This is a genomic window from Acidocella sp. MX-AZ02 (assembly GCF_000306035.1).
Lineage (GTDB): Bacteria > Pseudomonadota > Alphaproteobacteria > Acetobacterales > Acetobacteraceae > Acidocella > Acidocella facilis.
Window position 1 is genome coordinate 123,026 of the sequence record NZ_JH976209.1, and the last position, 44,003, is coordinate 167,028.

The following is a 44,003-nucleotide window of genomic DNA, read 5'->3' on the forward strand; positions in this document are numbered from 1 at the left end:
CGCCGCCGCGAAGCTGAACCGCGCCAGGAAGACCACCAGCAACGGCACGCAGAGCAACGCCGCCAGGCTGGGCACCAGCACCCGCAGATAGAAGGTCTCCAGACTATCGATATCGGCGCGCATCCGGCTCAGCAGATCGCCGTTGCGCTGGCCCTGCAGCCGCGCCGGGGCCAACGGTTCCAGCCTTTCATAGAACCAGACGCGCAAGGCACTCAGCTGCCGGAAGGTGGCGTCATGCGTGACCAGCCGCTCGCCATAGCGCCCGACGCTGCGCAGCACCGCCAGCCCGCGTATGGCGGCGGCGGGGGTGAAATATTCGATCATCGGCCCGCCATGCCCGGCCAGCGCCATGGCGGCGATGAACCAGCCGGAGAGGGCGAGCAGTGCCACATTGGCGAGGATCACCCCGGCAGAGAGTAGAACCCCCGCCAGCGCCCAGCCCCAGCCCGCCCCCAGCAGCGATAAAAGCCGGCGCAAATCCCTCATGCCGCCCCCTCATAGGCCGCCAGCGCGGCGCGATAGGCGCTGCCTTGCGCCAGCAGCGCGGCGGGCGGCCCGTATTCCACCACCCGCCCGTGCTCGATCACCGCAATCCGGTCGGCCGCGCGCACACTCTCCAGCCGATGCGCGATGATCAGCACGGCCTTCTCTTGTCGCAGCGCTGCGATGGCGGCGCGGATGTTGTCCGCACTCTCCTCATCCAGGCTGGCATCCGGCTCGTCCAGCACCAGCAGGTCGGCGTTTTTCAGGATCGCCCGGGCCAGAGCGATGCGGCGCAGCTGCCCGCCGGAGAGCCCCTGGCCGGCCTCATCCAGCCGCGTCTCGTAGCGCTGCGAAAACATCTCGATGAACCCGTCCGCATGCGCGGCGCGGGCGGCGGCGCGCACCTCCTCGTCGCTGGCCTCAGGGCGGGCGAGGCGGATATTTTCGGCGATGCTGACCGGGAACAAGGTCGGGCGCTGCGGCATCCAGGCCACGCGCGGGCGCCAGGATGCCGGGTCGATTTCGCGCAGATCCTGCCCATCGACCATGATCCGCCCCTGGCTCGGCGCCTCCAGCCCCAGCAGCAGCCGGGCCAAAGTTGTCTTGCCGCCGCCGCTCGGCCCCACCAGCGCCAGCATCTCGCCGCGCGCCAGGCTCAGATTGATCCCCTCCAGCGTGGGATGCGCGGGCTCATAGGCAAAGCCCACCCCCTCCAGTCGGACTTCGCCGAGGAGCGGCGTGGGCAGCGCCATGGTCCCGGTCTGCGCCACCGGGATAGGGGTTTCCAGAAACGCGACAATCTGCTCGGCTGCCGCCACCGCGTCCATTTTGGCGTGATATTGCGTGCCCATATTGCGCAGCGGCCTGTAGAATTCCGGGGCCAGCAGCAGCACGAAAAAGCCGGGCAGGAAGGCCATCTCGCCGTAATAGAGCCGAAACCCGATATAGACCGCGACCATGGCGATGCTGATCGTCGCCAGGAATTCCAGCACCAGGGCTGAAAGAAACGCGACGCGCAGCACCTCCATCACCGCATGCCGGTACTCCTCCGCCATTCGCCCGACGATGCGCGCCTGCACCCGGCTGACATTGAAGAGCTTCAGCGTCGTCAGCCCCTCGATCACATCGAACAGATGCGCCGAGAGCTGCGCCAGCTTGCGCCATTGTTTCTGGTTCAGCGAAGCCGTGCCCTTGCCGATGACGATCATGAAGATCGGGATCAACGGCGCGCTGAGCAGCATGATCAGGAAGGAGACCCAGTCCGTCGGCAGCACCACGGCGAGGATGGCTATGGGCAGGAAGGCGGCCAGGGCGGTTTGCGGCAGATAGGCGGCGTAATAGGGGTCGAGCTTGTCCAGCCCGGTGGAAAATAAGACCGCCAGCTCGCCGCTGCGCTGGCCCGCGATGAAGCGCGGCCCCAAAGCCGCCAGCTTTTCGTGCAAACTGGCGCGCAGGCTGGTTTTGGCCTGAGCCGCCGCCTCGAAGGCCAGAGCGTCCGTACCGAACCCGGCCAGGGCGCGGAGCAGAAACACCCCGAGCAGCCCGCCCAGCAGCGGCCAGAGCCCGGCCAGATGTTCCACATGGAACATCACCGCATCGACAATGCGGGCCAGCAGCCAGCATTGCCCCACCAGCAGCAGCCCGCCCAGCGCCCCCAGCCCCACCGCGCCCGCCAGGGGCCGGCGGAGATTTTTCGCCCGCGCCCGCAGCCAGCCATTCAGGGCCTTGGCCTGGTCGCGGGGCAGCGGGGCGCTGTGCGTCGCCATGCTCAGTGATAGGCCGCCAGGGCCGAGATGCGGGCGCGGAACACCCAGATCTGATAGGCGTTATAGGCCAGCATCACCGGAATGAAGCCGCCCATCGCCAAAGTGAAGGTGAACAGCGAGACCGCCGGGCTGGCGCCGTCATAGATCGTCCAGGTATTGGGGATCAGCCAGGGATAGATCGTCGCCATCATCGCCAGCGCCATCACCGCGATGCCGATATTCAGCCAGAGAATGGCGGCGATGTCGCGGTCCTGCCTCGCCGCAAGGCGCATCCGCCAGGCGGCGAAGACCACCACCAGCAGCACGACGATCCACATCCACATATGCGGCCCCAGCCATTTGCCGCGCGCCCAGGGGAAGAGGATGGCGCTTAAGCCCACGGTGATGGCGACCACCGCCAACGCCAGCCAGAAGGCGCTGCTGGTCCAGCGCGCGGCCTGCTGGCGGATCGGCTCGTCCTTCTCAAACCGGGCGCGCACGAACAGCACGCCGGAGAGGGTGGTGGCGATGACGGCTGCCACACCGGTCCAGATGCTGAACGGGGTGAAGCAGCGCAGCGCCCCGCCGATATAGGCGCCGGGCGCGTTCGGGTCATGGGTGATCGGGAAGCCGTTCAGCACCGCGCCGACCGCCAGCCCGCCGAAGAAGGCGACGATGAGGCTGGAAACGCCGAAGGCATAATCCGAGAAACGCTGCCAGCGCGCGGCGGCCAGATGCCGGAATTCCAGCGCCACCGCGCGGGTGATCATGCCCCAGAGGGCGATCATCAGCGGGATCATCAGATAGGAAAAAGCCGAGCCATAGACCAGCGGGAAGGTGCCGAACAAAACCCCGCCGGCGACCACCAGCCAGGTTTCGTTGGCATCCCAGGTGCCGGCCATGGCGGACATGATGGCGCCGCGCTCATGCTCGGCGCGGACGAAGAGGGAGAAAATCCCCGCCCCCAGATCCGCGCCATCCAGCACGACATAGAGCAGCACGGCGACATCGAGGGCGATCCACCAGGCGAAGGTGACGAGGTCCTGAACTTGGGTGAACTCATTCATGATCGGATCTCCGCCTCAGACCGGGCGCACATAAGACGGCGCGGCATGCTTATCGTGCGGGGCGGGCTCCAGCGCGCCCAGATGCTGGTGGCCATCCTCGGCGACCGGGCTGGTGAGATCCGGCCCGGTGCGGATGATCTTCGCCAGGAAGTACCAGACGCTGCCCCACACCGCGAGCTCGAAGCCGAGATAGCCAACCATCCAGACGATCTCCTGGCCGATGCCCATCAGGCTCACCCCGTCCGCGGTGCGCATCATCCCGTACACCACCCAGGGCTGGCGGCAGATTTCGCGCACCCACCAGCCGCACCAGATGGAGATGTAAGGCAGGAAACCGGCGGCGATGACGGCGCGCAGGAACCAGCGCTGCCGCGCGATTTGGGCCGCGCCCAGCCTGCCCCGCAGCGCCAGATAGAGGCCCCAGAAGGCCAGCAGCACCAGCGCCGCACCTGCGCCGGCCATGACGCGGAAGGCGTAGAAGGGGATCAGCACCGGCGGGCGCTGGTCGGCCGGGAATTCATCCAGCCCCTGCACCTTGCCGTTCCAGCTATGATCCTCCAGCAGGCTCAGCACGTGCGGGATGGTGATCGCCCAGGCATTGCCGTCGCCGCGCGCATTCGGCCAGGCGATGACCTGCCAGCCGGTATTCACCGAGCCGTCCGGATTATAGGTGTGGTAATGGCCTTCCATCGCGGCGAGGGCCGCCGGCTGGTCGTCCGCCACCACCCGGCCCAGACCATCGCCGAGATAGACCTGCAAGGGCGCGACGACGACCAGCGCCAGGATGGAGGCTTTCAGCGTCTTCTGGAACAGCGCCACATGGCGGAATTTCAGGCAGTACCAGGCGGAAATCGCCGCGACGAAGCCCAGCGCCAGCTCCACCGCCGCCAGCCACATATGCGGAAAGCCCAGCCATACATCCGGGTTGAGCAGCGCCTTGCCCCAATCCGTCACCTGGAACAGCCCGTTTTTCAGCTCGACGCCGGCCGGGGTCTGCATCCAGCTATTCGCATCCAGGATCCACATCGCCGAGAGGGTGGAGGAGAGGGCGACATTGAAGGTGGCGAAGAGATGCATCCTGCGGGAGATCTTGCCCCAGCCGAAGATCATCAGCCCGATGAAGCCGGCCTCATACATGAAGGCGGTGATCGTTTCATAGCCCAGCACCTGGCCGAAGAACGGCCCGGCGGCGGCGGAGAAGCGGCCATAGAGAATGCCGAAGGCCATCTCCATGGTGATGCCGGTGGCGACACCGGCGGCGAAATTCACGATGAACAGCTTCTCGAAGAAGCGCACCAGCCGGTACCAGCTTTCATTCTGGCTGCGCACCCAATGCCATTCCGCCAGGAACAGCAGCGCCGCCAGCCCGATGGTCAAAGGCGGATACAGGATATGCATGGTGGTGATCCACGCGAAATCCAGCCGCGACAGAAGGACGGATAGAGGGCTATCCTGCATCGCACACACTCCAGTGTTATTTCTTACCCGGGCGGTTCTGGCCCTGGGATCGTTAACGCAAACTCAAATCAGTCCGGCTGCGCGTCGGTTTCGGCGGGCTGGCGGCGCAGGCCGCGGCCCAGCCCCGGCAGCTTGTTTTTCAGCTCCAGCAGCCCGACCACCTTGCTGCCCAGGCGCAAAAGCTGCACCAGCTCCTTGGTGTTGAGCCGCTGCACCTCGTCCGCCCATTGCACCAGCAGCTCGATCAGATCGTGCATCTGCTGCAAACGCTGCTGGGCGTATTCATCGGCCTCGCTGCCCGGCTGGGTGACGATGAGGCCGCGCAGCACGCTCAGCGTCGGGTCGATCTCGCGCTTGCGCCTTTGCTCGGCCAAGGTGCGGACGATCTGCCAGATATCGTCCGGGGTGGAGAAATAATCCCGCCGGTCCCCGGGCAGATGCTGCAGCCGCACCAGCTCCCAGCTTTGCAGCTCCTTCAGGCTCATCGAGACATTGGAGCGCGAGACGCCCAGCGCCGCGACGATCTCATCCGCCGAGAGCGGCGCCTGCGAGGCGTAGAGCAGGGCATAGACCTGACCGACGGTGCGGTTGATCCCCCAGCGGCTGCCCATCTCGCCGAAATGCAGCACAAAATTTTCAACTAAAGGTGAAAGCGGCACTCTTCCGAACTTTCAGTAATTTTTGAAATTACTGGAACTTCAGGTGCCCCTCTGTCAAGCCGTTCCAGCCTGGCGCGTCCCGGCGGGGGCGCATCCCAGTCATGCCTTTCCGCTTGACCGGCCCGCGCATCGCGCCGGATAGAAAGCCATGCAGGTTCCCCAACGCGTCATCCGCCAGCGCCGCCAATATAATCAATGGGTCGGCAACCAGACGCTGGAGGATTTCGCGCTGCGCTTCACCGCGACCCGGGCGCGGCGCGGCGCCTTTCAGGTGGCGAACACGGCGCTCGGCGCGGTCTCCTTCCTGGCCTGTGAGGCGATTGGCGGCTCCATCACCCTCACCTTCGGCTTCACCAACGCGATGGCGGCGATTGTCGCGGCGGGGCTGATCATGTTCCTGGTCGGGCTGCCGATCTGCGCGGCGGCGACGAAGCACGGCATCGATGTCGATCTGCTCACCCGCGGGGCGGGGTTTGGCTATATCGGCTCGACCATCACCTCGCTGATCTACGCCACCTTCACCTTCATATTATTCGCCATCGAGGCCAGCATCATGTCGGCGGCGATGGTGATGGTGCTGCATCTGCCGCTCTGGCTGGCGAACTGCATCAGCGCCCTGGCGGTGGTGCCGATTGCGGCGCTTGGCATCCGCGTCATCAGCCGCATGCAGCTGTTCAGCCAGCCGCTCTGGCTGGTGCTGCAATTCGGGCCGCTGCTCTATCTCGCCGCGCGGGGCCTGCCGGATATCGCGGCCTGGACGCAGTTTCCCGGCATCACCGGCAGTAACGGGCTGGCACTGCTGCCCTTCGGCATGGCCACCTCCATTCTGCTCTCGCTGCTGCCGCAGATCGGCGAGCAGGTGGATTATCTGCGCTTTCTGCCGGCCAAGCGCGGGGCAGGGGGCTGGGCGGCGCTGCTGCTCACCGGGCCGGGCTGGGTGCTCACCGGCTGCGCCAAGATCGCGGCGGGGTCGTTCCTGGCCTATCTCGCCATCGAGCGCGGGGTGGATTGGGAGCATGCGGCGCAGCCCGCCACCATGTTCCGCTTCGCCTTTCTGGAAGTGTTCCATAACCCGGCGCTGGCGGCGGGGCTGACGCTGGTTTTCGTCGTCACCTGCCAGATGAAGATCAACACCACCAACGCCTATGCCGGCTCCATCGCCTGGTCCAATTTCTTCTCCCGGCTCACCCATTCGCATCCGGGCCGGGTGGTGTGGGTGGTGTTCAACGTGGCGCTGGCGCTGCTGCTGATGCAGCTGGGCATCTACCGGGTGATTCAGAATATCCTCGGGCTGTACGCGAATTTCGCGGTGGGCTGGATGGGGGCTCTGGCGGCGGATCTGGTGATCAATAAGCGGCTGGGGCTGTCACCGCCGGGGATCGAGTTCAAGCGGGCTTATCTGTACGACATCAACCCGGTCGGCGTCGGGGCGATGGGGCTTTCGGTGCTGGTTTCCACACTGATGAGCTTTGGCGTGTTCGGGCCGGTGGCGCGGGCGGTCGCACCCTTTGGCGGGTTGATCGTCGCCTTTGTCGCGGCGCCGGCGATCGCCTGGGCGACCAAGGGGCGGTTCTATCTGGCGCGGCCGCCGGAGGACGTGGCCGCGCAAAGCTGCATCGTCTGCGAGGGGGGGTTTGACGGGCCGGACATGGCCGGCTGCCCGGCCTATGGCGGGCCGATCTGCTCGCTCTGCTGTACGCTGGAGGCGCGTTGCCATGATCTCTGCAAGCCGCAGGGAAGGCTGGCGCAGAGCCTAGAGCGCAGCCTGCCGGCAAAGCTGCGCGACTGGCTGGCGAAGCGGCTGGATGCAAGGATCTTGCCCTTCCTCGGGCTGCTGCTGCTGTTCACCGCCATCATCGCGGCGCTGCTGGGGGTGATCGGCTATGAGTTCGGGGTGCTGGAGCCCAATGCCAGTGCCGCCGTGCGCCAGACGCTGCTGGTGGCGTTCTACGCGCTGTTCATTCTCGCCGCCCTGGCCGCCTGGCTGCTGGTGCTGGCGCGGGCCGGCAGCCGGGCGGCGGAGGCGGAGACCGGGCACCAGACCGCGATGCTGCTGGATGAGATCGCCGCGCATGAGCGCACCGATGCGGCGCTGCAGACCGCCAAGGCGGCGGCGGAATCCGCCAATACCGCGAAGAGCCGTTATATCGTCGGCGTGATTCACGAAATCCGCGCGCCGCTGAACGCGATTTTCGGCTATGCGCAGCTGCTGGAGGCCGGCGGTACGCTGCGGCCGGATGAGGCGATCCGCACCATTCGCCGCTCCGCCGCACATCTCTCCAATCTGGTGGATGGGTTGCTGGATATTTCGCAGATCGAGAGCGGGGCGCTGCATCTGCACCGGGATCTGGTGGATTTCCCGGATTTTCTGGATCAGCTGGTGGATATGTTCCGGCTGCAGGCGCAGGCGAAAGGCATCGTGTTCAAGGATGAGCGTGCGCGCATGCTGCCCCGGCATGTGCATACGGATGAAAAGCGGCTGCGGCAGATTTTGATCAATCTGCTCTCCAACGCGATCAAATACACGCCCAAGGGCGAGGTGCGGCTCAATGTGCAGCGGCGCGGGCTGGTGACGGAATTCACCATCGCCGATACCGGCAATGGCATCCGGCCGGAGGATCTGGCGAAGATTTTCGAACCGTTCGAGCGCGGCCATCTGCCCGCCTCCAATGCGCTGCCGGGGACGGGTCTCGGGCTGACCATCTCCAAGCTGCTGACGGAGATATTGGGCGGGGAGATTGCGGTGGAGAGCACGCCGGGCCAGGGCAGCGCCTTCAAGGTGCGGCTGCTGCTCTCCGAGGCGCAAGGGGCGGAGGCGGTGGCGCCGCCGCGGCGGATGACCGCCTATGCCGGGCCGCGCCGGAAGATCCTGATCGCCGATGACGATGCGGACCATGTGCGGCTGGTGAGTGACGTGCTGCTGCCGCTGGGCTTCGTCGTGCTCTCGGTGGCGGATGGGCCCGCCTGTTTGGCGCTGGCGCAGGATGCCGCACCCGATCTGATCATTCTCGATATTTCCATGCCCTTCATGTCAGGGCTGGAGGTGGCGGGGGCGTTGCGGGCGCGGGGGGAGAGGGCGCGGATCTTGATGGTCTCGGGCAATCTGCATGATGCGACCCGCCCTGGTGAGGCGGATTATGATGCGTTTCTGGCCAAGCCGATCGATATCCGGGCGCTGCTGGAGAAGATCGGCACGCTGCTGGGGCTGGACTGGGTGTATGAGGCGCCCGCCCCCGCGCCGCAGGCCGCGTTGGCGCGCCCGGATGAGGATGTGGTGGAGGAGCTGCGCCAGCTCGCCCGCATCGGCTATGCGCGGGGGCTGGAGGCAAGGTTGAAGACGCTGGCGGCGCAGGATGCGGCGCTGGCGCCGTTCTGCGCCGAGCTGCTCGGCTGGCTGCGCGGCTTCGAGCTGAAACGCATCCTGGCCTATCTGGATGAGACGCCATGAGCGCCCGCCGTGATCTGGTGCTGGTGGTGGATGACACGCCGGAGACGCTGGGGCTGCTGACCGAGGCGCTGGAAACGGCCGGGCTGACCGCGTTGGTGGCGACCAGCGGCGAGGCGGCGCTGGAGACGCTGCTGCATGTGACGCCGGACCTCATTCTGCTGGATGCGATGATGCCGGGGCTGGACGGGTTCGAGACCTGCAAGGCGCTGAAGGCGCTGCCGGCGTTGAGCCCGATCCCGGTGATCTTCATGACCGGGCTTTCGGATACCGCGCATGTGGTGCGCGGGCTGGAGGCGGGCGGGGTGGATTATGTCACCAAGCCGATTGTCATCGATGAGATGCTGGCGCGGATCAGGGTGCATCTGGGCAATGCCAGGGCGGCCTTGCGGACCAGGGCGGCTTTGGATGCGGCGGGCGGGTTTCTGCTGGCGGCGGATGAGGCGGGGGCGCTGCTCTGGTGCACGCCGCAGGCCGAGCAGCGTTTGGCTGACGCGCTGCCGGATTTCACCGCCGCCGGCTTTCGTCTGCCGGCCGGGCTGGAGATGCAGGCGGGCACGCGCACGCTGCATTTTGCCCTGGTGGGGCGCACCGGTCCGGCGGAGTTGCTCTATCGCCTGACCGAGAGCGGGGGCGGGCAGGAGGAGGCGTTTCTGCAAAGCCAGTTCGGCTTGAGCGCGCGCGAGGCGGAGGTGCTGCTGTGGGTGGCCCGGGGTAAGCCGAACAAGGATGTTTCGGATATTCTCGGCATTTCGCCGCGCACGGTGAACAAGCATCTGGAGCAGGTTTTCACCAAGCTGGGGGTGGAGAACCGCGCCTCGGCGGCGGCCCTGGCGGTGGGAGCGCTTGCGCGGCGGGGGTAAAAACCCTTTGAAAAATCTATAAAAATTTTGGCGATTATATACTTGATGCCACAATCCCCAAGATATAGGGTTTTCTAGCATTCAGAGGGGTGCCGTCATGTCGAAACTTTCCACATCGCAACAGAAAAAGGATGCGCACAGTGGTGGGTGAGATTTTTGCTGGCATAAGCGCCTTCAGGGCGATGTATGATTCCGCGAAGGCCCTAAAGGACATGAATGATGGGGCCGTTCGGAACGGAGCTGTCGTAGAATTGCTCGAAAAAATACTTACCGCACAACAGGCGCAAGGGGCGTTATTGGAGCAAGTAGCGAATCTTGAAAAAGAAATAGCAGCTTTTGAAACATGGAACGCTGACAAGCAGCGCTATAAGATGAGCACGACAAAAGGTGGTTCTATCGTCTATAGATTGAAGCCAGACGTGGAGCCTCCCGAACCTCCGCATGATATATGTGCCACCTGCTATGAGCACCGTAAGCGCTCGATACTTCAAGCGGCCCCATACTCCACTCCGCATATGCAGCTTGGAAAGCCACGTATGCTTGTGTGCCACGAATGCAAATCTGAAATTATTGCCTGACATCAACATGTTGTCCACTGTGGCTTCAAGTATATAATCGCCAAAGTTTTTGAAGCTATGCGGATTTTTTTCAAAAAGTCCGCGCGAACATTTGGGTCAGTGCCCCAGCGCCCCCACCCCGCCCCGCCCACTACGTCAAATGGCCCATGGCGTGCGGCGGCGCAGCAAACCCATACTCTCCCATCACGAACGCGGGCTTGCCGCCAACAAGTGGGAGACTTTGATGACGATGAAGAAACTGGGGAAAAAACTGAGCCTCGCCGCCGCCCTTCTCGCCAGCACGGCTTTGGGCCTTGCCGCCCCCGCCCATGCCGACGGCACCGTGAAGGTGGGTGTGTTGCAATCCCTCTCCGGCACCATGGCGATTTCCGAAGTGCCGCTGGAAAATGCCGAGCTGCTGGCGATCGACCAGATCAACGCCAAGGGCGGCGTGCTGGGCAAGAAGATCGTGCCGGTGGTGGAAGATGGCGCCTCCGACCCGGCGATCTTCGCGCAGAAAGCGACCAAGCTGCTGCAGCAGGACAAGGTGGTGACGGTGTTCGGCGGCTGGACCTCCGCCTCGCGCAAGGCGATGCTGCCGGTGTTCCAGCGCCTGCACGGGCTGCTCTGGTATCCGGTGCAGTTCGAGGGCAATGAATGCTCCCCCAACATCATGTATTCCGGCGCGCAGCCGAACCAGCAGGCGCTCCCGGCTTTGGAATGGGCCGAGAAGCAGGGCTACAAGAAGATCTTCCTGGTCGGCTCCGATTATGTGTATCCGCGCACCGCGAATTTGATCCTGAAGAAGCATATCGCGCATGACGGGCTGACCCTCTCGGGCGAGGAATATGTGCCGCTCGGCGGGACGGATTTCTCCTCGATCATCGCGGAAATCCAGAAGGCCAAGCCGGACATCATCATCAACACGCTGAACGGCGATTCCAACGTCTCCTTCTTCAAGCAGATGGCCGCCGCCGGCATGACCCCGGACAAGCTGCCGGTGATGAGCTTCTCCATCGCCGAGCCGGAAGCCAAGGCGATGGGCCCGAGCCTGCTCGCCGGCTCCTATACCAGCTGGAACTATTTCCAGAGCCTGCCGGGCCAGACCAATGCCGATTTCGTCGCCGCCTATAAGGCGAAATATGGCGCCGACTCCGTCGTCGATGACCCGATGGTGCATGGCTATGAGGATGTGATGATCTGGGCCGACGCCGCCAAGAAGGCCGGCAGCTTCGACCCGAAGAAGGTGCGTAACGAGGCGGTGAAGCTCGGCTTCGTCGACAGCCCGCTGGGCCAGGTGAAGTTCGATGCCAACCAGTCCATGGTGCAGACCGGCTATATCGGCGAGCTGCAGCCGGATGGGCAGTTCAAGGTGATCTGGTCCTCGCCGGCGCCGATCAAGCCGGTGCCGTATGACCCGCTGACCTTCCCCGGCAAGAGCTGCGGCCTGCACAGCAACTTCTAAAGCCTGTGACGCGGCCCTGAACAAGGGCCGCGCTTCGTTCTCTCAGTCAGGAGGCCTCCATGCATGAAAGCGCGTTTCTGATCGGCCAGGTGTTCAACGGCATTTCGGTGGCCTCGCTGTTCGTCATGGCGGCCTTGGGCCTGGCTCTTTCCTTTGGCCTGATGCGGGTCATCAATATGGCGCATGGCGAGATGCTGATGCTGGGCGGGTATCTCGCCTATCTCACATTGTTGGTCGTGCCCGGCCCGCTCGGCATTCTCGTCGCCATGCCGGTGGCGTTTCTGGGGGCGGCGTTTCTCGGCGGCATCCTGGAACTCACCGTCATTCACCGCCTCTCGACCCGGCCGCTGGATACGCTGCTGGCGACCTGGGGCGTTTCGCTGATTCTGCAGCAGGCGGCGCGCAATCTGTTCGGCGCCATCGGCGTGCAGGTGGTCGCACCCACCTGGCTCGACCATACGATTTCCTTTTCCACCGGCATCCTCTCCGGGCTGACCCTGCCGGACACGCGGTTGTTCATCCTGCTGGTGGCGGCGCTCATCCTCGGCGGCGTGGCGCTGCTGATCAACAAGACCCGGCTTGGGCTTTATGTGCGCGCCGTCAACCAGGACCGCCCGACCGCCGCCGCCCTGGGCGTGAATGCGCGGCTGGTGGACCTGACCGTGTTCGCGCTGGGCACCGGTGTCGCCGGGCTCGCGGGCGTGATCCTGGCGCTGCTGGGGCCGGTGACGCCGACTGTTGGCCAGAGCTATATCGTGCCGGCCTTCCTGGTCGTCATTCTCGGCGGGCTGGGCTCGCTGGTTGGCACCACCATCGCCTCGCTGATGGTCGGGCTGTTTACCGCGCTGATCGAGATCTATGTCGATGTCAGCGTCGCCCAGGTGCTGCTGCTGGTCTTCGTCATCCTGTTCATCCAAATCCGTCCGCAAGGTGTCATCGCCGTGCGCTCTCGTGCGCTGGAGGGCTGATATGAAACCCGCACGTCCCATCACGCTTTTGGTCCTGGTTCTGGGCGCCGCCGCGCCCTGGCTCATCTCCGCCTACGAGCTTTCCTTGCTGGGCCGGTTTCTGGCATTCTCGCTGGTGGCGCTTGGCATCATGATGACCTGGGGCGAAGGGGGAATTCTCTCGCTCGGCCAGGGTGTGTTTTTCGGCCTGGGCGGCTACGCGCTGGCGATGCATCTGAAACTCGAAGGGCTGGACATCGCCAATGGCGATATGCCGGATTTCATGACCTGGAGCGGGGTTTCCGCGCTGCCGAGTTTGTGGCGCTTTTTCGTGAACCCGTGGCTCTCTCTGGTTTACGTGGTGCTGGTACCTGGGGTGTTTGCCGCCTTCTTCGGCTGGCTGGTGTTTCGCCGGCGCATTGGCGGGGTGTATTTCGCGCTGATTACCCAGGCGCTGGCTTTGGCCTTCGCGACGCTGCTGGTCAGCCAGCAGGCGCTTACCGGCGGCTTCAACGGGCTGACCAATTTCTCCACCTTCGCCGGCTATGATATCACCAGCCAGGGCGCGGCGCGGGTGATTTATCTGATCACCTTCATGCTGGTGGCGGCTGCCTATTTCGCCTTGCGCTGGCTGTTGGCGACGCGCTTTGGCACCATGCTGCGCGCCACCCGCGATGGCGAAAACCGCATCCGCTTCCTGGGACATAACCCGCTGCCCTACAAGGTTGTCGCCTTCACCATCGCCGGCAGCCTTTCCGGCATTGGCGGGGCGCTGTTCACGCTGCATGCGGGGGTGATCTCCCCGGCTTTGGTGGGCGTGGTGCCCTCCATCGAGATGGTGGTCTGGGTCGCTGTTGGCGGGCGCGGCGTATTGTGGGGGGCGATTGCCGGCACGCTGCTGGTGAATTTCGCCAAGGATGAGATCAGCTCGGCGCTGCCCTCGCTCTGGCTCTATGCGCTGGGCGCGTTGTTCGTGCTGGTGGTGAGCTTCCTGCCCGGCGGCATTGCCGGGATGTTCAGCAATCCGCGCCTACCCCCCCGCCTATTGCGCCGCCGCCAGGAGGTTGTGGAATGAGCCCGCTGCTCGCACTGGAAAACGTCACCGTCGATTTCGATGGGTTCAAGGCGCTTACTGATGTTTCGCTGACGCTGGAGGCGAACGCGCTGCGCATCCTGATCGGCCCGAATGGCGCCGGAAAATCGACTTTGTGCGACACCATCATCGGCCGGGTGCGGCCGACGGCGGGGCGCATCCTGTTCAAGGGCGAGGCGATTACCGCGCTGCCGGAGCAGGAGATCGTCAAGCGCGGCATCTGCCGGAAATTCCAGACGCCGGGGATTCTGCCGAGCCTTTCGGTGATGGAAAATCTGCTGGTCAGTGGCCGCAAGAACCGCGCCTGGTGGCGCGCCTTCACCACTGCCACCCCGGCGCAGGAGATGGCGCGGGCCGAGGAGATTCTGGAGACGATCGGGTTGCAGGACCGGCGCGACGTGCCCGCCGCCAGCCTCGCCCATGGTGAGAAGCAATGGCTGGAGATCGGCATGGTGGTGGCGACGGACGCGGATCTGCTGCTGCTGGATGAGCCCACCGCCGGTATGGGCCCGCAGGATACGCAACGCACCGCCGAGCTGATCCTCTCGCTGATCGGCCGGCATGCGGTGCTGGTGATCGACCATGATATGAGTTTCGTGGAGGCGCTGAACGGTTTTACCACCGTGCTACATCAGGGGCAGATTTTGAAGGAAGGCAGTGTCGCGGAAATCCGCGCGGATGCGGCGGTGGAAGCGGTGTATCTGGGGAGGGCCAAAGATGAAGTTGCTTGAACTGCAGGCCGCCTGCGCGGCTTATGGCCAGAGCCAGGTGCTGTGGAGCATCGATATGGAGGTGGAGCAAGGGGCGGCGGTGGCGCTCATCGGCCGCAATGGCGTGGGCAAGACCACGCTGCTGAATGCCATCGCCGGGGTGCAGAAGCTTACAGGCGGGCATTTGAAGTTTGGCGGGAAGGATCTGACCGCGACACCGGCGCATGGGCGCGCGCGGGCGGGGATCGGCTTCGTGCCGCAGGGGCGGCATGTGTTTCCGCATTTGACCGTGATGGAGAATCTCACCGTCGGGCTGGCGGCGTTGGCGGGGCGCAAGGCGGTGAAAGAGTCAGGTATCGCCAGCCATATTTTCGATCTGTTCCCGAAGCTGACGCAGATTCGCAACCGCAAGGCCGGGCTGCTTTCGGGCGGGGAGCAGCAGCAGCTGGCGATTGGGCGCGCCCTCGCCGGGCAGCCGCGTTTGTTGCTGCTGGATGAGCCGACGGAGGGGATTCAGCCGAATGTGGTGCAGCAGATCGAGGCGGCTTTGCGGCGGATTCGCACCGAGCTGGGGGTGACGATTTTGATTGTCGAGCAATATCTGGATTTCGCGTGGTCGTTTGCCGAGGCGTATCATGTGATGCAGCGCGGGCGGATTATTCGTTCGGGCAGCACGGCGATGGAGTCCGCGAGCGAGATTTCGCATCTGGTGAATATATAAAAGTTTTTTGGCGGAGACGGCCAAGGTTCCGCTGCTGCGCAGCAGCGGTGGAAAGCCGCCGGAGGGGCCGCTTTTTTCAAAAAGCGGCGAACACGTTGACGCCTGTGCAGCTTCGTTGCCACCACCCCGAACGTTTGTGGGGACTTTTTGAAAAAAGTCCCCACACCCCCAAAAACTTTTATTAATTTAGCCAGAGATTTCCAGCGCCACCCCGGTTTCCTTCAGCATCGTGGTGATCGCTTCCGGCGGCGGGGCGTCCGTGTACAGCGCCGAAATCTGCGATAAATGCCCGATCCGCACCATCGCCGGGCGGCCGAATTTGGAATGGTCGGCAAGCAGAAATACCCGCCTGGAATTGCGGATGATCGCCTGGGTGCACATCACCTCATCCAGATCGTAATCGAACATGCCGCCCTCCTTGTCGATGCCCGAGACCCCGATAATCCCGATATCGGCGCGGAACTGCTCGAACATTTGCACCGCCAGCTGGCCGGTGATGGCGCCATCCCGGTTGCGCACCTTGCCGCCCGCCATCACAATCGAACAATCCTGATTTTCACTGAGGATTTTCGCAACGTTGATGTTGTTGGTGATCACCCGCAGATTGCGATGCGCCAACAGCGCCCGCGCCGCCTGCTCCGTCGTGGTGCCGATATTGATGAACAAGGACGCGCCCTGAGGCACATCCCGCGCCACCGCGCTGGCGATGCTCTGCTTGCGCGCGAGATTGATCACCTGCCGGCGCTCATACTCCATATTCTCGATGGAGGAGGGCAACCCTGCCCCGCCGCGATAGCGCGACAGCCGGCCCTCCGCGTCCAGCGTGTTCACATCGCGGCGGATGGTCTGCACCGTCACCCCGAAATGCTGAGCCAGCGCCTCGATGGTTTGGAATCCCCGCTTCGCTACCAGCTCGACGATCTCGCTTTGCCGGTCTTCATTGCCTTGTTTCTCGGACAGTGCACCACTCCTTGCTGGCCCCATATTAGGCCGGTTTCCCGGCCTCCGCCAGCGCCACCGGGCGGGCGGCATGTTGGCGGCGAACCGTGATTTATGCTGCATGTGCGAAATCGAACTCAATTTTCGATTTAAATTTTCGATTGCGAACATCGAAAATTCGGTTTAAACGCATGTCCGGTGGCTCAGGCCAAGGAAACCCAAGAAAGGTACTGTTTTGGACCAGGCTGGTATCGTGGATCTGTTGATCGTGGGCGGGGGCGTGAATGGCGCCGCCATCGCGCGGGACGCGGCCGGGCGCGGGCTCTCCGTGCGGCTGCTGGAGCAGCATGATCTGGCCCAGCACACCTCCTCGGCCAGCACCAAGCTGATCCATGGTGGCTTGCGCTACCTCGAATATTACGAATTCCGCCTGGTGCGCGAGGCGCTGATGGAGCGCGAGCGGCTGCTCAACATCGCCCCGCATATCATCTGGCCGCTGGAATTCGTGCTCCCGCATGAGGCGCATCTGCGCCCGGCTTGGATGATTCGCGCCGGGCTGTTTCTGTATGACCATCTGGCCAAGCGCCGCACGCTGCCCTCCTCCAAGGCGGTTTCGTTTGCGAAGCACCAGGCCGGGCAGGTGCTGAAGGCTGAGTATCGCCGCGGTTTCACCTACGCGGATTGCTGGGTACAGGATTCCCGGCTGGTGGTGCTCAACGCCATGGATGCGGCCGAGCGCGGAGCGGTGATCACCACACGCTGCAAGCTGCTCTCGGCACGGGTTGAGAACGGGGTGTGGCAGGCACAGACCGAGGCCGGGCCGATTGCCGCCCGCGCCATGATCAACGCCGCCGGCCCCTGGGTGGCGGAGGTGCTGAACAGCAAGCTCGGCCGCAACACCGCCGCCAGCGTGCGGCTGATCAAAGGCAGCCATATCGTCACCAAACGGCTTTATGAGGGCGACGAGGCCTTCATTCTGCAGAACCCCGACGGGCGCATCGTCTTCGTCGTCCCCTACGAAAACGAGTTCTCGCTGATCGGCACCACCGATGTGCCGTTCGAGGCGGATGCCAACAAGGTCGAGATTTCGGCTGAGGAAACCAGCTATCTTTGCGAATGCGTCAGCCGCTATTTCCGCAAGCCGATCACGCCGGCGGATGTGGTCTGGTCCTATGCCGGGGTGCGCCCGCTCTTTGACGATAAATCCGAGAATGCCAGCGCGGTGACACGCGATTATGTGCTGGATCTGCAGCACGATGCCAGCACCCCGCCTTTGCTCTCGGTGTTTGGCGGCAAGATCACCACCTCGCGCAAGCTGGCTGAGCACGCGCTGGAGAAATTGCTGCCGGCGATGGGCCGCAAGGTGGGCCCCTCCTGGACTGGCAAGGCGCCGCTGCCAGGCGGCGATTTCGAGGATTTCGACGCCTATCTGGCGCAGTTCCGCCAGCGCTTCCCGGCGCTGCCGGCGGCCCTGGCGCACCGGCTGGTGCGCAATTACGGCAGCCGCGCCGAGCGCTTCGCGGGGGCGGATATGGGTGAGGATTTTGGCGGCGGCATCAGCGCGGCGGAGATCGCCTACCTGGCCACGCAGGAATGGGCGCGAACGGCGGAGGATATTCTCTGGCGCCGCTCGCGTTTGGGGTTGCATGTGCCAGAGGGCACGGCAGCGCGTATCGATGACTATCTGAGCCGGATGCAACGCGCCGGCTGAAGGACTGCGATTTCAAATGACAACGAGGAAACGGCAACACATGACAAAATATGTCGGCGCCATCGATCAGGGCACAACCAGTTCGCGCTTCATCGTGTTCGACAAGGCGGGCAATATCGTCTCGGTCGCGCAGAAGGAGCATAAGCAGATCTATCCCAAGCCCGGCTGGGTCGAGCATGACCCGCTGGAGATTCTGCACAACACCAATGAGGTGATCGGCGCGGCGCTGGCGCGGGCCGATCTCTCGGCCAGCGATCTCGTCTCCGTCGGCATCACCAACCAGCGTGAAACCACGCTGATCTGGGACAAGGCCACCGGCAAGCCGCTTCATAACGCGCTGGTCTGGCAGGATACGCGGGTCGATCAACTCTGCGCCGAATATGCGAAAAACGGTGGCCAGGACAGGTTCCGCGCCAAGACCGGGCTGCCGCTGGCGAGCTATTTCTCCGGGCTGAAGCTGCGCTGGCTGCTGGAGAATGTGGAGGGCGCGCGCGCCAAGGCGGAAGCCGGCGAGGCGCTGTTCGGCACCATCGATAGCTGGCTCGCCTGGAACCTCACCGGCGGCGCGAAGGGCGGGGTGCATATCACCGATGTCACCAATGCCAGCCGCACCCAGCTGATGAACCTCGCCAGCTGCGACTGGGACGAGGACATGCTGAATGAATTCAAAATTCCGCGCGCCTGCCTGCCGAAAATCCTGCCCTCCTCGACCGTGTATGGCGAGATCACCACGCCGACTTTGCGCGGCGCCAAGCTCGCCGGCATTCTGGGCGACCAGCAGGCGGCGCTCGTCGGCCAGACCTGCTTCTCGCCCGGCGAGGCCAAGAACACCTACGGCACTGGCTGCTTCATGCTGATGAACACCGGCACCGAGCCGGTGCAGTCAAAGGCCGGGCTGCTGACCACTCTGGCCTACCAGTTTGACGGCGAGAAGCCGCGCTACGCGCTGGAAGGTGCGATCGCCATCACCGGCGCGCTGGTGCAGTGGCTGCGCGACAATATGAAGCTGTTCGATGTCGCGCCGCAGATCGAGCCGCTGGCGAAATCCGTCGAGGATAACGGCGATGTTTACATCGTGCCGGCCTTCTCGGGGCTTTATGCGCCGTACTGGAAAGAGAGCGCGCGCGGCGTGATTGCCGGGCTCACGCGCTTTGCCACCCGCGCGCACCTCGCCCGCGCCGCGCTGGAATCCACCGCCTACCAGACCCGCGACGTGGTCGAGGCGATGGAGACCGATAGCGGCATCAAGCTCTCCAGCCTGAAGACCGATGGTGGCATGGTCGCCAACGAGCTGCTGATGCAGTTCCAGGCCGATATTCTCGACGTGCCGGTGATCCGCCCGAAAGTGACGGAGACGACGGCGCTGGGCGCGGCCTACGCGGCCGGGCTGGCGACGGGCTATTGGAGCAATGTCGAGGATCTGCGCGCCAACTGGCAGGTGGACAAGCAATGGACCCCGGCTTTGGCCGCCGATAAGCGCGCGCATTACTACAAATCCTGGAAGAAGGCGGTTCAGCGCTCGTTCGACTGGGTGGACTGAGCAGACCGACGCGCCCCCGGCCGCGTGCTTTTGCCGGGGATCTCTCGAAGCAATAATCAATCAGGGAACATCAAGATGGGTTCGGTCTTTTGGGGCGAGCTGCTTGGCACCGCCACACTCATTCTCCTGGGCAACGGCGTTGTCGCCTGCGTCCTTCTCAATAAATCCAAAGGCCAGAATGGCGGCTGGATCGTGATTACCGCCGGTTGGGCATTCGCGGTGATGTGCGGCGTGTTCGTCGCCGCCGCCACCGGCAGCCCGGCCGCCTACCTCAACCCCGCCGTCGCGGTAGGGCTGGCGGTGGATCATGGCGGATGGGCGAAGCTGCCCATGGCCATCGCCGGGGATTTCGTCGGCGCGTTCATCGGCGCATCGCTGGTCTGGCTGCATTTCCTGCCGCATTGGCGCGAGACCGAGGATAAGGGGCTGAAGCTCGCCTGCTTCTGCACCGGCCCGGCCATTCGCAACATCGCCGCCAATATGATCAGCGAGATCATCGGCACCTTTGTGCTGGTGTTCGTCGTCGGCGCGATTTTCTCCAAGACGGCCTCGCCTAACGGCGTTGCCGGCGGGCTGGGGCCCTATCTGGTCGGCTGCCTGGTCTGGGGCATCGGCCTGTCGCTCGGCGGGACCACCGGCTACGCCATCAACCCGGCGCGTGACCTGGGGCCGCGCATTGCCCATGCGGTCCTGCCCATCGCCGGCAAGGGGGATGCGGATTGGAGCTATGCGGCTATCCCCGTGGTCGGCCCGCTGATCGGCGCGGCGCTGGCGGGGATGGCGATGTCGGCCTTCGGCATCTGAACCTGCTGTGATCCAGCGCCAGGGCGCGGGCGTATAAAGCCCATGCAGTCCTGGCGCCCGTTTCAACGCCCGGCCCTTGTGCCGGGCGTTTTTTTGTCAGCCAGCCGGCGCGTGCGGGCGTGAGGCGGCGCGTGCTGCTGCTGGCCGGATCGGCGCTGGGGCTGGCGGGGGGCCTCGGCTTTACAGCTTATTCGCCGGTGACGGTGCTGAATGCCTTTGCCCCCGGCGCGTTCACGGTAAAACGCAACCTCGCCTACCGCCCCGGGCCGCGCGGCCGGATGGATCTCTATCTGCCCCGCCAGGCGCAGGGCGCGCCGCTGGTGGTGTTCTTTTATGGCGGCAGCTGGCAGGAGGGGGACAAGGCGATGTACCGCTTCGTCGGCGCCGCGCTGGCCGCCCGCGGCTGCATGGTGGCGATTCCGGATTACCGGCTTTACCCGCAGGTGCGCTTTCCGGAATTTCTGGAGGATTGCGCCGCCGCCACCGATTTTGCCCGCCGCCTCGCCCCGTCCGCGCCGCTGGTGCTGATGGGCCATTCCGCCGGGGCCTATAACGCCGCCATGCTGGCGCTGGACGGGCAATTTCTGGCGCCGCACGGGCTGGTGCCGAACCGTGACCTCGCCGGCTGGCTGGGCCTCGCCGGGCCGTATGATTTCCTGCCGATCACCGACCCCGCCTTGCAGCGCATGTTCGGCTCCCGGGCGCAATGGCCGCGTACCCAGCCGATCAATTTCGTCACCCCGGGCGCGCCGCCTGCATTCCTCGCCGCCGGGCTGGAAGATCGCACCGTGGATCCCGGCAATAGCGAGAGGCTGGCGGCGAAGCTGCGCGCGCATGGCGATGCGGTGAAGCTGGCTTTGTATCCGGGGCTGGACCACCGCAAACTCGTCGGCGCGCTCTCGCCATATCTGACCTTCCTGGCGCCGGTTCTGAGGGATTGCATCGCGTTCATTAACAAAGTCGCGCCCTCGACCCGTTGAATGTTCACTGTTCTGTTATGGGACAGTGTGAGCTTTCAGGACGCTAAATTCAATTTGCTTTGCTGGACGGCGCGCGTGTGGTTTGAATAACTCAGCCAGTTTCCGGCCTTGGCATGCTCCTTGCTGGAACCTGGATACGTCCAAACGCGGCTTAACCGCGCACAACAAAGCGAGGAACCATACAATGCTCGACGCAGCCATCGCGCCTCTGTCGGGAAGCGCCCTTTCCGGGTTTTCCTTCAAGCCGCGCTACGACAATTTCATCAACGGCAAGTTCACGGCGCCGCTCTCCGGCCAGTATTTCGATAATGTCTCGCCGATCACCGGCCAGGTCTTCACCCAGGCCGCGCGCTCGAATGAGGCGGATATCAATCTGGCGCTGGACGCCGCCCATGCCGCTGCCGACGCCTGGGGCCGGCGCGCCCCGGCCGAGCGCGCCCTGGCGCTGCTGAAGATCGCCGACCGGATGGAGGAAAATCTCGATCTGCTCGCTTATGTCGAGACCGTCGATAACGGCAAGCCGATCCGCGAGACCACCGCGGCGGACGTGCCGCTGGCGATCGACCATATGCGCTATTTCGCCTCCTGTGTGCGCGCCCAGGAAGGCGCGCTCTCCGAGGTGGACGAGACCACCATCGCCTATCATTTCCATGAGCCGCTGGGCGTGGTCGGGCAGATCATCCCCTGGAATTTCCCGCTGCTGATGGCGGTGTGGAAGCTGGCCCCGGCTTTGGCCGCTGGCAATTGCGTGGTGTTGAAGCCGGCCGAGCAGACCCCGATTTCAATCATGGTGCTGATGGAAATCATCGGCGATCTGCTGCCGCCGGGCGTCATCAATGTCGTCAACGGCTTCGGGCTGGAAGCTGGCAAGCCGCTGGCCTCCTCCAACCGCATCGCCAAGATTGCCTTCACCGGCGAGACGACGACGGGCCGGCTAATCATGCAATATGCCAGCCATAACCTGATTCCGGTGACGCTGGAGCTGGGCGGCAAGTCCCCCAACATCTTCTTCTCCGACGTGATGGCCGAGGATGACGATTTCCTCGACAAGGCGATCGAAGGCCTGGTGCTGTTCGCGCTGAACCAGGGCGAGGTCTGCACCTGCCCGTCGCGCGCCTTCATCCAGGAAAGCATCTTCGATAAATTCATGGAGCGCGCGCTCAAGCGCGTCGCCGCGATCAAGCAGGGCAGCCCGCTCGATCCCTCCACCATGATCGGCGCGCAGGCTTCCTCCGAGCAGATGCAGAAGATCATGTCCTATATCGATATCGGCCAGCAGGAAGGGGCGAAGATGCTGATCGGCGGCGGCAAGGCCGATCTCGGCGGCGCCCTCTCCAACGGCTTCTACATCAACCCGACCGTGTTCCACGGCCATAACAAGATGCGTATCTTCCAGGAGGAAATCTTCGGGCCGGTGCTCTCCGTCACCACCTTCAAGACCGAGGAAGAGGTGCTGCACGCCGCCAATGATACGCTCTATGGCCTGGGTGCCGGCGTGTGGTCGCGCGATGGCAACCGCGCCTATCGCATGGGCCGCGGCATCAAGGCCGGGCGTGTCTGGACGAATTGCTACCATCTCTATCCGGCGCATGCCGCCTTCGGTGGGTATAAGCAGTCCGGCATCGGCCGTGAAACCCATAAGATGATGCTGGATCATTATCAGCAGACCAAGAATCTGCTGGTCAGCTACAGCCCGAAGCCGCTGGGCTTCTTCTAAGGGGTTAGGGACATGGATCAGCTCCCGGCACGCGTTTTGGCAACCGAAGCGGCGGTGGAGCTGATCCAAAAACTGCAGGCGAAACATGGCGCTGTCATGTTCCATCAATCCGGCGGCTGCTGCGATGGCTCGACACCGATGTGCTATCCGGTCGGCGATTATCTGGTGGCGCCGGACGATGTGAAGCTGGGTGAAATCGGCGGGGCGGAATTTTTCATGAGCGCCTCGCAGTTTGAATATTGGAAATTCACCCAGCTGATCATCGACGTTGTCTCCGGCATGGGTGGCATGTTCTCGCTGGAGAATGGGACGGGTTTGCGCTTCCTTACTCGCTCGCGTGTGTTCGAGGATGCGGAGCTCGCCGCTCTCGAGGCGGCCGTCTAAAGCCAAGCGACAAGCAAAAACAAGATCCGCGCCAGCAGCTGGCGGGCGCGGCGGGGAGGGCGCTTGCCTGAACCGTAACGAAGTCAGCACCAACATCAAGCCCGGTCCGGGGCAAAAATGGTTCAAGAATAGAGGGGAAACAGGATGAGCGTTTCGAAATATTCACGTCTGGCGCAGCGTTTGCTGACCGGGGTCAGCTTCACGCTGGCGGCAGGGCTGCTGGCCGCGCCGATGGCGCGCGCCGACCAGGCCGCCTACCAGCCGGTGACCAGCGACATGCTGGCCAACGCCGCCAGCAATGATGGCTGGCTGATGTTCAATCATGACTATACCGGGCAGAATTTTTCTCAGCTCAAGCAGATCGACACCAAGAACGCCGGCAAGCTGACCGAGGCCTGGACCTCCGACAAGATCGATATTCCCGATGCGTTCGAAGGCTCGCCGGTGATCAATGGCGATTATATGTTCGTCACCACCGCCAAGGACCATGTCATCGCCTATAACGCGACGACCGGCCAGAAGCTCTGGGAATATGACTACCAGCTGCCCACCGCCGCCTTCAAGACGCTGTGCTGCGACACCAATAACCGTGGCGTCGCGCTGTCTGGCGACATGGTGATTTTCGGCACGCTGGATAATCACGTGGTGGCGCTGGATGCCGCTACCGGCGCGGTGAAGTGGAATGTCACGCTGAAGGAGCCGGGCACCGGCTACTCCATCACCGAGGCGCCGCTGATCGTGAATGGCAAGGTCATTATCGGCACTGGCGGCGGCGAGTATGGCGCGCGCGGGCGCATCGTGGCGCTGGATGTCAATACCGGCAACGAGCTGTGGAAATTCTACACCACCCCGTCCGAGGACGAGCCGGGTGGCAAGACCTGGCCCGCCGGCGCCTACAAGACCGGTGGCGGCTCGCCCTGGATGACCGGCACCTACGACCCCTCGACCGACACGCTGTTCTGGGGCGTCGGCAACCCGGGCCCGTGGCTGGCGACGATGCGCCCCGGCGATAATCTCTACACCGACTCCCTGGTGGCGCTGGACCCGAATACCGGCAAGCTGAAATGGTACTACCAGTTCACCCCGAACGACACCTGGGATTATGACGGCGTCAACACCCCGGTGCTGACCGACCTGACCTATAAGGGCAAGCAGTACCAGGCGGTGATCCAGCCGAACCGTAACGGCTATCTCTACGCGCTGGACCGCACCACCGGCAAGTTCATCTATGCCGTACCCTTCGTGCACGATACCTCCGTCACCGGCATCAAGAATGGTGTGACCCAGACCAGCCAGGCGCTGCGCCCGGCCCTGGGCAAGACCATCACCACCTGCCCCTCCTTCCTGGGCGGCAAGAACTGGTGGCCGATCGCGGTGGACCCGATGAACCACACCGCCTACATCACCACGCTGCATGCCTGCATGAGCATGACCGGCGTGCCGGTGACCTATGCCGCCGGGCTGCCCTTCCTGGGTGAGACCTTCAAGATGCTGCCGGACCCGAAGGATCCGAATCTCGGTTCCTTCCAGGCGATCAACCTGAACACCGGCAAGCAGATGTGGCAGCACGAGACCAAGCAGGTCTGGGACGCGGGCGCGCTGAGCACCGCTGGCGGCGTTGTCTTCTCCGGCACCGTCGATGGCAAGCTGCACGCCTTCGATGCCAAGACCGGCAAGGATCTCTGGACCAGCCCGGCCATGGGCACCGCCATCCTCGCCGACCCTGTCGCCTATAGCGTCAACGGCACCGAATATGTCGCGGTGTGGGCGAGCTATGGTGGCGTCTGGCCGCTCTGGGGCGGCGCCCTCGCCGAGCCGCTGAAGAACACCCCGCGCTTTGGTCAGCTGCATGTCTATAAAATTGGCTCCTGAAGGTAACCTGACCCGGCCGCGCAAGCGGTCGGGACTTTTTGCCTCCGGTGCAATGCTGCTCGCGGCGGCATTGCTTTGCCCCGGCCTCGCCCACGCGGGCAGCATCACATTCTGCGTGGACAAGGCCAACCCGATGCTGCCGACCGACATGGCGGTGGCGCGGGCCGCGGCGCAAAAGGCGGGAGAGGTTGCGGTCTTCATCGAACGTGATTCGCTGAAATCCGAAACCGGCGGCGATGACGATGCCGGCCATGGCGAAAATATGAAAGCCATCAAGGCGCTGGTGCATAATTGCGATCTGGTGATGGGCTTTCCGCTTGAAGATGGCGGCGGCAATGTCCCCGCCGGTCTGGCGGCCTCGCGCCCTTATGCGCGCACCGGCTTTGTCGCCGTCGCGCAGGGGGATGTCTCCGGCGGTTTCAAGGGCTTGCTGCATAAAGGCACGATCGGGGTGCTGAACATGTCGCCGGCGGAGACCTATTTCACCACCGCGACGATGGCGCATGAGCATGTCTATTACACCAACGACCAGCTGCTCGGCGCCGTGCTGAACGGCGAGGTGAACACCGCGCTGATCTGGCGGCCCTGGCTGAACCAGCAGCTGGCCGCGCATCCGCAAAGCCTGCATGTCGCGGAATTGAACATGCCTTACGCAAACTGGAACGTTGTTGCTCTGTATCCGCAATCGGCGCAGAATAAGCCAGAGGTCAGGGCGTTCAATAAGGCGATCGAGGCGCTTGCTGCATCGCGGCAGCTAGGGGCTTTGGTCAAACCCTATGACGTCCCGGCTCACGGCGTCTCAGGCATGGAAGAGTGAGAAGAGTATGAAAAATATGAAGATTGCGGTCCTCGGTTTGGCCTTGTCCCTGGGCGCGGTGGCGGCGCAGGCGGCAACCCCGCCGGCGATCTATACCGATGCGCAGGCCACCGCCGGCGCCGATGCCTATGCGCAGAATTGCGCCATGTGTCACGGCGCGAAGATGGAAGGCGGCGCCGGCCCGGCCCTGGTTGGCCAGGCCTTCGCCTCCGCCAGCAACAACTATACCGTCGGCGCACTCTTCACCGAGATGGCCCAGCAGATGCCCGCCGGCCAGCCGGGCAGCCTGACCCATACCCAGTATGAGGACATCTTCGCTTATATCCTGAAGACAAACGGCTACCCTGCCGGCAGCACCGCCCTTAATTACGATAAGGCGATGGGCGACAGCACGCCGCTGGTCTCTCAGGTGAAATAACACCCGGCAAGGGTGAATGAAATTTGCAAGCGGTTTGCAAATAAGGGCGCGATGTCGCGCCGGATCATAATCAAGGAGGAATGGACAATGTGGCGTAAACCGACCGTGAAGCAGATCTGCATCGGCGCTGAGATCAACTCTTACGTCTCCGCGACCCGCAAGTAAGTGAGGCAACCGATCCAGGCATAGGCCACGTCTCTCCCATGCGTGTAATTGTGCTTGGATCGGCCGCGGGCGGCGGCTTTCCGCAATGGAATTGTCATTGCACGGGGTGCCGCCGGGCGCGGGCCGGAGACCCGGCCGTGAAGCCCAGAACCCAGGCCTCCCTCGCCGTCAGCGCGGATGGGGTGCGGTGGGTGCTTTTGAATGCCAGCCCGGATCTTCCCTCCCAGCTGCGCGACCATGTCATTCTGCATCCTGACCATGATGGCCCGGCACGGAATAATCCCGTGGCGGCTGTGGTGATTTCCGGCGGGGATATTGATTGCATCGCCGGGCTGCTGACGCTGCGCGAGGGGCATGAATTCCGGCTCTATGCGCAGGATTTCGTCCAGGCGATTTTGAACGGCAACCAGGTGTTCAGCGTGATGAATCCGGCGCTGGTGCGCCAGGAGAGTCTGCGCGTGAACGAGCCGGTGGCGCTGCGCGATGCGGCGGGGCAAAGCCTCGGGCTTTCGGTGGAAGCCTTTCCGGTGCCTGGAAAATTGCCGCTCTACCAGGAGGCGGGGCGGGACCTCGCGGCCCTGGTGAGCGATGACAGCGTCATCGGCCTGTCCGTAAAGGATGAAGCCGGACACAGGATTCTTTTCATTCCCGGCTGCGCCTACGTGACGCCGGATATTCTAACGCGCGCTCAACAAGCTGATATTCTGTTTTTCGATGGCACGCTCTGGCAGGATCGCGAGATGATCGATGCTGGCCTGAGCCAAAAAACCGGCGCGCGCATGGGGCATATTTCCGTTTCGGGTGAAGCCGGCACGATGGCCGCATTTTCCGCATTGACGCGGACTCGCAAGGTCTTCATTCATATCAACAATACAAATCCGATCCTGTGCGACGATTCCGAGGAAGCCAAAAAAGTCCAAGAAAATGGCTGGGACGTTGCCTATGACGGAATGGAGGTGACGTTATGACGAATATGCTTTCCCATGCCGAGCTTGAGGCAGCACTGCGCAATGTCGGCGCCACGCGCTACCATAGTCTGCATCCGTTTCATAAGCTGCTGCATGGCGGCAAGCTGAACCAGACCCAGGTGCAGGCCTGGGCGCTGAACCGCTATTATTACCAGGCCTGCATTCCGATCAAGGACGCGATCGTGCTCTCCCGCCTGCCGGATGCCGCCTCCCGCCGCGCCTGGCGCCAGCGCATCATCGACCATGATGGCGAGCGCGAAGGCGATGGCGGCATCGCCCGCTGGCTGCGTCTGGCGGAAGGGGTCGGGCTGGAGACCGCCTACGTGGAATCGACCCAGGGCATCTTGCCCGCGACGCGTTTTGCCGTGGATGCCTATGTGCATTTCGTGCGCGACCGCTCGCTGCTGGAAGCGGTCGCGTCCTCGCTGACGGAAATGTTCTCACCCACCATCATCGCCGAGCGTGTCGCCGGCATGTTGGCGAATTATGAATGGGTGTCGAAGGACACGCTGGTCTATTTCAATGCCCGCCTCACCCAGGCGCCGCGCGATGCGGATTTCGCCCTGGATTATGTGAAGCACCACGCCACCACCCGCGCCGAGCAGGACCAGGTGATCGCCGCATTGCGGTTCAAATGCGATGTGCTCTGGTCGCAGCTGGATGCGCTCTATGCCGCCTACGTCACGCCGGGTCATGTCCCGCTCGATGCGTTTGGCGCCGAGGCGGCGCTGGCGCGGTGCGCGTAACCGGCGAAACCGTCCCCCGCCTGCGCCGCGGGGTGCGCCGCCAGTTCGACAAGGCCCGTGACACCGCCGTGCTGATGGCCCCGGAGCGTGTCGTCGTGCTCGACGAGATTGCCGATGCCATCGTCACCGCCTGTGACGGGCAACGCAATATCGCTGACATCGTCGCGCTGCTCGCCGCGCGCTATCAGGCGCCGGTCGAGGAGATCGACGGCGATGTCAGGGAATTTCTGGAAGGCTTGGCGGAGTCCGCCTTGGTCACGCTATGAGCTCTATCGCACCGCCTTTCGCCTTGATGGCGGAACTGACCCATCGCTGCCCGCTGCAATGCCCCTATTGCTCCAACCCGCTGGAGATGCTGAAGGCGAACAAGGAGCGTGACACGGCGTTCTGGCGCGGGGTGATCAGCGAGGCGGCTTCGATGGGCGTGCTGCAGATCCATTTCTCCGGCGGTGAACCCAGCCTGCGGCCGGATCTGGCTGCGCTGATCGCGCATGCGACCGATTGCGGGATGTACGCCAACCTGATCACCTCCGCCGTGCTGCTGAACAGGGACAAGCTCAGCGCCTACGCGCAGGCGGGGCTGGGTCATGTGCAGGTGAGCCTGCAAGGCGCGGAGGCGGCGAATGCCGACCGGATCGGCAATTATAAAGGCGCGCACAGAAAGAAACTCGAAGTGGCGAAGCTGGTCACGCAGATTGGCATGTCACTCACCATCAACGCGGTGGTGCATCGGCAGAATCTTGAGGAACTGCCAGCGATCATCGATCTGGCGCTGGCGTTGGATGCGGACCGGCTGGAAATCGCGCATGTGCAATATCATGGCTGGGCGCTGGAAAACCGCGCCGCCTTGATCCCCACCCGCGCCCAGTTCGAGGCGGCGGATGCGCTGGTGGCGCGTAGGCGTGAGGAAATCGGCGCGCGTATGGTGATTGATTACGTGGTGCCGGATTATTATGCGGATCTGCCGAAAACCTGCATGGGCGGCTGGGGGCAGAAAATGCTCAACATCGCCCCGGATGGACGGGTGCTGCCTTGCCACGCGGCGGAGACGATCCCCGGCCTGACCTTCCCGCGCGCCGATGATCTGCCGTTGCGCGAGATCTGGGAAGGCAGCGACGCCTTCAACAAATTCCGCGGCACCGGCTGGATGCAGGAGCCTTGTTCCAGCTGTGCGTTGAAGGAAATCGATTGGGGCGGCTGCCGCTGCCAGGCAATGGCCATCACCGGCGATGCGGCGGCGACCGACCCTGTCTGCTCGCGCTCCCCGCGTCACGCGGCCATGAACGCGATGGCGGCGGCCGAGGCCCAGCAGGAGCCTGGTGACTTCAAATGGCGGCGGGTTTCATGATTTTGGCGGGCCGCACCAGGCGCCTGCTTCTCGCCAGTGCGGCTCTGGTTCCCGGACTGGCGATGGCGCAGACGAGCGACAGCTCAACTGACACCACCCCGCCGGTGATTAACGTTCACATCGGCGTTTCACCCTTGGGCGGCGGTGTGCCGTTGCAGAAATGGCCGACCGCCGTGCAAAGCTTCTCCGCGCAGGATCTGACCAAACAAGGGGCGGCGGATTTCACCGGGGCGCTGGCGCGGCAAGCCGCCGGCGTCAATCTGCAGAACAGCCAGGCCAACCCGTATCAGCCGAGCGTGCTTTACCACGGCTACGAGCTTTCCCCCATCCAGGGCACGCCGGCCGGGCTTTCGGTCTATGTGAATGGCGCGCGCTTCAACACGCCCTTTGGCGATCTGGCGCTCTGGAGCGTGCTGCCTGACGATGCCATCGATTCCTTCGATCTGGTCGATGGCAATCCGGTCTTCGGCCTCAATGCGCTGGGCGGCGCCATCGATGTGAAGATGAAAAACGGCTTCACCGCGCCGGGTGGCGTGCTGGAGCTGCAAGGCGGCTCCTTCGGCACGGTCGAAGGCCATCTTGAATATGGCAAGCAGGTTGGCAATGCAGCCGCCTATGTCGATATCTCTGCCGCCCGCAATACCGGCTGGCGCGACGCGCAAGGTTCGGACATCAAGAGCGCCTACGCGGATCTCGGCTGGCGCGGCAGCGCTGCGGCGCTGCATATCAATCTCATCGCCGGTAATTCCGGGCTGCATGGCCCAGGCACGGTGCCGGTGGAGGTGCTGGCGGCGGATCCCAACGCGCAATTCACTGGCCCGAATTCCATCAACGATAAATATCTGCGCCTCAGCAGCACGCTGGATCTGCAGCTGAGCCGCGATACCTCGCTGCAGGCGGTGCTCTATTACGAGAACATCTGGGAGCATCTGCTCAACGGCAACGGCCCGAGCGATCTTCCCTGCGGCGATGGGCAAAATCTCTGCCAGGGCGGGGCAGGGGGGAGTTATTCCACGGCGGCCGGCGGCGGCATCATTCCGCAATATCTGCCGAATGGCAATAATGCCTACGGGCAGCTCAACCTCAACACCACCAATACCAACGGCTATGGCGCCTCCGCGCAGATCACCCATAAGGGCGCGCTGGGCCAGCTCGTCGCAGGGCTCAGTTATGATGGCGGCTACAGCACCTACGGCGCCGCGGCTTATGATGGCGCCTTGTCGCCGAGCACGCGCGATTATTATGCGCTGCCCGGCACCGGGCTTGGCTATCCTGTCGATGAGCCCGGCAACGTGCCGGTGAATGTAGGCTTGCGCAACGCCTATTACGGGCTCTACGCGACGGATACGATCGACCTCACCAAAAAACTCTCCCTCACGCTGGGCGGGCGGTTCAATATCGCGCAGATCGCCTTGCATAATGAGCGTGGTTACGACCCCAACGCCGCGCCGGGCGGGCTGAATGGCAGCCATTATTATCAGCATTTCAACCCCTCGGTCGGCATGGCCTACGCGCTCACGCGCGCGGTGACGCTCTATGGCAGCTGGTCTGTGCAGAACGCGGCGCCGACCCCGGCCGAACTTTCCTGCGCCAGCCCGCTTGATAGCTGTGCCCTGGCGAATTTCATGTCCGGCGATCCGGCGCTGAAGCAGATCGTCTCGCAGAATTTCCAGGCCGGGCTGCGTGGGACGTTCGTTGTCGGCGGATTGAATTTCCTGAGCATCCAGGCGGATGTTTATGATGATGAAACCAGAGACGACATCGAATTCCTGCAATCGCCTTATAATCCGCAAGGCAACGGCTATTTCTCCAATATCGGCAGCGTGCACCGGCGCGGCGGTGATCTCGCGGCGCAGTTCGATAGCGCCAAATGGCATCTCTACGCATCCTATTCACGCGTGCAGGCGACCTATGGCGCCAGCTTTATCGAGCGCAGCAACAGCCCGAATGCCGATGCGAGCGGCAATATCACCGTCAATAGCGGCGATTTTCTGCCGGGCGTGCCGAAAAATCTCATCAAGTTCGGCGCGGATTACAAGATCACCCCGCGCTGGAGTGTGGGCTTCAGCGGCACCGCGCAGACGGGCAGCTATCTCTACGGCGATGCCGCCAATCTCGATAAGCCGTTGCCGGGCTATGCGCTGATCGATCTGAACACGCGCTACAGCGTCACACCGCATCTCACTTTGTTTGGCAGTATCGATAACGTCACAGACCAGCGCTACTATGTTTACGGCACCTATTCCAGCGTCGGCGGCGTCTATGTCGCGCAGGCGCCAAATTACAGCAACCCGCGCAGCTATTCCATCGGCGCGCCGGTGGCGGTGACGGCGGGAATGAAACTGACCTTCTGAGCTGTTGCGTTTCGAAGCAGTGATGAAAAACGTGACAGCTCAAATCCCAGCTCTCTCGTGAATTCCCAAGCAAAACCCAAGATCTTTCTTTGGCACGAATCCTGCTGAGACGATGACGCGATGCGGGCCGCCCGGAACACCGGGGTCTCGCATCGCCCCGGTCAAAAAAATCAAGGCCGGGACGTCCAAGTCAAAACCAAGAGACAAAGCGGCGCAGACCGGTTTGTCGATATGCAGGGGGTTTCATGAAGATCCAATCTCGTACCCATACCGCCCGGGCGCTGGCCTTGCTCGCGGGCACCGCTCTCGCGGGCTTTGCCGTGCCGGCCTTCGCCGGTTCCGTCACCCAGCCCGGCGAGACCATCGGCTTCGCGCCGGGCGCGCCGCTGCCGCAAGGCGTGTATCTGGTGGACACCACCGATTACGGTAATCTCGGCAAGGAAGCGCTGGGGGTAACCATTCCGGTTGTCGCCTGGTCCACCCCGGTGCATCTGCTGGGCGCGCGCGTGCAGCTTTACGCCGCCTTTCCGCTGGCCGAGGCGAGCGTGCCCGGCGCGCATGTGCAGGGCTGGTATAATCCCTGGTTCGCCGGCCAGCTGGCCTGGGATCTCGGTAACAATATCGGCGTGTCCTATCTGCTCGGCACCTACCCGAAGCTCTCCAGCCCGGTCGCGAATGACGCCACCACCATCAATCAGCGCTTCGCGGTGTCCTATACGGGGAATGGCCTCAATCTCTCCGCCAATCTGATCATCGGCAATGAGGTGAATAACTCCTCGGTCAATGCCTCCAAGGTGCCGAATTATCTCAACCTGGATCTGACCGCGACGAAGAGTTTCGGCAATTGGAGCTTCGGCCCGGTCGCTTATTATTCAACGGACACAAGCTCACCCTATTCCGGCTACCAGAAGCAGCATCAATTCGCGATGGGCGGTCTGGTCGGCTATAATTTCGGCAAGGTGGTTCTGCAATCCTACCTTACCCATGACGTTACCCAGACGGGCTATCTCGGCAACGACACGCGCTTCTGGTTCCGGTTCATTATTCCGGTCAGCTAAGCTGCCGTAAGACGACGAAGACAGGGCATGGGGGCGGAACGCCCCATGCCTTTTTGGCGTTGCTGAGCTTCCCGGCTTTAACAAGGCTGCGTTGAAACGCGGCGTTAAGCCCCTGACGACGCTTGAGCTTAGGTGTAGCTTTTCCATCATGGCGCGGCCCGCGCGTCATGACTCTCGCCCGATTATGGGCGCAAGACGAAGCAATCGTCAGCAGAGGAGTATGGAATGGCCGATCATCCGCAAAGTTTCTTGCCAGGCGCCAGCCTGTCTTACGTATCGCCGACGCGCCAGAGCGCCTGGGGCACCTATCTGGCGCAGGTGGACCGCGTGCTGCCTTATATGGGCGATCTCGCCCGCTGGTCCGGCACGCTGCAACGCCCGAAGCGGGTGCTGATCGTCGATGTGCCGATCGAGATGGATGACGGCAGCATCGCGCATTTCGAGGGCTACCGGGTGCAGCACAGCCTCTCGCGCGGCCCGGGCAAGGGCGGCGTGCGCTACCATCCGGACGTGACGCTGGAAGAGGTGATGGCGCTGGCGGCCTGGATGACGATCAAGAATGCCGCGGTCAATCTGCCTTTTGGCGGCGCCAAGGGCGGCATCAGGCTGGACCCGAAACAGCTGTCGCAGAGGGAGCTGGAAAAGGTCACCCGGCGCTATACCAGCGAGATCGGCATCATCATCGGCCCGCAGCGCGATATTCCGGCGCCGGATGTGAACACCAACGGCCAGATCATGGCCTGGATGATGGACACCTACTCCGCCAATGTCGGCGCCACGGCCACCGGTGTGGTCACCGGCAAGCCGATCAGCCTGGGCGGCTCGCTCGGGCGGGTGAAGGCGACCGGGCGCGGCGTGTTCGTCACCGGGCGCGAGGCGATGCGCCGGCTGAAGCTGCCGATGGACGGGGCGCGCATCGCGATCCAGGGTTTCGGCAATGTCGGCGCCAATGCGGCTGAGCTGTTCGCGCAGTCCGGCGCCAAGGTGGTGGCGGTGCAGGACCATGGCGGCGGCGTCTATAATGATAACGGGCTGGATGTGCCGGCGCTGACCGCGCATGTGCTGGAAAAAGGCAGCGTCGCCGGGTTTCGTGGCGGCGAGGTGCTGGGGCTGGAGGAGTTCTGGGACGCGAAGGTGGATGTGATCATCCCCGCCGCGTTGGAAGGCCAGATCACCGAGGCCCGCGCCGAGCGGCTGCGCGCCAGCCTGGTCCTGGAGGCCGCCAACGGGCCGACCGTGCCGGGGGCGGATGATATTCTCGCCGCGCGCGGTGTCACGGTGCTGCCGGACGTGATCTGCAATTCCGGCGGCGTCATCGTTTCTTATTTCGAGTGGGTGCAGGACTTCTCCTCCTTCTTCTGGAGCGAGGAGGAGATCAATCTGCGCCTGGACAAGATCATCACCGGGGCGCTGGCGCATATCTGGGCCACCTGCGAGCGGCATAAATTCAGCCTGCGCACCGGCGCCTTCGTGGTGGCGTGCGAGCGCATCCTGCAGGCCCGCAACGAGCGCGGGCTGTATCCCTGAGATGAAAAAAGCCGCCTTCCGGGAGGAGGGCGGCTTGTTCGCGCGAGGGGCAGGGCTTACCCGCCGTAGCGCTGCAAGGTCTGGCGCAGCGGGTTGGCGCCGGGATTATTGCCCTGGCCATCAACGACGATCTGCCGCGCATCCAGCTGCTGGCCGTAATATTGCTGCTCGGCGCCGGCATTGTTGGAGAGCACGGTGCCGGAGAGCGAGACGCCGCCATAGAGCCCCTGGCTCTTGGAGAAGCTGATGATATCGGCATTGGTGGCGGTGGACATGGCGCCATTCACGCCGGCCCCCAAAGTCGCCACCGAAAGCCCGGCATCCGCGCCGATCTTGAATTGCGAGTTCAGCAGCGCGTTCAGCCCGCCCGTGGTCATGATGATCATCATCACCTCGGCGTTCTGCACGCCGATCTGCAGGCCGAAGCTGCCCGCGCCCATGGAATAGATGGCCGGGTTGGACCAGCCGCCATCGGCGGTGCGGGCACTCATCACGCAGCCGCCGCCTTCGCCGCCGAAGAAGAAGCCGGCCTTGAACACGTTCGGGCAGACCACGACGGCTTTGGCCTTGCGCAGGAAGTCCTGCGCCTGGGATCCCTGGGCGCCGCCCATCATGTCTTCCAGGGACAGGGTGGCGCTGTCGACCAGATGTTGCGGGTTGGCGGCCAGGGCCGGGGCGGCGGTGCCGGCCGCGAGGGCCGCGGCGAGAAGCAGGCGCTTCATGAGAGAACTCCTTCGGGTTTGGGCGCGTCTTGCCGTGTTGCTGCAGGTGGGGTGGCGGCCTCAAAGCGGCAAGCTTGGGTGGATGAATGTTCATTAACCGACAAAACCCGCCAGCCGCGCGGCCCATGCGAGAGCCGGGTGAGGGAGATATTGTCGATCTGCAAGCAGAGCGCCTGATGCGGGGTCAGCCCCAGCGCATAGGCGCAGGCGGCGCGGATGGCCCCGCCATGGCTGACGATGATGGTATCCGTACCTTCCGCACTTTCCCGCAGCGCCTCCAGCCCGGCACCGACGCGCTCGATCAGATGCGCGAAGCTCTCCCCGCCTGGCGGCGTCTCGGCGGCATGGATCGGCCAGAACGGATGCCGCTCATCATGGCCGCGGGCGTCGAAGGTGGAAATCGGCACGCCCTGCCAGTCGCCGAAATCCTGCTCGATGAAGGCGGGCTCGATCAGCCGGGGCATCTGCGGATAGCCGGCGCGCTGCAGCGCATCGGCGGTGAGCTGGGTGCGGGTGAGGGGGGTGCAGACCAGCCGGGCCGGGCGCGGCAGCCGGGCGGCCAGGGCGGCATAGTCCGCCGCCTGCGCCGCCATCGTGTCGGTGCATACCGGCACGTCGTCGGTGCCGTAGAGGAAGGCCAGATTGTCCCGGTGGACCAAAGCGTGGCGGATGAGCCAGAAGCGGTGCATGCTCAGTCTCCGGTTGGGCACGCCGCCGCCGCGCCGCGCCTGATTGCGTCTGCGTCAGGCATGAAGACGAAGATTATGGCGCAAAACCGGCTTATGCGTGTCCGCATCGGGGCCGGCATAGGCTCTGAAAACCGCGTCTCCATGCGCTTTTGGGATTAAGCGCGCGATGCGGTCTTGCCAACCACCCCCGGCGAAGGGCGCCTATGCGGCGGGTGGGGTGAGCTGGTCGAAGGCTTCCAGCGCCTGGGCGGCGTACATCGCGGAGGGGCCAGCGCCCATATAGATCGCCATGCCCATCGTCTCCAGCACCTCCGCCCGGCTGGCCCCGTGCTTGCCGGCGGCCTGGGCGTGATAGGCGATGCAAGGCTGGCAGCGCGTCGCCACCCCGATAGCGAGCGCGATCAGCTCCTTGGTTTTCTGGTCCAGCGCGGTGCCGGCATGGGCGCCCTGGGCGAGGGCGGCAAAGCCCTTCATCGCCTCCGGCGCGCCCTGGCGCAGCGTTTTCACCCCGCCATTCATGGCCTCGATCAGCTTCGTCCAGTCCTGGATCATGTCCTGTCTCCTGAAAATGCCGCGAGCATAAGGGCGGGACGGCGCACCGCCTTGACCTTGCGCAAAACACGGCGCGGACTCGCACCGCGCGGCGCATCGGTCTATGCCGGGCGGCATGGATCAGCTGGCTTTGTATTTCCATTGGCCCTTCTGCCTGGCCAAATGCCCCTATTGCGACTTCAACTCCCATGTGCGCGAGAGCCTGCCGCAGGCGCAGATGCTGGCGGCGCTGACGGCGGAGCTGGGCTATGAGGCGGCGCGGCTGGGGCGGCGCGAGGTCGGCTCGATCTTCTTTGGCGGCGGCACGCCCAGCCTGATGGACCCGGACAGCGTGGCGGCACTCATTCAGGAGGCCGGGCGGGTGTTCCGCCTGGCGCCGGAGGCCGAGATCACGCTGGAAGCCAACCCGACCAGTGTGGAGGCGGCGAAATTCCAGGCCTATCGCCAGGCCGGGGTGAACCGTGTGTCCATCGGCGTGCAGAGTTTCGAAATCGAAGCGCTGCGATTTCTCGGCCGCCAGCACAGCGCCCAGCAGGCCATCGCCGCGATCGAGCTGGGGGCGAAAATCTTTCCCCGCATCTCCTTCGACCTGATCTATGCCCGGCCCGGCCAGAGCCAGGCGGCATGGCGGGCGGAATTGCGCCAGGCGCTGGATCTGGCGGCGGATCATCTCTCCCTCTACCAGCTCACCATCGAGGACGGCACCAAATTCGCCACCCTCCACGCCCGGGGGGAGTTCTCTTTGCCGGATGAGGACGAGGCCGAGGCGCTGTATGACATCACCGCCGAGGAGGCCGGGCGCTATGGATTGCAGCGCTACGAAGTCTCCAACTACGCCAAGCCCGGCGGTGAGAGCCGGCATAACATGACCTATTGGCGCTATGGCGATTATGCCGGCATCGGCCCCGGCGCGCATGGGCGGCTCTCTCTGGGCGGCCGGCTGCTGGCCACCACCCGCCATCGCGCCCCGGAGCCCTGGATGGAGCGCGTCGCCGCGCATGGCCACGGCACCACGCTGGAGGAGGAAATCCCGGCCCAGGACCGCGCCCGCGAGGCGTTGATCATGGGGTTGCGGCTGCGCGAGGGCATCGCCGCGCCGCACTTCGCCGCCCGCACCGGCATTGCCCTGCTGGACGCCATCGAGCCGGAGATCCTCGATGAATGTCTCGCCGAGGGGTATCTGACGTTCGCTGACGACCGGCTGGCCGCCACCGCGCAAGGCATCAAACGGCTGGACGCATTGCTGCCGGCCCTGTGCAGATAGTATAGCCAGCCGCAATTAAGGGAATTTCGATGCGCTATGTTTCGACGCGGGGCCAGGCCCCGGAGATGGATTTCGCCGGCGTGCTGCTGGCCGGCCTCGCCAGCGATGGCGGGCTCTATATGCCAGCGAGCTGGCCGCGCTTCTCCGCCGAGGAGCTGAAATCCCTGCGCGGCCTCCCCTATCCCGAACTCGCCGCCAAGGTCATCGCCCCGTTCGCGGCGGGCAGCGTCTCCGAGGCTGAGCTGCTCTCCATGTGCAAGCTCGCCTATGCGGAGTTCGCCAGCAAGGCGATCGTGCCGCTGGTGCAGCTGGAGACCAATCTCTACGCGCTGGAGCTGTTCCACGGCCCCACGCTCGCCTTCAAGGACATGGCGCTGCAGCTGGTCGGGCATCTTTTCGAGCATGTGCTGGCCAAGCGCGGCGAGAAAGTCCGCATCGTCGGCGCCACCTCCGGCGATACCGGCTCGGCCGCCATCGAGGCTGTGGCCAACCGCAAAAATATCGACATCACCATCCTGCACCCGTACGGCAAAACCTCCGAGGTGCAGCGCCGGCAGATGACCACGGTGCAGGCGGATAACGTCCTCAACATCGCCGTGGACGGGAATTTCGACGATTGCCAGGATCTGGTGAAGGCAATGTTCGCGGATGCGCCGTTCCGGGCCGAGATGAATCTCTCCGCGGTCAACTCCATCAATTTCGCCCGTATCGCCGCACAGATCCCCTATTATGTCTATGCCGCGCTCAATCTCGGCGCGCCGGAGCGGGAGGTGGCGGTCTCCGTCCCCACCGGGAATTTCGGCAATATCCTGGCGGCCTGGGCGGCCAAGCAGATGGGGCTGCCGATCGTCAAATTCATCGTCGCCTCCAACCGCAACGATATTCTCTCCCGCTTCCTGGCGGAGAACGACATGTCCGTGCATGAGGTCGAGCCCAGCCTCTCGCCCTCCATGGATATCGGCGTCAGCTCGAATTTCGAGCGGCTTTTGTTCGAATTCCTGGGCCGGGATGCGCTGCTGACCGCGAAGACCATGGCGGATTTCCGCAGCACCGGGAAAATGACGGTGGAGGCGCCGGTCTGGCGCGCCATCGCCCATGAATTCCAGGGCTACCGCCTCTCGGACGAGGCGACTTTGGCGGAAATCAAGCGCTTCTACACCGAGAGCGCCTATCTGGCGGACCCGCATTCGGTCATCGGCCTCGCCGCCGGGCGCGATTGCGACACGGGGCGCCTGCCGGTGATCTGTGCCGCCACCGCGCATCCGGCGAAGTTCCCGGATGCGATTGAAAAAGCGGTCGGCATTCGCCCGCCCCTCCCAAACCATCTTTCCGACCTATATGACAGGAAAGAGACATTCACCCGCGCCGGCGCCGATCTCAACCAGATCGAAACCTTGGTGCGGAATTTTGCGAACAGGAACTGAAATGCCTGAACAGGTTTCCATCACCACGCTGCCCTCCGGCCTGACCGTGCTCACCGAGCGCATGGAACGGGTGGAAACCGTGTCCTTCGGCGCCTATGTCGGGGCCGGCACAAGGCACGAGACCGCCGCCGAAAACGGGGTGGCGCATTTCCTCGAACATATGGCCTTCAAGGGCACCGAGCGGCGCTCGGCGGCGGATATCGCCGAGGCGATCGAGAATGTCGGCGGCCATATCAACGCCTATACCTCGCGCGAGCAGACGGCCTATTACGTCAAGCTGCTGAAGGAGGATCTGGCGCTGGGGGCGGATATCATCGGCGATATTCTCTGCCATTCCAGCTTCGAGCCGGAGGAGCTGGAGCGCGAGCGTGGGGTGATCCTGCAGGAAATCGGCCAGGCGAACGACACGCCGGACGATATCATCTTCGACCATTTCCAGTCCGCCGCCTATCCGGCGCAGCCGATGGGCCGCCCGGTGCTGGGCACGGAAGCGATCATCTGCGGCATGAAGCGCGAGGCGCTGCCGGGCTTCATGCGCCAGCATTATACGCCGGAGAACATGGTCATCGCCGCTTCCGGCAATCTCTATCATGAGCAGGTGGTGGAGCTGGCGCAGCGCCATTTCGCCGACCTGCCGCGCGCCGAGCGCGCCGCGCCGATGGAAGCCGATTATATGGGCGGCGAGTATCGGGAGCTGCGCGATCTCGACCAGGCGCATATCGTGCTGGGCTTCGATGCGCCGGGCTATGGCCAGCCGGATTATTATCCTTCCATGCTGCTCTCCACTCTGCTGGGCGGCGGCATGTCCTCGCGCCTGTTCCAGGAAATCCGGGAGAAGCGCGGGCTGGTCTATTCCATCTACAGCTTCACCGCCCCGGCGCAGGATGGCGGGCTGTTCGGCATCTATGCCGGCACCGGTGAATCGGAAGCGGCCGAGCTGATCCCGGTGACGCTGGAAGAGCTGGAGAAGGTGCAGCGCGCCGTCAGCGAGGCGGAGCTGAACCGCGCCCGGGCGCAGCTCAAGGCCGGGCTGCTGATGAGCTTAGAGTCCACCGGCAGCCGCTGCGAGCAGCTGGCCCGGCAATGGCAGGTGTTCGGGCGGATCATCCCGGTTGAGGAGACCGTGGGCAAGATCAATGCCGTCACCGTGGAGGATATCCGCGCCTCGGCCGCCAAGATTTTCCGGCAGAAACCCACTCTGGCCACCATCGGCCCGGTGGCGCAGGTGCCGAAATTCTCCGCCATCATCGACCGGCTGGCGGCATGAGCGCGCTCTCCGACGCCGCCGCTGGGCTGCTGGAAGCGGCGAAGCGGGCCGGGGCGGATGTCGCCGAGGTCGGGCTGTATGAGGGCACCTCGGTCGGCGTGCAGCGCCGGCTGGGCAAGACCGAGGAGACCGAGCGCGCCGAGACCACCGAGCTGAGCCTGCGGGTGTTCCTGGGGCGCTGCTCGGCCTCCGTCTCCGCCAGCTCCATCGACAGCAGCGCCTTCGCGCGCCTGGCCGCGCAGGCGGTGGCGATGGCGAAAGTGGTGCCGGAGGACCCGTATGCGGAAATCCCCGAGGCGCCGCCGGCTCTGGATGCCGGGTTTTTGGAGCTTGAAGACCCGGTTGAGCCGAGCGCTGATCTGCTGATCGCGCGCGCGGCCCAGGCCGAGGACGCCGCCATGGGCGTGCCCGGCATCACAAATTCCGAAGGTGGCTCCGCCAGCTGGTCGCGCGCCGTCTCGGTGCTGGCCACCAGCCATGGGTTTCTGGGCGAATATGCCCGCACCGCGCATAGCGTCTCCGTCACCGCCATTGCCGGCACCGGCACCGCGATGCAGCGCGATTATGATTATGACAGCGTGATCCATGGCGCGGATCTGGCCGACCCGGCGCAGCTGGGCCGCAATGCCGCCGCCCGCGCGCTGGCCCGGCTGAACCCCAGGCGCCCGGCCACCGCCAAGCTGCCGGTGATCTTCGATCCACGGGTCTCCGGCTCCATCCTCGGCCATCTGGCCGGGGCGATTTCCGGCGCCTCGATCGCGCGCGGCACCTCCTTCCTGAAGGATGCGCTGGGCCAGCGGATTTTCCCCGCCGGGTTGGAGATCATCGACAACCCGCTGAAGGTGCGCGGCCGCCGCTCCCGCCCGTTTGACCGCGAGGGCCAGCGCGTGGCGCAGATGAGCTTCATCGCGGACGGGGTGCTGACGGGCTGGATCCTGGATACGCGCTCGGCCAACCAGCTTGGGCTGAAGACCAACGCCCATGCCGGCGGGCTCTCGAATTTCTACATGGCGCCGGGGCGGCTGAGCCCTGAGCAGTTGATGGCCGACATCGCCGAAGGGCTTTACGTGACCGAGATGATGGGCTCCAGCATCAACGGCCTCACCGGCGATTATTCGCGCGGGGCGGCCGGGTTCATGATCCGCAATGGGCAGATCGCCGAGCCGGTGGCGGAGATTACCATTGCCGGGAACCTCAAGGACATGTTCCTGAACCTGACGCCAGCCAGCGATCTGGAATTCAAGCGCGGCACCGATGCGCCGACGCTGCGGCTGGACGGCATGACCCTGGCCGGCGCCTGACACCGGCTTTTCGCGCCCGCGCGACACGCAGGTGATGGGCCACCACGGCCCATCACCCGGCAGCTGGAACATGGAGGTGGTGGGCCATGGGCAGACTGCGCGGAATAGCTAAGCTGCCGGCGATGAATGGTGGCTTAAAAAAGCCTGATTTTTTTGTCAGTCGTTGCGACCGGCGCGTTGATTTCGTTTCGGATTTTTAAGGCAGACCCCGCCATGACATGCCCGGCGCCGCTGCAGGCGCCCGGCATATCGGGGTTAACTGCCCTTCTTATCCCACGGCGCCTGGCCGAGATTGACCTGCTTGGGCGTGGTGTTGGACCCGGCCAGCGCGCCCGCGCCGGCACCGATGCCCGCTCCGACGACCACGCCGATCGGCCCGCCGACAATGCCGATCAACGCCCCCGTGGCCGCGCCACCCGCGGCCGTCCCGGTGGTGCGCCCGGTGCCATGGCCGCAGCCGGCGAGGGCCAGCGCCATCGCCAGCATCAGGGATTTCTTGAACATCCATCTCTCCTGTTTGGTCTTGCCCTTGTCTCAAAGGCGCGCCGCGTTGCGCAAGCCAAACCGCCGATCGATCCGCCTGCGGGACGGGGTGCGCTGATAGACGTTTTTCTTTTCAAGGACTTGAGAAAAGTTTCCGGCAATGCGCGGGGGCTGGGTCCAGAACGGATTGGTTTAAAAAGGGTTGCGAAGCGCGATCCGGCGCGTACATGGTGAAACGTAACCAACGCGGAGAGCCCGATGTCCGACACGTCCAAATTCCCGGTGCAGCTGAAGGCCCCCAGCTGGGTGGATGACTTCAAGGCCTTCATCATGCGCGGCAATGTCGTCGATCTGGCGGTTGGTGTCGTCATCGGCGCCGCCTTCACCGGCATTGTCAGCTCGCTGGTCAAGGACGTGATCAACCCGATCATCGGGCTGATCACCGGCGGGGTGGATTTCTCCAATCATTTCATCATCCTCAAAGGCACCCCGGCGCTCACTTTGGCGGATGCCCAGAAGGCCGGTGATGTCACGTTGAATTATGGCGTGTTCATCAATGCGGTGATTAATTTCGTGATCGTCGCGGCGGCGATCTTCTGGATGGTCCGGATGGTGCAGAAGATCTACAAGAAACCGACGCCGCCGGCCGCCGCCCCGGCGCCGACGCCGACCGAGACCCTGCTGACCGAAATCCGCGACCTGCTGAAGGATAAGGGCACGGTCTGAGCCGCAGCCCTCCTCCTGGGCATGGCGGCCAGGGAGGCGCACAGCGTTGCGCCGGCCGGCCGTCTCTCGTCATTCCAAAATCGACATATGGCCAGTTAAACAATTCATTTCATTAATGCTGCGCTGCAGCATATACTCACGCAGCCGGGCCGTGGCGGCCCGGTGACGGATCGCGGATGCGGACTCAAAGCGTGGATTTAAGGCATTTCACATGGCGGGGCCCGGCGGCGGGACTCTCGGACGGGTTCTACCGCCTCGCGCGGCAGCTGGAATCCCGCGCCTTCGGTCTGACCCCGGAGCAGATCGGCATTGTCGAGGGCTTGCGGGCGGCCACCGCCGTGGCGGTGATGGCCGCTCTCGCCTACGGGCTGGGCCGGCCCTGGCTGGCCTGGGCGGTGTTCGGCGCCTTCTGGTGCTGCCTGGCGGACCCGGGCGGGCCGGATTGGGTGCGCAAACGCGCCATTGGCGGCTTCGCTTTGGCCGGGGCGCTGGTGCTGCCCATCGTTTCCATCGCCGGCGCGTTCGGGCCGTTTGTGGGCGGGCCGGTGATGCTGGCCGTCGTGTTTCTCACCAATCTGCCGCGCGCCTGGGGCGCCTCGGCCACGGTGCCGGGCATTCTGGTCAGCGTCGTCGCGGTGGTGGGGGTGGATTATCCGCATACACCCGCCGGCGCGCTGGTGCTCACCGGCGCGTTCCTGTTCGGCTGCGCCTGGGCCTATCTGCTCTGCCTGGTGCTCTGGCGCATCCATCCGCACGCCCCGGTGCGCCGCGCGGCGGCGGCCCTGTACGCCCGCGAGGCGGCGATGGTGCAGGACATGCTGGTGCTGGCCGGGCATGAAGAGGCCAGCGAGGCGGACTGGGCCGGGCTGAATGCCGAGCATCGGCGTGCGGTGCGGCTCTCCATCGAGCGCGCCCGCGCGGCGGTGGCGCGGCTGGAGCAGCGCCGCGCCCGGCATGAGCTGGCGGTGGATTGCGCGGACCGGCTCTTCGCCGGGCTGCTGGCGCTGGGCCATG

At 64.2% G+C, this 44,003-nt stretch carries 39 protein-coding genes and 2 pseudogenes; 31 read left to right on the plus strand and 10 right to left on the minus strand.

Features of this window, described 5'->3' with window-relative positions; translation table 11 throughout:
- From MXAZACID_RS12805 to MXAZACID_RS12825, 5 genes and pseudogenes are all read right to left on the minus strand, one after another.
- Positions 1 to 486: pseudogene (locus MXAZACID_RS12805) on the minus strand (thiol reductant ABC exporter subunit CydC); the annotation flags it as partial.
- Positions 483 to 2,249, minus strand: coding sequence for a thiol reductant ABC exporter subunit CydD (gene cydD / locus MXAZACID_RS12810; RefSeq protein ID WP_008494831.1), 1,767 nt, complete (start codon positions 2,247 to 2,249; stop codon positions 483 to 485). The pseudogene MXAZACID_RS12805 and the gene cydD, both read right to left, overlap by 4 nt.
- A 2-nt stretch (positions 2,250 to 2,251) precedes the next feature.
- Complete coding sequence (locus tag MXAZACID_RS12815) at positions 2,252 to 3,295, minus strand: cytochrome d ubiquinol oxidase subunit II (protein WP_008494832.1); 1,044 nt, start codon at positions 3,293 to 3,295, stop codon at positions 2,252 to 2,254.
- Positions 3,296 to 3,310: 15 nt separating this feature from the next.
- On the minus strand, positions 3,311 to 4,753 hold the full coding sequence (locus MXAZACID_RS12820; protein WP_008494833.1) for a cytochrome ubiquinol oxidase subunit I: 1,443 nt from the start codon (positions 4,751 to 4,753) through the stop codon (positions 3,311 to 3,313).
- A 68-nt stretch (positions 4,754 to 4,821) separates the two neighbouring features.
- The gene (locus MXAZACID_RS12825) at positions 4,822 to 5,412 is read right to left on the minus strand and encodes a GbsR/MarR family transcriptional regulator (protein ID WP_035179003.1); all 591 of its coding nucleotides are present in this window, start codon (positions 5,410 to 5,412) and stop codon (positions 4,822 to 4,824) included.
- 148 nt (positions 5,413 to 5,560) lie between these two features.
- On the opposite strand from MXAZACID_RS12825, the gene MXAZACID_RS12830 reads away from it, so the two are divergent.
- The 8 genes from MXAZACID_RS12830 to urtE all read left to right on the plus strand — a co-directional run bounded on the left by MXAZACID_RS12830 (position 5,561) and on the right by urtE (position 15,213).
- The gene (locus MXAZACID_RS12830; RefSeq protein WP_008494836.1) at positions 5,561 to 8,860 is read left to right on the plus strand and encodes an ATP-binding protein; all 3,300 of its coding nucleotides are present in this window, start codon (positions 5,561 to 5,563) and stop codon (positions 8,858 to 8,860) included.
- Positions 8,857 to 9,720: a response regulator transcription factor gene (locus MXAZACID_RS12835; protein WP_008494837.1), complete on the plus strand. Its 864-nt coding sequence runs from the start codon at positions 8,857 to 8,859 to the stop codon at positions 9,718 to 9,720. The genes MXAZACID_RS12830 and MXAZACID_RS12835 overlap by 4 nt, the downstream gene beginning before the upstream one ends.
- A gap of 143 nt (positions 9,721 to 9,863) precedes the next feature.
- A complete protein-coding gene (locus tag MXAZACID_RS17915; RefSeq protein ID WP_144052792.1) occupies positions 9,864 to 10,298 on the plus strand; it encodes a hypothetical protein in 435 nt (144 codons plus the stop codon).
- A 223-nt stretch (positions 10,299 to 10,521) separates the two neighbouring features.
- The gene (urtA, locus tag MXAZACID_RS12845) at positions 10,522 to 11,742 is read left to right on the plus strand and encodes an urea ABC transporter substrate-binding protein (protein ID WP_008494838.1); all 1,221 of its coding nucleotides are present in this window, start codon (positions 10,522 to 10,524) and stop codon (positions 11,740 to 11,742) included.
- A 59-nt stretch (positions 11,743 to 11,801) separates the two neighbouring features.
- Positions 11,802 to 12,710, plus strand: coding sequence for an urea ABC transporter permease subunit UrtB (urtB, locus tag MXAZACID_RS12850; RefSeq protein WP_008494839.1), 909 nt, complete (start codon positions 11,802 to 11,804; stop codon positions 12,708 to 12,710).
- Position 12,711: 1 nt separating this feature from the next.
- Complete coding sequence (gene urtC, locus MXAZACID_RS12855; RefSeq protein WP_008494840.1) at positions 12,712 to 13,764, plus strand: urea ABC transporter permease subunit UrtC; 1,053 nt, start codon at positions 12,712 to 12,714, stop codon at positions 13,762 to 13,764.
- A complete protein-coding gene (urtD, locus tag MXAZACID_RS12860; RefSeq protein WP_008494842.1) occupies positions 13,761 to 14,513 on the plus strand; it encodes an urea ABC transporter ATP-binding protein UrtD in 753 nt (250 codons plus the stop codon). Before urtC ends, urtD begins: the two co-directional genes overlap by 4 nt.
- Positions 14,500 to 15,213 carry an urea ABC transporter ATP-binding subunit UrtE gene (urtE, locus tag MXAZACID_RS12865; RefSeq protein WP_039885368.1) on the plus strand — a complete coding sequence of 238 codons (714 nt, stop codon included), beginning with the start codon at positions 14,500 to 14,502 and terminating at the stop codon, positions 15,211 to 15,213. Before urtD ends, urtE begins: the two co-directional genes overlap by 14 nt.
- 186 nt (positions 15,214 to 15,399) lie before the next feature.
- Here urtE and MXAZACID_RS12870 read toward each other — a convergent pair whose 3' ends face one another.
- The gene (locus tag MXAZACID_RS12870; RefSeq protein ID WP_008494844.1) at positions 15,400 to 16,197 is read right to left on the minus strand and encodes a DeoR/GlpR family DNA-binding transcription regulator; all 798 of its coding nucleotides are present in this window, start codon (positions 16,195 to 16,197) and stop codon (positions 15,400 to 15,402) included.
- A 190-nt stretch (positions 16,198 to 16,387) separates the two neighbouring features.
- Between MXAZACID_RS12870 and glpD the strand changes: the two genes are divergently transcribed.
- The 17 genes from glpD to MXAZACID_RS12950 all read left to right on the plus strand — a co-directional run bounded on the left by glpD (position 16,388) and on the right by MXAZACID_RS12950 (position 34,561).
- On the plus strand, positions 16,388 to 17,863 hold the full coding sequence (gene glpD, locus MXAZACID_RS12875; RefSeq protein WP_008494846.1) for a glycerol-3-phosphate dehydrogenase: 1,476 nt from the start codon (positions 16,388 to 16,390) through the stop codon (positions 17,861 to 17,863).
- Between the two features lie 40 nt (positions 17,864 to 17,903).
- Positions 17,904 to 19,403, plus strand: a complete 1,500-nt coding sequence (glpK, locus tag MXAZACID_RS12880; RefSeq protein WP_008494847.1) for a glycerol kinase GlpK — start codon at positions 17,904 to 17,906, stop codon at positions 19,401 to 19,403.
- 75 nt (positions 19,404 to 19,478) lie between these two features.
- Positions 19,479 to 20,207, plus strand: coding sequence for an MIP/aquaporin family protein (locus MXAZACID_RS12885; RefSeq protein WP_008494848.1), 729 nt, complete (start codon positions 19,479 to 19,481; stop codon positions 20,205 to 20,207).
- A gap of 119 nt (positions 20,208 to 20,326) precedes the next feature.
- Entirely contained in the window at positions 20,327 to 21,187 is an 861-nt protein-coding gene (locus MXAZACID_RS12890; protein WP_144052793.1) for an alpha/beta hydrolase, read from the plus strand.
- Between the two features lie 184 nt (positions 21,188 to 21,371).
- A complete protein-coding gene (gene adh, locus MXAZACID_RS12895) occupies positions 21,372 to 22,904 on the plus strand; it encodes an aldehyde dehydrogenase (protein WP_008494850.1) in 1,533 nt (510 codons plus the stop codon).
- Positions 22,905 to 22,916: 12 nt separating this feature from the next.
- Complete coding sequence (locus tag MXAZACID_RS12900) at positions 22,917 to 23,288, plus strand: DUF779 domain-containing protein (RefSeq protein ID WP_008494851.1); 372 nt, start codon at positions 22,917 to 22,919, stop codon at positions 23,286 to 23,288.
- A gap of 144 nt (positions 23,289 to 23,432) precedes the next feature.
- Positions 23,433 to 25,160: a PQQ-dependent dehydrogenase, methanol/ethanol family gene (locus MXAZACID_RS12905; RefSeq protein WP_008494852.1), complete on the plus strand. Its 1,728-nt coding sequence runs from the start codon at positions 23,433 to 23,435 to the stop codon at positions 25,158 to 25,160.
- Positions 25,161 to 25,212: 52 nt separating this feature from the next.
- The gene (locus MXAZACID_RS17920) at positions 25,213 to 25,977 is read left to right on the plus strand and encodes a transporter substrate-binding domain-containing protein (RefSeq protein WP_008494854.1); all 765 of its coding nucleotides are present in this window, start codon (positions 25,213 to 25,215) and stop codon (positions 25,975 to 25,977) included.
- 16 nt (positions 25,978 to 25,993) lie between these two features.
- On the plus strand, positions 25,994 to 26,395 hold the full coding sequence (locus MXAZACID_RS12915; protein WP_234730365.1) for a c-type cytochrome: 402 nt from the start codon (positions 25,994 to 25,996) through the stop codon (positions 26,393 to 26,395).
- A 51-nt stretch (positions 26,396 to 26,446) separates the two neighbouring features.
- A complete protein-coding gene (gene pqqA, locus MXAZACID_RS18360) occupies positions 26,447 to 26,560 on the plus strand; it encodes a pyrroloquinoline quinone precursor peptide PqqA (protein WP_083878757.1) in 114 nt (37 codons plus the stop codon).
- A 38-nt stretch (positions 26,561 to 26,598) separates the two neighbouring features.
- Positions 26,599 to 27,528 (plus strand): pyrroloquinoline quinone biosynthesis protein PqqB, encoded by a 930-nt coding sequence (gene pqqB / locus MXAZACID_RS12920; RefSeq protein ID WP_039885370.1) that lies wholly within the window; start codon positions 26,599 to 26,601, stop codon positions 27,526 to 27,528.
- Positions 27,525 to 28,274, plus strand: coding sequence for a pyrroloquinoline-quinone synthase PqqC (pqqC, locus tag MXAZACID_RS12925; protein WP_008494860.1), 750 nt, complete (start codon positions 27,525 to 27,527; stop codon positions 28,272 to 28,274). Before pqqB ends, pqqC begins: the two co-directional genes overlap by 4 nt.
- On the plus strand, positions 28,265 to 28,540 hold the full coding sequence (pqqD, locus tag MXAZACID_RS19400; protein WP_008494861.1) for a pyrroloquinoline quinone biosynthesis peptide chaperone PqqD: 276 nt from the start codon (positions 28,265 to 28,267) through the stop codon (positions 28,538 to 28,540). The genes pqqC and pqqD overlap by 10 nt, the downstream gene beginning before the upstream one ends.
- Positions 28,537 to 29,622: a pyrroloquinoline quinone biosynthesis protein PqqE gene (pqqE, locus tag MXAZACID_RS12935; protein WP_008494862.1), complete on the plus strand. Its 1,086-nt coding sequence runs from the start codon at positions 28,537 to 28,539 to the stop codon at positions 29,620 to 29,622. Before pqqD ends, pqqE begins: the two co-directional genes overlap by 4 nt.
- Positions 29,604 to 31,976: a TonB-dependent receptor gene (locus tag MXAZACID_RS12940; protein ID WP_008494863.1), complete on the plus strand. Its 2,373-nt coding sequence runs from the start codon at positions 29,604 to 29,606 to the stop codon at positions 31,974 to 31,976. Before pqqE ends, MXAZACID_RS12940 begins: the two co-directional genes overlap by 19 nt.
- Before the next feature lie 245 nt (positions 31,977 to 32,221).
- Entirely contained in the window at positions 32,222 to 33,034 is an 813-nt protein-coding gene (locus tag MXAZACID_RS12945) for a transporter (RefSeq protein ID WP_008494864.1), read from the plus strand.
- 225 nt (positions 33,035 to 33,259) lie between these two features.
- Positions 33,260 to 34,561, plus strand: a complete 1,302-nt coding sequence (locus MXAZACID_RS12950; protein WP_008494865.1) for a Glu/Leu/Phe/Val dehydrogenase — start codon at positions 33,260 to 33,262, stop codon at positions 34,559 to 34,561.
- 56 nt (positions 34,562 to 34,617) lie between these two features.
- Here MXAZACID_RS12950 and MXAZACID_RS12955 read toward each other — a convergent pair whose 3' ends face one another.
- The 3 genes from MXAZACID_RS12955 to MXAZACID_RS12965 form a co-directional block, all read right to left on the minus strand.
- Positions 34,618 to 35,283, minus strand: a complete 666-nt coding sequence (locus tag MXAZACID_RS12955; protein WP_008494866.1) for a lipid-binding SYLF domain-containing protein — start codon at positions 35,281 to 35,283, stop codon at positions 34,618 to 34,620.
- Positions 35,280 to 35,972, minus strand: a complete 693-nt coding sequence (locus MXAZACID_RS12960) for a histidine phosphatase family protein (RefSeq protein ID WP_008494867.1) — start codon at positions 35,970 to 35,972, stop codon at positions 35,280 to 35,282. Before MXAZACID_RS12960 ends, MXAZACID_RS12955 begins: the two co-directional genes overlap by 4 nt.
- Before the next feature lie 201 nt (positions 35,973 to 36,173).
- On the minus strand, positions 36,174 to 36,524 hold the full coding sequence (locus MXAZACID_RS12965) for a carboxymuconolactone decarboxylase family protein (protein WP_008494868.1): 351 nt from the start codon (positions 36,522 to 36,524) through the stop codon (positions 36,174 to 36,176).
- 115 nt (positions 36,525 to 36,639) lie between these two features.
- On the opposite strand from MXAZACID_RS12965, the gene hemW reads away from it, so the two are divergent.
- Genes hemW through MXAZACID_RS12985 form a run of 4 tightly spaced genes read left to right on the plus strand, consistent with a single transcriptional unit; the run spans position 36,640 to position 41,780 of the window.
- The gene (gene hemW, locus MXAZACID_RS12970; RefSeq protein ID WP_083878810.1) at positions 36,640 to 37,788 is read left to right on the plus strand and encodes a radical SAM family heme chaperone HemW; all 1,149 of its coding nucleotides are present in this window, start codon (positions 36,640 to 36,642) and stop codon (positions 37,786 to 37,788) included.
- Positions 37,789 to 37,817: 29 nt separating this feature from the next.
- Positions 37,818 to 39,212, plus strand: a complete 1,395-nt coding sequence (gene thrC, locus MXAZACID_RS12975) for a threonine synthase (RefSeq protein WP_008494871.1) — start codon at positions 37,818 to 37,820, stop codon at positions 39,210 to 39,212.
- Position 39,213: 1 nt separating this feature from the next.
- Positions 39,214 to 40,479, plus strand: coding sequence for a pitrilysin family protein (locus MXAZACID_RS12980; protein ID WP_008494872.1), 1,266 nt, complete (start codon positions 39,214 to 39,216; stop codon positions 40,477 to 40,479).
- Positions 40,476 to 41,780, plus strand: coding sequence for a TldD/PmbA family protein (locus MXAZACID_RS12985; RefSeq protein ID WP_008494873.1), 1,305 nt, complete (start codon positions 40,476 to 40,478; stop codon positions 41,778 to 41,780). Before MXAZACID_RS12980 ends, MXAZACID_RS12985 begins: the two co-directional genes overlap by 4 nt.
- Positions 41,781 to 42,035: 255 nt before the next feature.
- Here MXAZACID_RS12985 and MXAZACID_RS12990 read toward each other — a convergent pair whose 3' ends face one another.
- Positions 42,036 to 42,284 carry a hypothetical protein gene (locus MXAZACID_RS12990; RefSeq protein ID WP_008494874.1) on the minus strand — a complete coding sequence of 83 codons (249 nt, stop codon included), beginning with the start codon at positions 42,282 to 42,284 and terminating at the stop codon, positions 42,036 to 42,038.
- Positions 42,285 to 42,521: 237 nt separating this feature from the next.
- Here MXAZACID_RS12990 and mscL point away from each other — a divergent pair, with 237 nt between their 5' ends.
- Both mscL and MXAZACID_RS13000 read left to right on the plus strand, forming a co-directional pair.
- A complete protein-coding gene (mscL, locus tag MXAZACID_RS12995) occupies positions 42,522 to 42,989 on the plus strand; it encodes a large conductance mechanosensitive channel protein MscL (RefSeq protein ID WP_008494875.1) in 468 nt (155 codons plus the stop codon).
- A 176-nt stretch (positions 42,990 to 43,165) separates the two neighbouring features.
- Positions 43,166 to 44,003, plus strand: a pseudogene (locus MXAZACID_RS13000) (hypothetical protein); the annotation flags it as partial.

What these genes read in the sequence shown, in the direction of transcription:
- urtE (WP_039885368.1), top strand. Translation starts at nt 14,500, where the DNA reads ATGAAGTTGCTTGAACTGCAGGCCGCCTGCGCGGCTTATGGCCAGAGC.
- MXAZACID_RS12830 (WP_008494836.1), top strand. Translation starts at nt 5,561, where the DNA reads ATGCAGGTTCCCCAACGCGTCATCCGCCAGCGCCGCCAATATAATCAA.
- cydD (WP_008494831.1), bottom strand. Translation starts at nt 2,249, where the DNA reads ATGGCGACGCACAGCGCCCCGCTGCCCCGCGACCAGGCCAAGGCCCTG.
- MXAZACID_RS12980 (WP_008494872.1), top strand. Translation starts at nt 39,214, where the DNA reads ATGCCTGAACAGGTTTCCATCACCACGCTGCCCTCCGGCCTGACCGTG.
- MXAZACID_RS12870 (WP_008494844.1), bottom strand. Translation starts at nt 16,197, where the DNA reads ATGGGGCCAGCAAGGAGTGGTGCACTGTCCGAGAAACAAGGCAATGAA.
- pqqC (WP_008494860.1), top strand. Translation starts at nt 27,525, where the DNA reads ATGACGAATATGCTTTCCCATGCCGAGCTTGAGGCAGCACTGCGCAAT.
- MXAZACID_RS12955 (WP_008494866.1), bottom strand. Translation starts at nt 35,283, where the DNA reads ATGAAGCGCCTGCTTCTCGCCGCGGCCCTCGCGGCCGGCACCGCCGCC.
- MXAZACID_RS12885 (WP_008494848.1), top strand. Translation starts at nt 19,479, where the DNA reads ATGGGTTCGGTCTTTTGGGGCGAGCTGCTTGGCACCGCCACACTCATT.
- MXAZACID_RS12940 (WP_008494863.1), top strand. Translation starts at nt 29,604, where the DNA reads ATGGCGGCGGGTTTCATGATTTTGGCGGGCCGCACCAGGCGCCTGCTT.
- MXAZACID_RS12905 (WP_008494852.1), top strand. Translation starts at nt 23,433, where the DNA reads ATGAGCGTTTCGAAATATTCACGTCTGGCGCAGCGTTTGCTGACCGGG.
- MXAZACID_RS12820 (WP_008494833.1), bottom strand. Translation starts at nt 4,753, where the DNA reads ATGCAGGATAGCCCTCTATCCGTCCTTCTGTCGCGGCTGGATTTCGCG.
- MXAZACID_RS12960 (WP_008494867.1), bottom strand. Translation starts at nt 35,972, where the DNA reads ATGCACCGCTTCTGGCTCATCCGCCACGCTTTGGTCCACCGGGACAAT.
- pqqA (WP_083878757.1), top strand. Translation starts at nt 26,447, where the DNA reads ATGTCGCGCCGGATCATAATCAAGGAGGAATGGACAATGTGGCGTAAA.
- urtA (WP_008494838.1), top strand. Translation starts at nt 10,522, where the DNA reads ATGACGATGAAGAAACTGGGGAAAAAACTGAGCCTCGCCGCCGCCCTT.
- urtB (WP_008494839.1), top strand. Translation starts at nt 11,802, where the DNA reads ATGCATGAAAGCGCGTTTCTGATCGGCCAGGTGTTCAACGGCATTTCG.
- adh (WP_008494850.1), top strand. Translation starts at nt 21,372, where the DNA reads ATGCTCGACGCAGCCATCGCGCCTCTGTCGGGAAGCGCCCTTTCCGGG.
- urtC (WP_008494840.1), top strand. Translation starts at nt 12,712, where the DNA reads ATGAAACCCGCACGTCCCATCACGCTTTTGGTCCTGGTTCTGGGCGCC.
- MXAZACID_RS12965 (WP_008494868.1), bottom strand. Translation starts at nt 36,524, where the DNA reads ATGATCCAGGACTGGACGAAGCTGATCGAGGCCATGAATGGCGGGGTG.
- MXAZACID_RS12950 (WP_008494865.1), top strand. Translation starts at nt 33,260, where the DNA reads ATGGCCGATCATCCGCAAAGTTTCTTGCCAGGCGCCAGCCTGTCTTAC.
- pqqE (WP_008494862.1), top strand. Translation starts at nt 28,537, where the DNA reads ATGAGCTCTATCGCACCGCCTTTCGCCTTGATGGCGGAACTGACCCAT.
- glpK (WP_008494847.1), top strand. Translation starts at nt 17,904, where the DNA reads ATGACAAAATATGTCGGCGCCATCGATCAGGGCACAACCAGTTCGCGC.
- MXAZACID_RS12835 (WP_008494837.1), top strand. Translation starts at nt 8,857, where the DNA reads ATGAGCGCCCGCCGTGATCTGGTGCTGGTGGTGGATGACACGCCGGAG.
- MXAZACID_RS17920 (WP_008494854.1), top strand. Translation starts at nt 25,213, where the DNA reads ATGCTGCTCGCGGCGGCATTGCTTTGCCCCGGCCTCGCCCACGCGGGC.
- MXAZACID_RS12990 (WP_008494874.1), bottom strand. Translation starts at nt 42,284, where the DNA reads ATGTTCAAGAAATCCCTGATGCTGGCGATGGCGCTGGCCCTCGCCGGC.
- mscL (WP_008494875.1), top strand. Translation starts at nt 42,522, where the DNA reads ATGTCCGACACGTCCAAATTCCCGGTGCAGCTGAAGGCCCCCAGCTGG.
- MXAZACID_RS12900 (WP_008494851.1), top strand. Translation starts at nt 22,917, where the DNA reads ATGGATCAGCTCCCGGCACGCGTTTTGGCAACCGAAGCGGCGGTGGAG.
- MXAZACID_RS12985 (WP_008494873.1), top strand. Translation starts at nt 40,476, where the DNA reads ATGAGCGCGCTCTCCGACGCCGCCGCTGGGCTGCTGGAAGCGGCGAAG.
- pqqB (WP_039885370.1), top strand. Translation starts at nt 26,599, where the DNA reads ATGCGTGTAATTGTGCTTGGATCGGCCGCGGGCGGCGGCTTTCCGCAA.
- MXAZACID_RS12945 (WP_008494864.1), top strand. Translation starts at nt 32,222, where the DNA reads ATGAAGATCCAATCTCGTACCCATACCGCCCGGGCGCTGGCCTTGCTC.
- urtD (WP_008494842.1), top strand. Translation starts at nt 13,761, where the DNA reads ATGAGCCCGCTGCTCGCACTGGAAAACGTCACCGTCGATTTCGATGGG.
- MXAZACID_RS12815 (WP_008494832.1), bottom strand. Translation starts at nt 3,295, where the DNA reads ATGAATGAGTTCACCCAAGTTCAGGACCTCGTCACCTTCGCCTGGTGG.
- MXAZACID_RS12915 (WP_234730365.1), top strand. Translation starts at nt 25,994, where the DNA reads ATGAAGATTGCGGTCCTCGGTTTGGCCTTGTCCCTGGGCGCGGTGGCG.
- thrC (WP_008494871.1), top strand. Translation starts at nt 37,818, where the DNA reads ATGCGCTATGTTTCGACGCGGGGCCAGGCCCCGGAGATGGATTTCGCC.
- hemW (WP_083878810.1), top strand. Translation starts at nt 36,640, where the DNA reads ATGGATCAGCTGGCTTTGTATTTCCATTGGCCCTTCTGCCTGGCCAAA.